The organism is Paracoccus yeei ATCC BAA-599, from assembly GCF_000622145.1.
In the GTDB taxonomy this organism is placed as follows: Bacteria; Pseudomonadota; Alphaproteobacteria; order Rhodobacterales; family Rhodobacteraceae; genus Paracoccus; species Paracoccus yeei.
Window position 1 is genome coordinate 152,525 of sequence record NZ_JHWH01000010.1, and the last position, 47,785, is coordinate 200,309.

At 69.7% G+C, this 47,785-nt stretch carries 50 protein-coding genes and 1 pseudogene (1 of these 51 only partly in view); 25 read left to right on the top strand and 26 right to left on the bottom strand.

Annotated elements, in window-relative coordinates; all coding sequences use genetic code 11:
* Nucleotides 1-476 carry the 5' end (the start) of a COG4223 family protein gene (locus BU28_RS0107715; protein ID WP_028718956.1) on the bottom strand. Its footprint begins 949 nt before the window's first position, so 476 of the gene's 1,425 nt are visible here — the first part of the coding sequence; it begins with the start codon at nucleotides 474-476; its stop codon lies beyond the left edge, outside the window.
* Between the two features lie 119 nt (nucleotides 477-595).
* On the bottom strand, nucleotides 596-1,258 hold the full coding sequence (locus BU28_RS0107720; RefSeq protein WP_028718957.1) for a uroporphyrinogen-III synthase: 663 nt from the start codon (nucleotides 1,256-1,258) through the stop codon (nucleotides 596-598).
* A 69-nt stretch (nucleotides 1,259-1,327) separates the two neighbouring features.
* Here BU28_RS0107720 and tsaD point away from each other — a divergent pair, with 69 nt between their 5' ends.
* The 5 genes from tsaD to BU28_RS0107745 are packed head-to-tail and all read left to right on the top strand — an operon-like array spanning nucleotide 1,328 to nucleotide 5,874.
* A complete protein-coding gene (gene tsaD, locus BU28_RS0107725) occupies nucleotides 1,328-2,392 on the top strand; it encodes a tRNA (adenosine(37)-N6)-threonylcarbamoyltransferase complex transferase subunit TsaD (protein WP_028718958.1) in 1,065 nt (354 codons plus the stop codon).
* Nucleotides 2,389-3,336, top strand: a complete 948-nt coding sequence (locus tag BU28_RS0107730; RefSeq protein ID WP_028718959.1) for an NAD(P)H-dependent glycerol-3-phosphate dehydrogenase — start codon at nucleotides 2,389-2,391, stop codon at nucleotides 3,334-3,336. The genes tsaD and BU28_RS0107730 overlap by 4 nt, the downstream gene beginning before the upstream one ends.
* A complete protein-coding gene (locus BU28_RS0107735) occupies nucleotides 3,333-3,608 on the top strand; it encodes a YciI family protein (RefSeq protein WP_028718960.1) in 276 nt (91 codons plus the stop codon). Before BU28_RS0107730 ends, BU28_RS0107735 begins: the two co-directional genes overlap by 4 nt.
* Nucleotides 3,608-4,033, top strand: a complete 426-nt coding sequence (locus BU28_RS0107740; RefSeq protein WP_028718961.1) for an EVE domain-containing protein — start codon at nucleotides 3,608-3,610, stop codon at nucleotides 4,031-4,033. The genes BU28_RS0107735 and BU28_RS0107740 overlap by 1 nt, the downstream gene beginning before the upstream one ends.
* 44 nt (nucleotides 4,034-4,077) lie before the next feature.
* Nucleotides 4,078-5,874 carry an ABC transporter transmembrane domain-containing protein gene (locus tag BU28_RS0107745; RefSeq protein WP_028718962.1) on the top strand — a complete coding sequence of 599 codons (1,797 nt, stop codon included), beginning with the start codon at nucleotides 4,078-4,080 and terminating at the stop codon, nucleotides 5,872-5,874.
* Here the strand turns inward: BU28_RS0107745 and BU28_RS0107750 are convergent.
* Nucleotides 5,871-6,377 carry a CAP domain-containing protein gene (locus tag BU28_RS0107750; protein ID WP_080620978.1) on the bottom strand — a complete coding sequence of 169 codons (507 nt, stop codon included), beginning with the start codon at nucleotides 6,375-6,377 and terminating at the stop codon, nucleotides 5,871-5,873. The two genes, BU28_RS0107745 and BU28_RS0107750, sit on opposite strands and share 4 nt — an antisense overlap.
* Before the next feature lie 141 nt (nucleotides 6,378-6,518).
* On the opposite strand from BU28_RS0107750, the gene lysM reads away from it, so the two are divergent.
* From lysM to BU28_RS22400, 3 genes are all read left to right on the top strand, one after another.
* The gene (gene lysM, locus BU28_RS0107755) at nucleotides 6,519-7,073 is read left to right on the top strand and encodes a peptidoglycan-binding protein LysM (protein WP_028718964.1); all 555 of its coding nucleotides are present in this window, start codon (nucleotides 6,519-6,521) and stop codon (nucleotides 7,071-7,073) included.
* Between the two features lie 104 nt (nucleotides 7,074-7,177).
* Nucleotides 7,178-9,064 carry an acyl-CoA synthetase gene (locus BU28_RS0107760; RefSeq protein ID WP_028718965.1) on the top strand — a complete coding sequence of 629 codons (1,887 nt, stop codon included), beginning with the start codon at nucleotides 7,178-7,180 and terminating at the stop codon, nucleotides 9,062-9,064.
* Nucleotides 9,065-9,289: 225 nt separating this feature from the next.
* Nucleotides 9,290-10,363 carry a glycosyltransferase 61 family protein gene (locus BU28_RS22400; protein ID WP_051578010.1) on the top strand — a complete coding sequence of 358 codons (1,074 nt, stop codon included), beginning with the start codon at nucleotides 9,290-9,292 and terminating at the stop codon, nucleotides 10,361-10,363.
* 7 nt (nucleotides 10,364-10,370) lie between these two features.
* On the opposite strand, the gene BU28_RS0107770 is transcribed toward BU28_RS22400, so the two are convergent.
* The 5 genes and pseudogenes from BU28_RS0107770 to BU28_RS26780 form a co-directional block, all read right to left on the bottom strand.
* The gene (locus tag BU28_RS0107770; protein ID WP_028718966.1) at nucleotides 10,371-10,625 is read right to left on the bottom strand and encodes a hypothetical protein; all 255 of its coding nucleotides are present in this window, start codon (nucleotides 10,623-10,625) and stop codon (nucleotides 10,371-10,373) included.
* 137 nt (nucleotides 10,626-10,762) lie between these two features.
* Nucleotides 10,763-12,418 carry an energy-dependent translational throttle protein EttA gene (gene ettA, locus BU28_RS0107775; RefSeq protein ID WP_028718967.1) on the bottom strand — a complete coding sequence of 552 codons (1,656 nt, stop codon included), beginning with the start codon at nucleotides 12,416-12,418 and terminating at the stop codon, nucleotides 10,763-10,765.
* A gap of 69 nt (nucleotides 12,419-12,487) precedes the next feature.
* The gene (locus tag BU28_RS0107780) at nucleotides 12,488-13,345 is read right to left on the bottom strand and encodes a sulfotransferase family protein (RefSeq protein WP_028718968.1); all 858 of its coding nucleotides are present in this window, start codon (nucleotides 13,343-13,345) and stop codon (nucleotides 12,488-12,490) included.
* A gap of 98 nt (nucleotides 13,346-13,443) precedes the next feature.
* Nucleotides 13,444-14,319: a hypothetical protein gene (locus tag BU28_RS0107785; protein ID WP_248616122.1), complete on the bottom strand. Its 876-nt coding sequence runs from the start codon at nucleotides 14,317-14,319 to the stop codon at nucleotides 13,444-13,446.
* A gap of 72 nt (nucleotides 14,320-14,391) precedes the next feature.
* Nucleotides 14,392-14,733, bottom strand: a pseudogene (locus BU28_RS26780) (zinc-ribbon domain-containing protein); the annotation flags it as partial.
* Here BU28_RS26780 and BU28_RS0107790 point away from each other — a divergent pair.
* The 5 genes from BU28_RS0107790 to BU28_RS0107810 all read left to right on the top strand — a co-directional run bounded on the left by BU28_RS0107790 (nucleotide 14,641) and on the right by BU28_RS0107810 (nucleotide 18,797).
* On the top strand, nucleotides 14,641-15,315 hold the full coding sequence (locus BU28_RS0107790) for a cell division ATP-binding protein FtsE (RefSeq protein WP_028718970.1): 675 nt from the start codon (nucleotides 14,641-14,643) through the stop codon (nucleotides 15,313-15,315). The pseudogene BU28_RS26780 and the gene BU28_RS0107790 overlap by 93 nt on opposite strands.
* Nucleotides 15,312-16,241, top strand: a complete 930-nt coding sequence (locus BU28_RS0107795) for a cell division protein FtsX (RefSeq protein WP_036762314.1) — start codon at nucleotides 15,312-15,314, stop codon at nucleotides 16,239-16,241. Before BU28_RS0107790 ends, BU28_RS0107795 begins: the two co-directional genes overlap by 4 nt.
* Nucleotides 16,241-17,014: a lysophospholipid acyltransferase family protein gene (locus BU28_RS0107800; protein ID WP_028718972.1), complete on the top strand. Its 774-nt coding sequence runs from the start codon at nucleotides 16,241-16,243 to the stop codon at nucleotides 17,012-17,014. The genes BU28_RS0107795 and BU28_RS0107800 overlap by 1 nt, the downstream gene beginning before the upstream one ends.
* Before the next feature lie 89 nt (nucleotides 17,015-17,103).
* Nucleotides 17,104-18,039, top strand: coding sequence for an ABC transporter ATP-binding protein (locus BU28_RS0107805; protein WP_028718973.1), 936 nt, complete (start codon nucleotides 17,104-17,106; stop codon nucleotides 18,037-18,039).
* The gene (locus BU28_RS0107810) at nucleotides 18,036-18,797 is read left to right on the top strand and encodes an ABC transporter permease (RefSeq protein WP_028718974.1); all 762 of its coding nucleotides are present in this window, start codon (nucleotides 18,036-18,038) and stop codon (nucleotides 18,795-18,797) included. The genes BU28_RS0107805 and BU28_RS0107810 overlap by 4 nt, the downstream gene beginning before the upstream one ends.
* A gap of 266 nt (nucleotides 18,798-19,063) precedes the next feature.
* On the opposite strand, the gene BU28_RS0107815 is transcribed toward BU28_RS0107810, so the two are convergent.
* The 3 genes from BU28_RS0107815 to BU28_RS0107825 form a co-directional block, all read right to left on the bottom strand.
* Nucleotides 19,064-19,327 (bottom strand): hypothetical protein, encoded by a 264-nt coding sequence (locus BU28_RS0107815; protein ID WP_223850298.1) that lies wholly within the window; start codon nucleotides 19,325-19,327, stop codon nucleotides 19,064-19,066.
* A 54-nt stretch (nucleotides 19,328-19,381) separates the two neighbouring features.
* A complete protein-coding gene (locus BU28_RS0107820; protein ID WP_028718976.1) occupies nucleotides 19,382-19,588 on the bottom strand; it encodes a cold-shock protein in 207 nt (68 codons plus the stop codon).
* 173 nt (nucleotides 19,589-19,761) lie between these two features.
* The gene (locus BU28_RS0107825) at nucleotides 19,762-20,262 is read right to left on the bottom strand and encodes a hypothetical protein (protein WP_051578012.1); all 501 of its coding nucleotides are present in this window, start codon (nucleotides 20,260-20,262) and stop codon (nucleotides 19,762-19,764) included.
* A gap of 124 nt (nucleotides 20,263-20,386) precedes the next feature.
* Here BU28_RS0107825 and rimO point away from each other — a divergent pair, with 124 nt between their 5' ends.
* A complete protein-coding gene (gene rimO, locus BU28_RS0107830; protein ID WP_028718978.1) occupies nucleotides 20,387-21,757 on the top strand; it encodes a 30S ribosomal protein S12 methylthiotransferase RimO in 1,371 nt (456 codons plus the stop codon).
* Here rimO and BU28_RS0107835 read toward each other — a convergent pair.
* The 5 genes from BU28_RS0107835 to argH form a co-directional block, all read right to left on the bottom strand.
* Nucleotides 21,754-24,264, bottom strand: a complete 2,511-nt coding sequence (locus tag BU28_RS0107835; RefSeq protein WP_028718979.1) for a DUF4175 family protein — start codon at nucleotides 24,262-24,264, stop codon at nucleotides 21,754-21,756. The two genes, rimO and BU28_RS0107835, sit on opposite strands and share 4 nt — an antisense overlap.
* 123 nt (nucleotides 24,265-24,387) lie before the next feature.
* Nucleotides 24,388-25,653, bottom strand: coding sequence for a diaminopimelate decarboxylase (gene lysA, locus BU28_RS0107840; RefSeq protein ID WP_028718980.1), 1,266 nt, complete (start codon nucleotides 25,651-25,653; stop codon nucleotides 24,388-24,390).
* Nucleotides 25,653-25,928 carry a DUF2834 domain-containing protein gene (locus BU28_RS0107845; RefSeq protein ID WP_028718981.1) on the bottom strand — a complete coding sequence of 92 codons (276 nt, stop codon included), beginning with the start codon at nucleotides 25,926-25,928 and terminating at the stop codon, nucleotides 25,653-25,655. The genes lysA and BU28_RS0107845 overlap by 1 nt, the downstream gene beginning before the upstream one ends.
* The gene (locus BU28_RS25955; RefSeq protein WP_028718982.1) at nucleotides 25,909-26,070 is read right to left on the bottom strand and encodes a hypothetical protein; all 162 of its coding nucleotides are present in this window, start codon (nucleotides 26,068-26,070) and stop codon (nucleotides 25,909-25,911) included. Before BU28_RS25955 ends, BU28_RS0107845 begins: the two co-directional genes overlap by 20 nt.
* Nucleotides 26,067-27,464 carry an argininosuccinate lyase gene (argH, locus tag BU28_RS0107855; protein ID WP_028718983.1) on the bottom strand — a complete coding sequence of 466 codons (1,398 nt, stop codon included), beginning with the start codon at nucleotides 27,462-27,464 and terminating at the stop codon, nucleotides 26,067-26,069. The genes BU28_RS25955 and argH overlap by 4 nt, the downstream gene beginning before the upstream one ends.
* Before the next feature lie 23 nt (nucleotides 27,465-27,487).
* On the opposite strand from argH, the gene BU28_RS0107860 reads away from it, so the two are divergent.
* On the top strand, nucleotides 27,488-28,030 hold the full coding sequence (locus BU28_RS0107860; RefSeq protein WP_028718984.1) for a TlpA family protein disulfide reductase: 543 nt from the start codon (nucleotides 27,488-27,490) through the stop codon (nucleotides 28,028-28,030).
* Here the strand turns inward: BU28_RS0107860 and BU28_RS0107865 are convergent.
* The gene (locus BU28_RS0107865; protein WP_028718985.1) at nucleotides 28,005-28,586 is read right to left on the bottom strand and encodes a DNA-3-methyladenine glycosylase I; all 582 of its coding nucleotides are present in this window, start codon (nucleotides 28,584-28,586) and stop codon (nucleotides 28,005-28,007) included. The genes BU28_RS0107860 and BU28_RS0107865 overlap by 26 nt on opposite strands.
* A 90-nt stretch (nucleotides 28,587-28,676) precedes the next feature.
* Between BU28_RS0107865 and BU28_RS0107870 the strand changes: the two genes are divergently transcribed.
* The 3 genes from BU28_RS0107870 to phbB all read left to right on the top strand — a co-directional run bounded on the left by BU28_RS0107870 (nucleotide 28,677) and on the right by phbB (nucleotide 31,667).
* Nucleotides 28,677-29,504: an EAL domain-containing protein gene (locus tag BU28_RS0107870; protein ID WP_028718986.1), complete on the top strand. Its 828-nt coding sequence runs from the start codon at nucleotides 28,677-28,679 to the stop codon at nucleotides 29,502-29,504.
* 171 nt (nucleotides 29,505-29,675) lie between these two features.
* Complete coding sequence (locus tag BU28_RS0107875; protein ID WP_028718987.1) at nucleotides 29,676-30,851, top strand: acetyl-CoA C-acetyltransferase; 1,176 nt, start codon at nucleotides 29,676-29,678, stop codon at nucleotides 30,849-30,851.
* A gap of 90 nt (nucleotides 30,852-30,941) precedes the next feature.
* Entirely contained in the window at nucleotides 30,942-31,667 is a 726-nt protein-coding gene (gene phbB, locus BU28_RS0107880) for an acetoacetyl-CoA reductase (RefSeq protein WP_028718988.1), read from the top strand.
* A gap of 91 nt (nucleotides 31,668-31,758) precedes the next feature.
* Here the strand turns inward: phbB and BU28_RS24570 are convergent, their stop codons facing one another.
* The 3 genes from BU28_RS24570 to BU28_RS0107895 all read right to left on the bottom strand — a co-directional run bounded on the left by BU28_RS24570 (nucleotide 31,759) and on the right by BU28_RS0107895 (nucleotide 32,950).
* Nucleotides 31,759-31,923, bottom strand: a complete 165-nt coding sequence (locus BU28_RS24570) for a YdcH family protein (protein ID WP_080620993.1) — start codon at nucleotides 31,921-31,923, stop codon at nucleotides 31,759-31,761.
* Between the two features lie 69 nt (nucleotides 31,924-31,992).
* Complete coding sequence (locus BU28_RS0107890; RefSeq protein WP_028718989.1) at nucleotides 31,993-32,745, bottom strand: tRNA1(Val) (adenine(37)-N6)-methyltransferase; 753 nt, start codon at nucleotides 32,743-32,745, stop codon at nucleotides 31,993-31,995.
* Nucleotides 32,735-32,950, bottom strand: coding sequence for a putative signal transducing protein (locus BU28_RS0107895; RefSeq protein WP_028718990.1), 216 nt, complete (start codon nucleotides 32,948-32,950; stop codon nucleotides 32,735-32,737). The genes BU28_RS0107890 and BU28_RS0107895 overlap by 11 nt, the downstream gene beginning before the upstream one ends.
* A gap of 74 nt (nucleotides 32,951-33,024) precedes the next feature.
* On the opposite strand from BU28_RS0107895, the gene BU28_RS0107900 reads away from it, so the two are divergent.
* The gene (locus BU28_RS0107900; protein WP_028718991.1) at nucleotides 33,025-34,026 is read left to right on the top strand and encodes a polyprenyl synthetase family protein; all 1,002 of its coding nucleotides are present in this window, start codon (nucleotides 33,025-33,027) and stop codon (nucleotides 34,024-34,026) included.
* A gap of 67 nt (nucleotides 34,027-34,093) precedes the next feature.
* On the opposite strand, the gene BU28_RS0107905 is transcribed toward BU28_RS0107900, so the two are convergent.
* Nucleotides 34,094-35,536, bottom strand: a complete 1,443-nt coding sequence (locus BU28_RS0107905) for an ammonium transporter (RefSeq protein ID WP_088239162.1) — start codon at nucleotides 35,534-35,536, stop codon at nucleotides 34,094-34,096.
* 256 nt (nucleotides 35,537-35,792) lie between these two features.
* Between BU28_RS0107905 and BU28_RS0107910 the strand changes: the two genes are divergently transcribed.
* Complete coding sequence (locus BU28_RS0107910; protein WP_028718993.1) at nucleotides 35,793-38,147, top strand: transglycosylase domain-containing protein; 2,355 nt, start codon at nucleotides 35,793-35,795, stop codon at nucleotides 38,145-38,147.
* A 68-nt stretch (nucleotides 38,148-38,215) separates the two neighbouring features.
* Here BU28_RS0107910 and BU28_RS0107915 read toward each other — a convergent pair whose 3' ends face one another.
* Entirely contained in the window at nucleotides 38,216-38,812 is a 597-nt protein-coding gene (locus tag BU28_RS0107915) for an MlaC/ttg2D family ABC transporter substrate-binding protein (protein WP_028718994.1), read from the bottom strand.
* On the bottom strand, nucleotides 38,802-39,524 hold the full coding sequence (locus BU28_RS0107920; protein WP_051578014.1) for an MlaA family lipoprotein: 723 nt from the start codon (nucleotides 39,522-39,524) through the stop codon (nucleotides 38,802-38,804). Before BU28_RS0107920 ends, BU28_RS0107915 begins: the two co-directional genes overlap by 11 nt.
* Before the next feature lie 153 nt (nucleotides 39,525-39,677).
* Here BU28_RS0107920 and BU28_RS0107925 point away from each other — a divergent pair, with 153 nt between their 5' ends.
* On the top strand, nucleotides 39,678-41,420 hold the full coding sequence (locus BU28_RS0107925; RefSeq protein WP_028718996.1) for a type I secretion system permease/ATPase: 1,743 nt from the start codon (nucleotides 39,678-39,680) through the stop codon (nucleotides 41,418-41,420).
* Complete coding sequence (locus tag BU28_RS0107930; RefSeq protein WP_081791311.1) at nucleotides 41,417-42,817, top strand: HlyD family type I secretion periplasmic adaptor subunit; 1,401 nt, start codon at nucleotides 41,417-41,419, stop codon at nucleotides 42,815-42,817. The genes BU28_RS0107925 and BU28_RS0107930 overlap by 4 nt, the downstream gene beginning before the upstream one ends.
* 157 nt (nucleotides 42,818-42,974) lie before the next feature.
* Here BU28_RS0107930 and argF read toward each other — a convergent pair whose 3' ends face one another.
* From argF to BU28_RS0107945, 3 genes are all read right to left on the bottom strand, one after another.
* Nucleotides 42,975-43,901 carry an ornithine carbamoyltransferase gene (gene argF / locus BU28_RS0107935; RefSeq protein WP_028718998.1) on the bottom strand — a complete coding sequence of 309 codons (927 nt, stop codon included), beginning with the start codon at nucleotides 43,899-43,901 and terminating at the stop codon, nucleotides 42,975-42,977.
* Nucleotides 43,902-43,991: 90 nt separating this feature from the next.
* Nucleotides 43,992-45,158 (bottom strand): aspartate aminotransferase family protein, encoded by a 1,167-nt coding sequence (locus tag BU28_RS0107940; RefSeq protein WP_028718999.1) that lies wholly within the window; start codon nucleotides 45,156-45,158, stop codon nucleotides 43,992-43,994.
* A 162-nt stretch (nucleotides 45,159-45,320) separates the two neighbouring features.
* Nucleotides 45,321-46,142 (bottom strand): ABC transporter permease, encoded by an 822-nt coding sequence (locus tag BU28_RS0107945; RefSeq protein WP_051578022.1) that lies wholly within the window; start codon nucleotides 46,140-46,142, stop codon nucleotides 45,321-45,323.
* A 143-nt stretch (nucleotides 46,143-46,285) separates the two neighbouring features.
* Between BU28_RS0107945 and BU28_RS0107950 the strand changes: the two genes are divergently transcribed.
* The 3 genes from BU28_RS0107950 to BU28_RS26785 all read left to right on the top strand — a co-directional run.
* Nucleotides 46,286-46,939 (top strand): GcrA family cell cycle regulator, encoded by a 654-nt coding sequence (locus BU28_RS0107950; protein WP_028719001.1) that lies wholly within the window; start codon nucleotides 46,286-46,288, stop codon nucleotides 46,937-46,939.
* A 7-nt stretch (nucleotides 46,940-46,946) separates the two neighbouring features.
* Complete coding sequence (locus BU28_RS0107955) at nucleotides 46,947-47,426, top strand: NUDIX hydrolase (RefSeq protein ID WP_028719002.1); 480 nt, start codon at nucleotides 46,947-46,949, stop codon at nucleotides 47,424-47,426.
* A 277-nt stretch (nucleotides 47,427-47,703) separates the two neighbouring features.
* Nucleotides 47,704-47,785, top strand: an 82-nt coding sequence (locus tag BU28_RS26785) for a class I tRNA ligase family protein (protein WP_155992525.1), incomplete at its 3' end; no start/stop codon positions are given.

Sequence of the window (47,785 nt, forward strand, 5' to 3'; positions counted from 1 at the left end):
GGCAGATGCGGGATCGCCCAGAAGGTCGCACCGGCGCCAAGCCCCGCGGCGACGACACCGCCCAGGACCAGCGGAAGAAAGCCGCCGCGCCGCACCTCGACCACCTTTGCGGGGGCGGAGGTCGTGGCCGTAGTAGTCGCGGAAACGGGGGGCGCGCCCGACGGCGAGGATGAGGACGACTTCGGATCGGGGCGGCCCGAGGCAGGGACCGTGCTGGAGGCCGCGGCCTTGGCCTCGGCGGCGGTGTCTGCCTTGGGCTTGGACTTGTCCTCGGCAGCCTTGCGCGCGGCGGCGGGCTTGCCCTTGGCCGCATCGCCCACCAGCGTCGATTCGATGGCGGGCTTGGGCGCGGCCGCTGCCGTCTCGGGCGCCTTGGCCTCGGCCGGGCGGGACTGGATCGCGGCGCCCGCCACCGGCTGCTTTTTCGGCTGCGGGGTTGCGGGGGGTTGGCTCGATGTCTTGTCTTGCTCGTTCACTGTCTTTCCCCGTTCCTTTTCGGCCTTCGGACGTTCTTGCCCGGCGGCCTGCGGATCGCCTGCCGGATCGTTCGTTCCGACGCAGTCTAGTCCCCGCCTTGGTGCGCCTCAACCCACCGTCAGCACGATTGTTCCGGCGCCAGCAGGCGGGCAAGGGCGGCGCGGATTCCGGCACCGTCGGGCGTGGGCGCCAGCGCCTGGCGCGCAGAGGGCGCATCGAATGCCGCCGCGGCCGCCGCGCTGATCGGCGCGACCCACAAGGGCGCGCGGGCATCCCGCGCCATCGCCGCCGCCAGCCGGGCCGTCCGGGGCGAGAACAGCGGCAGGATCACCGGCCCCGCGCCGGCCAGCAGCTTCAGCGCCTGCGGGGTTGGGGCCTGCGCCTGCTGGTCGTAGACGACCATGCCGGGCACCGGCAGTTCGCGGGCGACATGGGCGCCGTGCGGGTGCAGCCAGCCCGGGCCGAGGCCCTCCAGCATGGGCATCATGCCCGCCGCGTCCCCCGGCCCCTCGGTCACGTCGAACCCCGCCGCGCGCGCCGCGCAGGCCGTCGCCGGGCCCACGCAGATCGCGGGCCGGCCGCGTCCCGGCCCCGCCCAGGGCACCGCATGGGCCGAGGTCAGCACCAGCCCGCGCGCCTGGGCCAGCCGCGCCGCGTCATGCGCCACCCCCACGATGCGCAGCAGCGGCGCGATCACGACCGGCGGCCCGCCGGGCCCCAGCCCTGCGGCAAAGCGTCGCGCCGCGGCCTCGGGTCGCGTCAGCAGGATGGTCGGCGGCATGGCATTCGGCCCGCTTGGGTGCTAGTGGGACATGCCTAGGCCACCGGCCTTTCGCGGACAAGGACAAGCATGGCACCGACCTTTCTGGGGATCGAAAGCAGTTGCGACGACACCGCCGCCGCCGTCGTGCGGGGCGACGGGACGATCCTGTCCTCGGTCGTCGCGGGCCAGACGGCGCTGCACGCCGATTTCGGCGGCGTGGTACCGGAAATCGCCGCCCGCGCCCATGCCGAAAAGCTGGACCTTTGCGTCGAGCAGGCGCTGGAGCAGGCGGGCGTGACGCTGGACGCGCTGGACGGCATCGCCGTGACGGCGGGGCCGGGGCTGATCGGCGGCGTCCTGTCCGGGGTGATGCTGGCCAAGGGGCTCGCCGCCGGATCGGGCCTGCCGCTGGTCGGCGTGAACCACCTGGCGGGCCACGCGCTGACGCCGCGCCTGACGGACGGCGTGGGCTTTCCCTATCTGATGCTGCTGGTCTCGGGCGGGCATTGCCAGTTCCTGCTGGTCCGGGGGGCGCAGGATTTCACCCGGCTGGGCGGCACCATCGACGACGCCCCGGGCGAGGCCTTCGACAAGGTCGCGAAGCTTCTGGGCCTGCCCCAGCCCGGCGGCCCCTCGGTCGAGGCGGCGGCGCAGGGCGGCGATGCGCGGCGCTTTGCCTTTCCGCGCCCGCTGCTGGACCGGCCGGGCTGCGACCTGAGCTTTTCCGGCCTCAAGACGGCGGTGCTGCGCCAGCGCGACGCGCTGGCGGCGGCGCAGGGCGGCCTGCACGAACAGGACCGCCGCGACATCTGCGCGGGCTTTCAGGCGGCGGTGGCCGAGGTGCTGGCCGAAAAGACCCGCCGCGCGCTGGAGCAGACCCAGGTTCCCGTGCTGGCCGTCGCGGGCGGGGTCGCGGCGAACCAGACCCTGCGGAGCGCGCTGATGGCGGTGGCCGAGGCGGCGGGCGCGCGGTTCCTGGCGCCGCCGCTGCGGCTGTGCACCGACAATGCCGCGATGATCGCCTGGGCCGGGATCGAGGCGTTCCGCGCCGGTCAGCGCGACGGCATGGACCTAGCCGCCCGCCCGCGCTGGCCCCTGGACAGCGCCGCCGCGCCGATGCTGGGCACCGGCAAGCGCGGGGCCAAGGCATGAGCGGCGGCGTCGCCATCATCGGCGCGGGCGCCTTCGGCACCGCCCTGGCCGTGGCGCTGGCCGCGCGCGGGCCGGTCACGCTGTGGGGCCGCGACGTGGCCTGGACTGGACGCGAGAACCCGCGCCTGCCCGGCATCGCCCTGCCCGACCCGCTGACCCTGACCGACCGGATCGGGGACTGCACCGCCGACACCCTGCTGCTGGCGCTGCCGGCACAGGTGCTGGGCGGCTTTCTGGCCGAACACGCCCCGCTGCTGGATGGCCGCAACCTGGTCAGCTGCGCCAAGGGCATCGACCTGTCGACGCTGCAAGGCCCCTCGGCGCTGATCCGCGCGGCCTGCCCGCGCGCCACGGTCGCGGTGCTGACCGGCCCGGGCTTTGCCGCCGATATCGCCCGCGGCCTGCCAACCGCCCTGGCCCTGGCCTGCGCGGACGCCGAGGCGGCGCAGGCGCTGCAGGCGCGGCTCTCGACCGGGACGCTGCGGCTTTACCGCACCACCGATGTCGCGGGCGCCGAACTGGGCGGGGCGCTGAAGAACGTGATCGCCATCGCGGCGGGCGTGGCCATCGGCGCAGGCTACGGCGACAGCGCGCGCGCCAGCGTCATCACCCGCGGCTTTGCCGAGATGGCGCGGCTGGCCGCCGCCCTGGGCGCGCGGCCCGAAACGCTGACCGGCCTCTCGGGTCTGGGCGACCTGGTGCTGACCTGCACCTCGCAGCAGTCGCGCAACTTCCGCTATGGCCTGGCCCTGGGCGCAGGCCGCGATTTCGGCGCCGGCACCACGGTCGAGGGCGCGGCCACCGCCCGCGCCGTCGCGGCCCTTGCGCCCCGCCTGGGGATCGAGCTGCCCCTGTCGCGCCTGGTCGCGGGCCTTGCCGAGGGGCGCATCGCCGTGGAACATGCGCCCGACATCCTGTTGAACCGCCCCCTGAAGGAGGAATGATGCCCCTGTTCGCCGTGATCTGCCGCGACAAGCCCGACCACCTGCAAACCCGGATGGACACGCGCGAGCGCCATCTGGCCTATGTCGGCGAAAACCCCGGCGTCCTGCTGGCCGGCCCCTTCCTTGAGGACGGCCAGCCCTGCGGCTCGCTGCTGATCGTCGAAGGCGACAGCCTGGGCGCGGTCGCCGACTGGGCGGCGCAGGATCCCTATGCGCAGGCGGGCCTGTTCGCCTCGGTCGAGGTCAGCGAATGGCGCAAGGTGATCGGCTGATGGCCTTCTGGCTTTTCAAATCCGAACCCGACGTGTTCAGCTTCGACGACCTGATCGCCAGGGGCGCGACGGGCGAGCAATGGGACGGCGTGCGCAACTATCAGGCCCGCAACAACATGCGCGCCATGAAAAAGGGCGAGCGCGGCTTCTTCTATCACTCGAACATCGGCAAGGCGGTCGTCGGCATCTGCGAGGTCGTGGCCGAGGCGCACCCGGATTCGACCGCCCAGGACCCGAAATGGGAATGCGTCGATGTCCGCGCCGTGGCCCGGCTGAACCGGCCCGTCACGCTGGACGAGGCCAAGGCCGAGCCCCGGCTGGCCGGCATGGTCCTGGTCAACAACTCGCGCCTGTCCGTGCAGCCGGTGTCCGACGCCGAATGGCAGGTCATCCTGGACCTGGGACAAGGCACCCAAACGCTCTAGGCAATCCGGCGGGCCCCGCGCCCCCGGTCCCCAAGGGAGGAAACATGGCACGCGGCCCCACCATCACCGCCGACCGGCCCACCACGAAACGCATCGGCGCGCTGCGCGCCCTCTGGCCCTTCCTGCGGCCCTATCGCGGCCTCTTGGGCGCGGCGGTCGTCGCGCTTGTCATCACCGCCGGGATCAGCCTGATCCTGCCGCTGGCCGTGCGCCGCGTGGTGGACGGGTTCGACGCGGGCGCCCATCTGCTGGACCAGTATTTCGGCGCGGCGCTGGCGATCGTCGCCCTGCTCGCGCTGGGGACAGGCGCGCGCTATTACCTGGTCACGCGGCTGGGCGAACGGGTCGTGGCCGACCTGCGCCAGGCGGTCTTCGACCGCGTCATCACGCTAAGCCCGGCATTCTACGAACGCGTGCTGACCGGGGAAATCATCAGCCGCATCACCACCGACACCACGCTGATCCAGTCGGTCATCGGATCAAGCGTGTCCATCGCGCTGCGCAACCTGTTGATCCTGATCGGCGGCATGGCGATGCTGATCTGGACCTCGGTCAAGCTGTCGATGCTGGTCCTGGCCCTGGTGCCGCTGGTCGTGGTGCCGATCATCGTGCTGGGCCGCCGGCTGCGGGCGCTGTCGCGCGAGAACCAGGAGTGGATCGCCCAAAGCGCCGGCGCAGCCTCGGAAAGCCTGCTTGCGGCGCAGACGGTGCAGGCCTTCACCCATGAAGGCCCGACCCGCGCGCGCTTCCGCGAGGTGACGGAACGCTCCTACGGGGCGGCCCTGGGCCGGGTCAGGACGCGCACGATCATGACGGTGATCGTGATCTTCCTGATCTTTTCGGGCGTCCTGGGCGTCCTGTGGGTCGGCGCGCGCGACGTGCGCACGGATGTCATGACGGCGGGCCAGCTGGTGCAATTCGTGATCTATGCCGTGCTGGTCGCCGGGGCGGTCGGCGCGCTGTCGGAAATCTGGGGCGAGCTTCAGCGCGCCGCCGGGGCCACCGAGCGGCTGACCGAACTGCTGAGCGCGCAGGACACGCTGACCGATCCCCCGAACCCCGTTCCCCTGCCCCGTCCTGTGCAGGGCCGCATCGGCTTTCGCGACGTGACCTTCCATTACCCGTCGCGGCCCGATGTCTCGGCGCTGGAAGGGATCACGCTGGACATCGCCCCGGGCGAGACGGTGGCCCTGGTCGGCCCCTCGGGCGCGGGCAAGACCACGGTCGTCCAGCTTTTGCTGCGCTTCTGGGACCCGGCCAGCGGACAGGTGACGATCGACGGGATCGACCTGCGGCAGATGGCGCGGGCCGACTTCCGCCAGGCCATCGCGCTGGTGCCGCAGGACCCGGTGATCTTTTCGGGCAGCGCGCGCGACAACATCCGCTTCGGCCGCCCCGGCGCCAGCGACGCCGAGGTCGAGGCCGCCGCCCGCGCCGCCCATGCCCATGACTTCCTGTCCGCGCTGCCGCAGGGCTATGACAGCCCGGTGGGCGAACGCGGGGTGATGCTGTCGGGCGGGCAGAAGCAGCGCATCGCCATCGCCCGCGCCATCCTGCGCGACGCGCCGATCCTGCTGCTGGACGAGGCGACCAGCGCGCTGGACGCCGAATCCGAACGGCTGGTGCAGGACGCGGTGGACGAACTGGCGCGGTCGCGCACCACGATCATCGTCGCCCACCGCCTGGCCACGGTGAAAAAGGCCGACCGGATCGTGGTCTTCGACCACGGCCGCATCCTGGCGCAGGGCCGGCACGAGGAACTGGTGGCACAGGGCGGGCTTTACGCGCGGCTGGCGCGGCTGCAGTTCACCGAAGGCGCGGGACTGCAGGCCGCCGGCTAGCGCGGCGCGGCATAGACCGCCGTCCAATAGGTGGTCCGCCCGTCCGCGCCCACCGCCCGGCCGATGCCGACATGCCGCACCTGGGCATTGGCGATATTGGCCAGATGCGGCGGGGACCGCATCCACATGGCCATCGCCTGATCCAGCCGGGCGGGTCCGGCGGCGACGTTCTCGGCGATGACGCGGGGCGCATAGCCCGCCGCCTTGGCCCGCTGCATCGGCGCGCTGCCGTTGCTGCCGGTATGGCTCAGCACCCCGCGCCGGGCCATGTCGCAGGCATGAGCGGCCGCCGCCTTGGCCAGCCGCGGATCGGGGGCGACCGCCGCCAGACCGCGCGCGCGGCGCTGCGCATTGGTCGCGGCGGCCGCGGCCTGGTTGTCGGCCGCGGTCGTCGCCGGACATGTGGCCCGCCCCTGGGCCAGGACGCCGCCGGCGGGCAGCGCAGCAAGCAGGGCGGCAAGGCCGATGGCGGCGGTTCGGGATCTGCGAAGGGACTGCGGCATCCGGGTTCTCTCCTGTTCTGGCTGGCGCGGGCGGGTGGGCGGGACCGGCGTTCCGGAACGGGCCCGACAGTGTCCTTGACGGAACCGCCGATGAAGCGGAACGTTCCGCTCGGCACAATCCAGACGAGAAAGGACAGCACCATGGCTTTCTGGGACTTCGTGAAGGACGCGGGCAAGTCGATCTTCGGCAACGAGGCGCAGGCCGCCCCCGCCCCCTCGGCCAAGCCGGCCCCGGCGGCCCCCGGACAGGCAGGAGCAGCCCAGGCAGGGACCGCCCAGGCCGGCGCCGACGGCGAAACCGACCGCAAGGTCGCCGCGCTCAAGGCCGAACTCAAGGAACTGGGGCTGACCGCCTCGGACGTGCACCTGACCCTGCGAGGCGGCGATACGGTCGTCATCAAGGGCCAGGCCCGCGATCAGGAAACCCTGGAAAAACTGGTGCTTGCCGTGGGCAACATCAAGGGCATCGCCCGCGTCGAACTGGCAGATGAGCCGGGCGCCCCGGCCTCGGCTCCGGCCGAACAGCCCCTGTTCCACACCGTCAAGAAAGGCGAGACCCTGTCGGCCATCGCCAAGCAGCACCTGGGCGACGCCAACCGCTATCGCGAGATCTTCGAGGCGAACAAGCCCATGCTGTCGGACCCCGACAAGATCTATCCCGGCCAGACCCTGCGCATCCCGCGCGGCCAAGCCTGACGCTGCGTTGCCCCCGCCCGGTGCGGGGGCCTCGACCCTTGCCCTGATCCCGGGTTATGAACCATCCTCATCCGCGGGAGCGCAAGAAGCAGGGAGAGGATCAGATGGCCAAGTTCGCGACAGCCGCGGACCGCGACGCGGTCGAGGCGGAAATGCCCTATCGAAACAGGGATCTGCCGCAGACGGTCTATCAGATGCTCAGCCGCACCCGGGAACGGTTTCCGACGCGGCCCGCCATGGGCTTTCAGATCCTGTCCGCGCCCCGCTCGAAATCCGCGGTGCTGAACTGGAACGAACTGCACGAGCGCGTGACCGAGGCCGCGAACCTGTTCCGCTCGCTGGGCATCGGGCCGCGGGACGTGGTGGCCTATCTGCTGCCGAACGCGCTGGAGACGCCCATCGTGCTGCTGGCCGGGGCGACGGCCGGAATCGTCAATCCGATCAACCCGCTGCTGGATGCCGAACAGATCGCCGCCATCCTGCGCGAGACCGGGGCCAAGGTCCTGGTCACGCTGAAGCCCTTTCCCAAGACCGACGTGGCGCAGCGCGCGGCGGATGCGGTCGCGCTCGCGCCGAACGTCAAGACCGTGCTGCAGGTCGATCTGCGGCCCTATCTGTCGGGCCTCAAGCGGCTGGCGATCCCGTTCCTGCGGCCCAAGCTCGAGGTCCGCAACACCGCGAAATACCTGGATTTCGAGGCCTGCGTCTCGGCCCAGCGGCACAACCGCCTGACCTTCGACGAACCCGAAGGGGACCGCGTCTGCGCCTATTTCCACACCGGCGGCACCACCGGCACGCCCAAGGTCGCCCAGCACAAGCAGTCGGGCATGATCTACAACGGCTGGCTGGGCGCCGAGATGCTGTTCGATGAAACCGACGTGCTGATGTGCCCGCTGCCGATGTTCCACGTCTTCGCGGCCTATCCGGTGCTGATGTCCTGCCTGGCCTCGGGGGCGCAGCTGGTCATGCCGACGCCCGCCGGCTATCGCGGCGAGGGGGTGTTCGACAACTTCTGGAAGCTGATCGAGCGCTGGCAGGCGACCTTCCTGATCACCGTGCCGACTGCCATCGCCGCGCTGATGCAGCGCAAGGTGGATGCCGATGTCAGCAGCCTCAAGACCGCGATCTCGGGTTCGGCGCCCTTGCCGGTCGAGCTTTACAACCGCTTCAAGACCGCCACCGGGGTCGAGATCGCCGAGGGCTACGGGCTGACCGAGGCGACCTGTCTCGTGTCCTGCAACCCCGTGGAAGGACTGAAGAAAGTGGGATCGGTCGGGCTGCCGCTGCCCTATAGCCACGTCCGCATCCTGTGCAAGACCCCCACGGGTTTCCGCGAATGCGCCACCGACGAGATCGGCGAGATCTGCGTCGCCTCGCCCGGGGTGTTCGAGGGCTCGACCTATACCGAGGCGGACAAGAACCACGAGCTGTTCGCCGAGGGGCGGTTCCTGCGCACGGGCGACCTGGGGCGGCTGGACGCGGACGGATATCTGTGGATCACCGGCCGGGCCAAGGACCTGATCATCCGCGGCGGCCACAACATCGACCCGGCGCTGATCGAGGACGCGCTGCTGTCGCATCCGGCCGTGGCCTTCGCCGGCGCCATCGGCCAGCCCGACAGTTTCGCGGGCGAGCTGCCCTGCGCCTATGTTGAGCTGGTGGCCGGCGCCGAGGTCACGGTCGAGGCGCTGGCCGAACACGCCCGCAGCCATATCCCCGAGCGTGCGGCCATACCCAAGCACATTGAAATCCTTGACGAACTGCCCAAGACGGCGGTGGGCAAGATCTTCAAGCCGGACCTGCGCAAGCGCGCCATCGCCCGCGTCTATGGCGCCGCCCTGACCCAGGCCGGGCTGGCCGTGACCGTGGCCGAGGTGGTCGACGACCGCAAGCGCGGCCTGGTCGCCCGGCTGGCCCGGACCGAGGGCGTGGACGAGGCGGCCGTGGCCACCTGCCTGGGCCAGTTCGCCGGTCCCTGGGAGTGGGCCTGAGCGCCGCGCAACGGCAGCGCGCGGTGCATGACGCAAATCGTTGATTTTCAACGAACAGGCAATGCACCGCGCGTACACTGCCCGTACACCGGGCATGCACCGCGCGTCGGACCGCCGGGCTGCGTCCGCAAGGCTTGACCTTGGCGCCGGCTTGAGGCCCTAAAGGGCCGGCACCCGCTGCGGTTGTTGCCGGCGGCCGGGCGCAGCACGCTGAAAGGAGCCGCCATGAACCAGCCTCCGCACCCGGACCACGGATGGTCGCGCGGCATCACCGTCGTCGAGAACGCCGTCATCGTCCCGCCGCGCAGCTTTGGCGAGCATCCGGTCTGCGGCGTCTGGGGCCCCGACGGCGACGTGCCCGAGGCGGCGCATTGGCGCGACGAAAAGCGCGTGCCCCGGCCCCTGGCCGAGCCGCCCGAGCCCGCCGCCCGGCTTTCCGGCACGCATCTGTTCGGCGGCTTCCTGTTCGGCCATTTCGGCCATTTCGTCGTCGAATCGCTGGCGCGGCTGTGGCTGACCTCGGAACCCGCGCAGGGCTGGCTGTTCCTGCCGCGCCGCGTCCACATCAAGGGCGTGCAAAGGCTGCACCGCCCGTTCTTCAACCTGCTGGCGCCCGAGATGCCGGTCAGCCTGCTGCGCGAGCCGGTCGCGGTCGAGCGGCTGGTGATCCCCGGCCAGGGCTTCGGCCTGGGCGCCATCGCCCGCGGCACCCCCGAGTTCCGCGCCATGCTGCGGCTGCGGACGGCGCGCATCCGGTCGAACGGGCCGCGCCGGATCTATGTCTCGCGTTCCGCCCTGGGCGGGCAGGGCGGCGTCCTGAACGAGACGGCGATCGAGCGGAACCTGGCGCGCGAGGGCTATGCGATCATGCATCCCCAGACCATGACGCTGCGCGAGCAGCTGATCTGGTACAAGTCGGCGAGCCATGTGCTGGGGCTGGACGGCTCGGCCTTTCACCTGCTGGGGCTGGTGGCGCGGCCCGAGCAGACCATCGGCATCATCCTGCGCCGCAGCACCGGCGACTATGCCAACATCGCCGCCCAGATCGAGGGCATGCAGGGCCATCCGCCCGCCGTCATCGACGCCTTGCGGGCGAACTGGATGCCGCCGGACCGCGCCAACCCGAACTTCCTGAGCACGGGCGAGCTGGACCACGCGGCGCTGGCCGAACGCCTGGAGGCCGGGGGCTTCATCGCCAAGGCCCAAGCGTGGCGCGCCCCGGAGGAGGCCGAGGTGGAAGAGGCGATCCGCGCGGTCGAGGCTGCGGGTGAGCAGCCACTGGTGCGGCGGGTGGTGTGAGAGGGGGTCAGCGGCGGGCTGCGGCCATGATGCCCGCGGCGATATAGGCCTTGGAATAGACGCCGGTGACCTCGTGGATGATGCCAAGTTCAGCCAGCTTGGCCAGCAGCTGGCGCGCGCACGTGTCGCTGATTTCTTGGCGCTCTGCCACCGGCCTGGGAATGACCACCGGATTTTCGAACAGCATCGAGACGACGCCGACGGCATTGCCGCTTTTGATCGCGGTGACGCGGTCGCAGTATTCGACCTTGAGCGCGATCATCCGGTCGATGGTGGCGATGGTCTGTGTCGTATCGCAAGATATGCCTGACGTTGGAACCGGGCGCTCACTTCAAACTTTAGGGCCGAAAAGTTTGAAGTGATGCCCGATATCCAACCGGAGTCGGTTTTGAACCCACCCTACCGCGTGAACTTCTTGTACTTCACCCGCTTCGGTTCGATCGAATCGGGGCCGAGGCGGCGGACCTTGTCGGCCTCGTAGTCCTCGAAGTTGCCCTCGAACCATTCGACATGGGCGTCGCCCTCGAAGGCCAGGATATGGGTGCAGAGCCGGTCGAGGAAGAAGCGGTCGTGCGAGATGATGACCGCGCAGCCGGCGAAATCCTCGAGCGCGGCCTCCAGCGCCTGCAGGGTTTCCACGTCCAGGTCGTTGGTCGGTTCGTCCAGCAGCAGCACGTTGCCGCCCGATTTCAGCAGCTTGGCCATGTGCACGCGGTTGCGTTCGCCGCCCGAGAGCAGGCCCACCTTCTTCTGCTGGTCGCCGCCCTTGAAGTTGAAGGCGCTGCAATAGGCGCGGCTGTTCATTGTCGCGTCGCCCAGTTCGATCAGCTCGGCCCCGCCCGAGATTTCCTCCCAAACGGTCTTGTTGGGGTCGAGCGCGTCGCGGGACTGGTCGACATAGCTGAGCTTCACCGTGTCGCCATAGCTGATCTCGCCCGCGTCGGGGGGCTCCTGCCCGGTCAGCATGCGAAACAGCGTGGACTTGCCGGCGCCGTTCGGGCCGATCACGCCGACGATGCCGCCCGGCGGCAGGCTGAAGGACAGGTTCTCGACCAGAAGCTTGTCGCCCATGGCCTTTTTCAGCCCCTCGACCTCGATCACCTTGTTGCCCAGCCGCTCGCCGTTGGGGATGATGATCTGGGCGTTCGACAGCTTCTCGCGCTCGGACTGGCTGGCGAGTTCGTTATAGGCGTTGATCCGGGCCTTCTGCTTGGCCTGCCGCGCCTTGGCGCCGGCGCGGATCCATTCCAGTTCGCGCTCCAGCGTCTTGTGCTTGGCCTTGTCCTCGCGCGCTTCCTGTTCCAGCCGCTTGGCCTTCTGTTCCAGCCAGGCCGAATAATTGCCTTCGTAGGGGATGCCGCGGCCGCGATCCAGTTCCAGGATCCAGCCGGTGATGTCGTCCAGGAAATAGCGGTCGTGGGTGACGCAGAGGATGGTGCCCGGGTATTCGATCAGGTGCTTTTGCAGCCAGGCGATGGTTTCGGCGTCCAGGTGGTTGGTCGGTTCGTCCAGAAGCAGCATGTCGGGCTGTTCCAGCAGCAACTTGCACAGCGCGACGCGGCGCCGCTCGCCGCCCGAAAGGCTGTCCACGTCGGCGTCGTCGGGCGGGCAGCGCAGCGCCTCCATCGCGACGTCGATCTGGCTGTCGAGATCCCACAGGTTCTCGGCGTCGATCTCGTCCTGCAGGCGCGCCATCTCGTCGGCGGTCTCGTCCGAGTAGTTCATCGCCAGTTCGTTGTAGCGGTCGAGCTTGGCCTGCTTGGCCTTGACGCCCTCCATCACGTTGCCGCGCACGTTCAGGGCGGGGTCGAGCTGGGGTTCCTGCGGCAGATAGCCCACGGTCGCGCCCTTGGCGGCCCAGGCCTCGCCGGTGAAGTCCTTGTCGATGCCGGCCATGATGCGCAGAAGCGTGGATTTGCCGGCGCCGTTGACGCCCACGACGCCGATCTTGACGCCGGGCAGGAAGTTCAGGCGGATGTTCTCGAAGGTCTTCTTGCCGCCCGGATAGGTCTTGGACACCCCGTCCATGTGGTAGACGAACTGGTAGGAGGCCATGATCTTTCCCCGTGTTCTGGAAGCGCTGCGTTCGGGGCTATGTAGTGCAGGCCGGGCGAAAGGGAAAGCCTAGCGGAACTGGCTGGTGAAGGCGCGGCCGAAGGTTTCCTCGAGAAAGGCGAACTGCGGTTCGAGCTTTGCGCGCAGCGCGGCGCGGGCCTTGTCGGGCACGACCAGGCTGTTGTCCGAGGCAAAGACCTTGCGCCCGGTGTCGCGATAGTCGTGCGCCGGCAGGCCGAGGAAGGTTTCGACCTGGCGCAGCAGGCCCAGGGGGTCGCGGGCGATGCGGCCGAAGGGCAGGTACAACATCCGGTCGGCGCCGAAGCGGGCGTTCCAGCGCGGCACATAGGTCCTGTAGTCGCCGCGGTCGACCAGCACCGGGTCCTGGACCTCGGTCAGCCAGTCCTCGACCGAGGCGGGTTTGCGGCGCGCCCGCGTCAGGTTCATCTTGAGCTGCGAGATGGCGCGGTCCACCGGATGGCGGATGATGTAGATGAACCTGGCCTCGGGCAGGAATTTCGCGATGAAATCCACCCCTTCCTCGGGCAGGGTCGAATATTCGGGGGTGATGTCGATGGTCTTGCGGCCTTCGGGGGCGGGCGCGAAGACGGTCTTGTACCAGTGGTTGGTGAACATCGGTTCGCGCATCACGCGGTCGAGGTATTTCACGACCGGGGCGGGCACGTCCTCGCCCCGCGCCTCATAGCGTTTCTCGATGTTCTGGCGGGCGCGCTTGAAATGCCAGGGCAGCCATTTGCGGTGCTCCTCGACAAAGCGGTGGTTGAAGAACTGCACCTCCTTGAAGGGGGGCGTCCACAGGCCGGGATGCTGGCCCAGCATCTGCGACAGCCAGGTGGTCCCGGCCTTTTGCGCGCCGATGCCCAGGAAATCGGGTTTGCGAGGCTTGCCGTTCGGGTCCCAGTCCATGCGTTCCGCCTTGATTGCCGGTCATAAGCAGCCCCTCCTTAAGGCAGGGCCGGGGCGAGGGGAACCCGCGGCCAAAAGGAATCTGCGCCAGGCGGCGCTCAACCTGCGGTCAGCAGGCCGTGCAGCCACAGCCGAAGCTGATCGACGCCGTCCCGCAGCGCGCCCAAAGCGCCGCCGCCGCCGTCCTGCCCGGCGGGCAGGCGGGGGGCAAGCGCGTAAAGCGCCAGGAAAGCCAGCGCCAGCATGACGGCAAGGCCGAAGCCCGCCGCATAGCCGCCGCGCCGGGCGGGAACCACGGCCGGCAGGGCGGTGGCGGTGGCGGCGGGCGCGGGGCGGGTGGGCGCGGGGCGGGCCGGCCGGGCCAGGGGGCCATCGGGGCGGGCGTCCCTGTCGCGGGCCTGTTCGGGCCGGGCGGTGTCGTCCGTGGACGGGGCGGGCGCGGCGCGCCGGGTCAGGGTCGCGGCCAGCAGCGCCGCGTCGGGCAGCCGGCGCGGCGGCTGGTCCGGGGCCGCGTCGGATTCGGGGTCGGTGATCGAGACGGCGGGCTCGGGCAGCGGGACCAGCCTGGGCCGGGGCGCGGGGGCGGGCTCGGGTTGCGGCTCGGGTTCCGACGTGGATGCGGGCGCGGGGGCGAACGCGGGCGGCGCATCGTCGGGCGGCGCATCGTCGGGCAGCGTCACTGTCGCCACCGGCCAGTCGAAATCCGCGCGCGGGGGCGTCGGCGCGGTCGTGGGCTGTTGGGGCACGGGGTGCAATTCGGGTTCGGCGACGGTCTGCGACGGCGGCGGCGCCGCGGAAATAACGGGAATGTGATCGGCCGCCGGGGCCGGCTTGCGGCCCTCGGCCTGGCGGGCGGAAAGCTCCCGGGCGGCTTCCTCGCGCAGGATGGACAGGATGGAATCGTCCAGAGGGCGGCTCAGCGGCGCGGGTTCGCTGGGGTATGCCGCCCCCTGCCCCGCCGGCGCCGGTTGCACGGCGGGCGGCGGATTCCCGCGTGTTTTCGGGGCTGCGACGGGGGCTGCGGCCGGCATCTGCAACCAGACATGGGCGCAGGATGAACATTCGACCTCGCGTCCGGCGGCAGGAATGGCCGTATCGGGGATCTCGTATTCGGCTCTGCAACGGGGGCAGGTCAGGCGCATTCGGTCACTTTCATCGTCGCTTGGGGGCGGTGCGGGCGCCAGCGTGGCTGCGTCTCGCATTCGCCGCGCGACTGTTCTATCAAGCCGCGAACCGCACGCCAAGCAGCCCGGCCGCCCGCCCGAACGGCCGGCCCGGAAGGAAGGAACCGCCCCGTGATCGAGATGCAGAACCTGTCTTTCGGCTATGGCGGGGACGATCCCCTGCTGGCCGACATGTCGCTGGCGCTGCCGCCGGGATCGTTCCATTTCCTGACCGGGCCCTCGGGGTCGGGCAAGACCACCTTCCTGCGGCTGTGCTATGCCGACCTGCTGCCCAGCGCCGGGCGGATGACCGCCTTTGGCCAGGACGTGCGCGAACTGTCGCGCGACGGCATCGCCGCCCTGCGCCGCCGCATCGGCGTGGTCCACCAGGACACCCAGTTCCTGGACCACCTGCCGGTCGCCGAGAACATCGCCCTGCCCCAGATCGTCGCCGGCGAGACGGTGGACATGCAGGCGCTGTCGGACCTGCTGAGCTGGGTGCAGCTGACCGGCCACAGCCGCGCCATGCCGCCGGCCCTGTCGGGGGGCGAGCGCCAGCGCGCGGCCCTGGCCCGCGCCGTCATCATGTCCCCCGACCTGGTCATCGCCGACGAGCCGACGGGAAACCTGGACTGGGACATGTCGATGCGGCTGCTGCAACTGCTGATCGAACTGAACCGCTCGGGCAAGGCGGTGCTGTTTGCCACCCATGACATGAACCTGATCCGCGCGGCCAAGCAGCAGGTGCAGGCGCGGGTGCTGCGCATCGCGGGCAAGCGGCTGCAACTGGCGGGGGCCGACCTGTGAAAAAGACCGATCTGAAATCGCTGGACCTGGGCGCGCTGTGGCGCGGGCTGACGCGGCCGGACGCCACCGGCGCCGACCGGGTGGTGCCGCCGACCGGCTATACCGCGCAGCTGACGCTGTTCTCCGCCGGGGCGATGGCCTTTCTGGCGGTCTTTGCGCTGGCCCTGGCGCTGGCCACGGGCCGGCTGGCGGAGCGCTGGTCCACGGAACTGGCGCAGACGGTGACGGTGCGGCTGTCCGCCCCCGCCGACCAGATCGACGACCAGACGGCGACCGTGCTGGAGGTCTTGAAGACCACGCCCGGCGTGGCCGAGGCGCGGATGCTGCCCGACGCCGAGGTCGAAAAGCTGCTGGAGCCCTGGTTCGGCCCCGATGTCCCGGTCGAGGCCCTGCCCGTGCCGCGCCTGATCGAGGTGAGCGAAGGCCCCGAAGGGTTCGATTCCGCAGCCCTTGCGCTGCGCCTGCAGGGCGAGGCGCCGGGCGCGGTGCTGGACGACCACACCCGCTGGCGCGAGCCGCTGGTGCGCGCCGCGGGTCGGCTGCGGGCGCTGGGCCTGTTCTCGCTGCTGCTGATCGCGGCCACGTCGGGGGCGATGATCACGCTGGCGGCCAAGGCCTCGCTGGCGGCGAACGGGCAGGTGATCCGGGTGCTGCGGCTGATCGGTGCGCGCGACATCACCATCGCCACCGCCTTCGTGCGCCGCTTTACCCGCCGCGCCGCGCTGGGCGCCGCCGCGGGCACGGTGCTGGGCATGCTGGCGGTCTGGGCGCTGCCCGCCGCAGACGAGGCCGGGGGCTTCCTGACCGGCCTGGGGTTCCAGGGCTGGGGCTGGATCTGGCCGCTGCTGATCCCGCTGGCCGCCGCCGCCATCGGTTTTGCCGCGACCCGCTGGGCGGCGCTGCGGATGCTGCGCGAGGTCGCCTGATGGCGTCCCGCCGGCCGGGTCGGGGCGGCGCGCTGGCCTGGGCGCGCACGCTGGCCTATTACCTCTACATCGCGCTCGCGACGCTGGTGCTGGGGCTTTGGGGCCTGCCGCAGGGCCTGCGCGGGCGCGCGGCGGCGAACCGCGTCGCCACCGTCTGGCTGCGCCAGATGCTGGGCGCGGCGCGCGTCATCCTGGGGGTGCGGGTCGAATATCGCGGCGCGCCTCCGGTGGGCGACGTGCTGATCGCGGCCAAGCACCAAAGCTTTCTGGACATCCTCGCGCTGGCGCAGGCCTGCCCGCGCCGCGCCTTCGTGATGAAGCGCGAGGTGCTGAACGTGCCGATCATGGGCTGGTTCGCCCGCAAGGTCGGCTGCATCCCGATCGACCGCACCAAGGGCAAGGACGCGCTGCGCCAGATCACCGCCGAGGTCGAGGCCGCGCGCCGCTCGCCCGAGGGGCTGGGCCAGCTGATCGTCTATCCCGAGGGCACGCGCACCCTGCCCGGCCACAGCCTGCCCTATAAGCCCGGGGTGGCGATCATCCAGCGTGCGACCGGCCTTCCCATCGTTCCGGTCGCCGTCGATTGCGGCCTGTTCTGGCCCAAGCGCGGCTTTCCGATCCGCCCCGGCGTGGCCGTGGTCCAGTTCCTGGAGCCCGTCCCCCCCGGCCAGCGCATCGAGCCCCTGCTGGCCGATCTGGCCGGTCGGATCGAGCCTGCGAGCCTTGCGCTTTACCACGAGGCCGGGGGCGAGGCCGCGCTGGCGGGGCGCTGATCTGGGCGCTTGCCATTGCCGGATCGGTCCGGCGCGCCTATCTGGGCTGGGCTGCCCGCTTTCGGCCGGCGCCCAAGACGGAGAAGGACATGGACCCCATCATCGAGATCGACCGGCTGTCGAAACGCTACGATTCCGGGACCTCGGCGCTGAAGGACGTGTCGCTGTCGATCCGTCAGGGCGAGATCCTGGCCCTGCTGGGCCCCAATGGCGCCGGCAAGACCACGCTGATTTCCATCATCTGCGGGTTGGTCCGGCCCACCGGGGGCACGGTGCGCGTGGGCGGCCACGACATCCGCAGCGACTGGCGCGCGGCCAGGAAGCTGATCGGCCTGGTGCCGCAGGAGATCGCGCTGGAGCCCTTCGAGAAGGTCATCGACTGCGTGCGCTTCACCCGCGGGCTTTACGGCGAGGGCCCGGACGAGCCCTATCTGGAAAGCCTGCTGCGCAGCCTGGCGCTGTGGGACAAGCGTGACGCCCGCACGCGCGAGCTGTCGGGCGGCATGAAGCGGCGCGTGCTGATCGCCAAGGCGCTGTCGCATCGCCCGAAGGTGCTGTTCCTGGACGAGCCGACGGCCGGCGTCGACGTGACGCTGCGGCGCGAGATGTGGCAGGTGGTGCGCGACCTGCGTGCCCAGGGCGTGACCATCATCCTGACCACGCATTACCTGGAAGAGGCCGAGGACATGGCCGACCGCATCGGCGTCATCAACCGGGGCGAGCTTTTGCTGGTCAAGCCCAAGGCCGAGCTGATGGGCGAGTTCGGCAAGAAGCGCCTGACCATATCGCTGTACGAGCCGCTGGCCGCCCTGCCCGAAGAACTGGCCGACCGGCTGGCGCTGTCGGCCGACGGAATGGAGCTGGGCTATGACTATGACACCCGGGCCGAGCGGACCGGCATCGCCCGGCTTCTGGCCGAGCTGACCCAGCACGGCATCGCGGTGCGCGACGTCGCCACCAAGCAAAGCAATCTGGAAGAAATCTTCATGTCGCTGGTCGAGGACCGGCAGGAGGCGAGCGCATGAACTGGAACGCCGCACGCGCGATCTATGACCACGAGATGGCGCGCTTCTTTCGCACGGTCTGGCAATCGCTCGCCTCGCCCGTGCTGTCCACGGTGCTGTATTTCGTCGTCTTCGGCGCAGCCATCGGCGGGCGCATCCAGTCGGTCGAGGGCGTGGCCTATGGCGCCTTCATCGTGCCCGGCCTGATGATGCTGACCGTGCTGCAGCAATCGGTCAGCAACGCCAGCTTCGGCATCTATTTCCCGAAATTCTCGGGGACGATCTATGAATACCTGGTCGCGCCGACGGGCTGGGTCGAGGTCACGCTGGGCTTTGTCGGCGCCGCCGCCTCGAAGGCCGTGCTGATCGCGCTGGTGATCCTGGTGACCAGCTTCTGGTTCAACGGCATCCACATCGCCCATCCGGTCTGGATGCTGGCCTTTCTGACCCTGACGGCGCTGGGATTTTCGCTGCTGGGCTTCATCATCGGGCTTTGGGCCAAGTCCTTCGAGCAGCTGCAGATCGTGCCGATGATGGTCATCACGCCCCTGGTGTTCCTGGGCGGCGCGTTCTATTCGGCCTCGATGCTGCCGCCGTTCTGGGAAGGCGTGGCCAAGCTCAATCCGGTGCTTTACCTGATCTCTGGCTTTCGCTGGAGCTTCTTCGACATCGCCGACGTGCCGGTGGGCGTCTCGCTGCTGGCGGTCGCGGGGATGATCCTGGTCTGCCTGGGCATCATCCGCTGGATCTTCGTCACCGGCTGGCGGCTTCGCGAATAGGCGGGGCCTTGGGCGCCGAAAGGGCCAAAGGGGCCGCGAGGCGTTTCGTGGCGAACATCGCGGCCAGGCGGCGCTGATCCTGATGCTTGCGGGCGGTCTTTCTGCGGGTGGGTCGTCTGGTGGTCATCGAAACCTTTCATGAGTGTTGAATACGGCAAGGGGGGCCGCAGGCGGCGACCCCTTGCCGGGCGGGCAGGATCACCTGCCCCATGCGTCGGGAATCCGTCCGTCCCCGGTCTGGCCGAGTCAGGTCGGTCTGCCTGTGATCAGGTCTTCTTGCCGCGCTTGGCGGCGGGCGCCGGTTCCGGCGCGGCTGCCGCCTGGGCCAGGCGCGCGGCGCGCAGTTTTGCGGTCAGCTGCTGGCGACGCTCGGTCTGGTCGGCGATGATCTGCCGCGCCTCCGAGGTCGTGCGGTCCATCGCGGTCAGCGGGGCCGGCGCGCGGAACAGCCCCTTGGTCCCGTCCTTGGGTGCCATGGCGGCCTCCATCAGGGGTTCGGGCCGGCCGGGATCGGCCGGTCCCATCGTCATGCCGCAGGCGGGCCGGCGCCAGGGACGCCATGCCGCCGCAGTCGGTCCCGAGGCTTAGGCCAGGGCCAGGTTGCGCGCCGACTGGCGGCCGTCGCGACCCGATTCGATGTCGAAGGTCACCGCCTGGCCGTCAGCGACGGTGCGCAGGCCGGCGCGTTCCACGGCCGAGATGTGCAGGAACACGTCCTTGCCGCCATCTTCCGGGGCGATGAAGCCGAAACCCTTGGTTGCGTTGAACCATTTCACGGTGCCATTGGCCATCGTGAGATCTCCTTTTGTATGTCGCCCGCGAAATTGCGGCGACCCGGCTCGGTCAGATCAAAACGCAGTCTGAAGCCGAAAAGGAGACAGTGCAGAAGAAATAACGTTGCCCGCCCAAGATAGGGCGGACCGGCGCCAAAAACAACCCCCGACTGCGCATGCCGTGCCCGGCCTCAGCGCGGACACAGCTTGGTCTGCGGGTCCAGCCGGACATAGTCGCGGGCGCTGATCTTGTGCATCTTCAGCGAATGCTTCCATTCGCTGTTCCACTTGCGCAGGATGCCGCCGCGGTAAAAGCGGCCCATGATCTCGTCCACCAGGGGCGGGATGATGGTGGTGCCGGGGATGCGCGGGGCGTGAAAGCCGATGGTGGCGTTCGGGCCCAGGCAGGCATTGGGCAGCGTCGTGTAGATCGTGCAGGCCGAGCGGCAATAGCCCCGCACCTGCACCGGACGCCCGCTGGCCGCAAGCCTGTTGCGGTACTGCACCGCCTCGAGCACGTTGCCGCCCTTGTTGTTCAGGATGATGATCGGCTCGGCCTTGCCGCGCGGCTGGGCGGGGGCGGGACCGGGCAGCAGGGCCGCGACCAGGGCGGCGGCGACAAGCGGAAGCAGGCGGGACATGGCCAGTCTGGCCGGGGTCAGTCGGGGCATGGTGAGGGGGCGCGTGGTCATGACGCCAGCTTATGCCGCGAAGCCCGCCGGCGTCAAAATGACGTTCCGGCGAGCGCGCCGCCGGCCGCCGGGCCTGCGCTTGGCGCTTAACAAGCGCCCCGGCCCGCACTATATGCCGCCCATCATGAGCCAGAACCCGCCCCTGCTGCGCCCCGATCTAGCCCCCAGCCCGATCTTCGACACTACACGAAGGGACGGGCAACCGACCATCGGCATGGTCAGCCTTGGCTGTCCCAAGGCGCTGGTCGACAGCGAACGCATCCTGACGCGCCTGCGCGCCGAAGGCTATGCCATCAGCCCCGACTACAAGGGCGCGGGCGCGGTGATCGTGAACACCTGCGGCTTCCTTGATTCGGCCAAGGCCGAAAGCCTGCAGGCCATCGGCGAGGCGCTGGCGGAAAACGGCAAGGTCATCGTCACCGGCTGCCTGGGCGCGGAACCCGAATACATCACCGGCGCGCATCCGTCCGTGCTGGCCGTGACCGGCCCGCAGCAATACGAACAGGTGCTGGACGCGGTGCACCATGCCGTGCCCCCCAGCCCCGACCCGTTCGTGGACCTGCTGCCGGCTAGTGGCGTCAAGCTGACGCCGCGCCATTACAGCTATCTGAAGATTTCCGAAGGCTGCAACCACGCCTGCAAGTTCTGCATCATTCCCGACATGCGCGGGAAACTGGTCAGCCGCCCGGCGCACGCGGTGATGCGCGAGGCGGAAAAGCTGGTCGAGGCCGGGGTGCGCGAACTCCTCGTGATCTCGCAGGACACCTCGGCCTATGGCCTTGACCGCAAGTTCGCGACCGAGCGCGGCCATCGCGCCCATATCACCGACCTGGCCCGCGACCTGGGGTCGCTTGGCGCCTGGGTGCGGCTGCATTACGTCTATCCCTATCCGCATGTGCGCGACCTGATCCCGCTGATGGCCGAGGGGCTGGTGCTGCCCTATCTGGACATCCCCTTCCAGCACGCCCATCCCGACACGCTGAAGCGCATGGCCCGTCCGGCAGCGGCGGCCAGGACGCTGGACGAGATCGCGGCCTGGCGCGCAGCCTGCCCCGAGATCACCCTGCGCTCGACCTTCATCGTCGGCTATCCGGGCGAGACCGAGGCCGAGTTCCAGACCCTGCTCGACTGGCTCGACGAGGCGCAGCTGGATCGCGTCGGCTGCTTCCAATACGAAAACGTCAAGGGCGCGCGGGCGAACCTGCTGCCCGACCATGTGCCCGCCGAGGTCAAGCAGGAGCGCTGGGACCGCTTCATGGAAAAGGCGCAGGCGATTTCCGAGGCGAAGCTTGCCGCCAAGGTCGGACGCCGCATCGAGGTGATCGTCGATTCGGTCGATGAGGACGGGGCGACCTGCCGCACCAAGGCCGATGCGCCGGAAATCGACGGCAACCTGTTCATCGACGACGGGTTCGAGGCGCTGACACCGGGCGACATCGTCACCGTGACGGTGGACGAGGCCGGGGAATACGACCTCTGGGGCCGGCTCGACTAGAAGCGGTCCAGAAGCCGGCCCAGATAGTCGCGTTCATCCTCGGGCCGGGTGCGCTCGCCGCTGCGGCGGCGGATTTCCTCTTGCAGGTCGCGGGCGCGGCGCGCGGGATCGGGCCCTTCCGCCAGGGGGTCGCCGGTCGCGATCTGGCCGCCCTGCCCCTCGGTCGAGCGGCCCAGCGGATCGGTCTGGGGGCGGTTCTGATAGGGCTGGGCCAGGCCGCGCTGGCCGTTTCCTTCGCGGCTCTGACCTTCGGGGCCGCCTTCCTGCCCACCCTGCTGGGGCGCGCCCTCCTGCCCCGGCTGGTTCTGGGCCTGCATCTCGCCCAGGGCGCGCATGCCCTCGCGCATGTTCTGGATGGCCTGGGCCTGGCGCTCCATCGCGCCAGCGGGGTCGCCGTCGCGCAGGGCCTGTTCGGCCCCCTCCATCGCGCGGCCGGCGTCGTCCAGCGCCTGCCGCGCCTGGTCGCCGGGCTGGGTGCCGCGCCCCGGCAGCAACCCGCGCTGGCGGCCCAGCGCCTCGCGCAGCTCGCGCTGGCGGTCGGCCAGGTCCTGGTTCTGCTGGTCGCCCTGGCCCTGCTGGCCGTCCTGTCCGGGCTGCCACTGGCCGTACTGGTCCTGCATCTGGCGCATCGCCTCGTCCGCCAGGCGCTGCTGGTCGCGCAGCGTCTGCGCCAGCCGGTCCGAGGGACGCTCGCCCTCGCCGCCCTCGCCCGGCTCGCGGGTGACGCGCATGTTCTGCATCATGCGGTTGAACTGGTCCAGAAGCTCCTGCGCCTCGGCCATGCGGCCCTCGTTCATCAGGCGCTGGATCTCGTCCATCATCTGCTGGATCTGGTCGCCGGTGATGCGCTGGCCCTGCGCCTTGGGCGAGCGGTCGAATTTCTCGGCCGGGTCCTCGCCCTGCTGGGCCAGCATGTCGGTATAGGCGTCGGTCGCCTCGCGCAATTCGTCCATCAGGCGCTGGATCTCGTCGGGGCTGGCGCCGTTGCGGATCGCCTCGGACAGCCGCTCCTGCGCCTGCTGCATCCGCTCCAGCGCGTCGGCAAGCCCGCCGTCCTCAAGCGCGACGGCCGCGTCCCACAGGACCTGGGCCAGGTCGTTGCGCGAGTCCTCGGTCAGGGAACCGGCCTCCAGGACGCCGATCGCGCCGCGCAGACCCTGGGCCAGGGCCGGGTCCATGAAGCCCTCGGGCTGCCAGCTGACGGCGCGCAGCAGCTGGGCGCTGCGGGCCGCGTTCTCGCGCGACCACAGCAGGTCGCGGCGCAGCTCGATCAGCGCCGCCGCCAGCGGATCGAAAAAGCGCCGCCCCGGCAGGATCATCGCCACCGGCTGCGCACGGCCGGCCTGGTCGATCCCGTCGCGCACCTCAAGCGAGACGGTGACCGGCAGGTTCGCCCAGGGGTGGCGCGACAGGTCGGCGGTCAGCTGGCCCCGCAGGTCGCGGCGCGCCCCGGTCGCGGGCAGGGGCAGGTCCAGTTCGATGGCCGCGCGCGGCTCGGGTTCGACGGCCAGGCCAAAGCGGCGGTCGATCCCCGCCATGTCCAGCGCGATCACCGCCCGGCCGCGCGCGACGCCATTGTCGTCACTGGCCGAAAAGGGCTGGACGAAGCGGCCGTCGGCGCGGCGGTCGGGCTGGACCAAGGGCCCGACGGTCGGCGCGGCATCGGGGATCACCATCACCGGAAAGCGCCGGCCGGCGACCTCGACCGTGCCGTCGCGCTCGGCCAGGAATTCGGGCGCGGCGGGATCGGTGCCCGGCAGCGCCTCGCCGATGTCCTGCGCCACCGCCGTGCCCTCGCCATAGATGCGAAAGCTCAGCACCGTGCCCTCGGGCAGGCTTAGGGCCTCGCCCTCGGGCAGCGCGTTCAAATAGATCGTCGGCCGGCGGGTATAGGCTGGGGGCTCGGCCCAGCCCTCCCAGCCGGGCGCGGCCTCGACGTCGGGGCGGGTTTCGGGGGCGGGGCGAAAGGTCGCGCCCAGGGCCGCGATCCCCTGTCCGAAGCGACCGGCGGGGGCCAAGACCAGCGCCATGACCAGCGCGACCATGCCCGCCAGCCGCAGCGCGACCGGATCGCGCCAGCGCAGCCGCGCATCGGGCACGACGGGCTGCGCGGCGCCGGCCGCCCGCGCCGCCTGGCGCTGATGGGCCCGCCACAGGGCGGCGGCGCCCGGATCCTCGGCGCCGACGGCCACCTGATCGCGCAGCGCCGACAGGGGCCGCCCCGGCAGGGCCGCATCGACCCGGTCCCGCGCCGCCTCGGCCGAAGGGCGCCGGAACCGCCGCCAGCCCCGCACTGCAGCGACGACCAGGACCAGCAGCGCCAGGCCCATCGCCCAGGGCAGGACGGACAGGGGCAGGACATCGGCCAGGCCAAAGGCCAGCGCGGCGACCACTGCGGCCAGCACCACGCCCAGCGGCCAGAAGGCGACGGCCACCGCCTCCCACAGCATCGCCGCGCGGGTCAGGCCGACCGCGCGACGCACCTGGGGGGGATCGGGCCTATCCACGGGCAGTCATTCTTTCTTGTCCAAATATCCCACGGGGGTCCGGGGGTGTGAAACCCCCGGCTGCTTGGCACGGGCCCGGAGGGTTGATCCCCCCGGCACCGAGCCTGCGTCCGGGATAAGCGCCTAAAGCCATTCCGGGATGGTATCGCGTCCCAGCATTTCCTCAAGCGTCGGCCGCGCGCGGATGACGGCGAAGTGATCGCCCCGCACCAGAACCTCGGGTACCAGGGGCCGGGAATTGTATTCCGAGGCCATGACCGCCCCATAAGCCCCGGCCGAGCGCAGCGCGACCAGATCGCCCGCCGAAAGCCGCGGCAGGTCCACCGCCTTCTCGAACGTGTCGCCGGTCTCGCAGACCGGCCCGACCACATCGTGGGGGGCGACGGGCGTGCCCGGCGCCTGCTCGACCACCGGGACGATGTCGTGATGGGCGGCATACATGGCCGGGCGGATCAGGTCGTTCATCGCCGCGTCGAGGATCAGGAAATCCCGCCCCTCGCCCTCTTTCAGATAGATCACCGAGCTCAGCAGGATGCCCGCGTTCCCCGAGATGTTGCGCCCCGGCTCGATCTCGATCTCGCAGCCCAGATCGCCCACCGCCTCGCGGATGACCTGGCCGTATTCGATGGGCAAGGGCGGCGCGTTGTTGTCGCGGCGATAGGGGATGCCCAGGCCCCCGCCCATGTCGAGGCGCCGGATGTCGTGCCCGTCGGCGCGCAGGGCCCGGGTCAGGTCGGCCATCTTGGCATAGGCCAGCCGGTAAGGCTCGAGGTCGGTCAGCTGGCTGCCGATGTGCATGTCGATGCCGACGACCTCGATTCCCGGCAGGGCGGCGGCGCGGGCATAGACGTCGCGGGCGCGGGCGATGGGGATGCCGAACTTGTTCTCGGCCTTGCCGGTCGCGATCTTTTCGTGGGTTTTCGCGTCCACGTCGGGGTTCACCCGCACGGCGATGGGGGCGACCACCCCCAGCGAGGATGCCACCTGCGACAGCAGCTCCAGCTCCGGCTCGGATTCGACGTTGAACTGGCGGATGCCGCCGTCCAGCGCCATGCGCATCTCGGCCCCGGTCTTGCCCACGCCGGAAAACACGATGCGGCTGCCCGGCACGCCGGCGGCCCTGGCCCGGGCGTATTCCCCGGCCGAGACGATGTCCATCCCCGCCCCCAGGTCGCCCAGAAGCTTCAGCACCGCGAGATTGCTGTTCGACTTGACAGCAAAGCAGACCAGGTGGTCGGTCCATTCCAGCGCCTGCTGGAACAGCTTGAAATGGCGCGTCAGGGTGGCCGCGGAATAGACATAGACCGGGGTTCCGACCTGGGCCGCGATGACGGTCAGGGGCACATCCTCGGCATGGAGCAGGCCGTCCACATAGTTGAAGTGATCCATCAGACGATCCTGCGAGAGCGGATGAAAAGATAAAGCGGCAGGGCGCAGCCGATCCCCAGCGCCAGCGCCGGCAGGGTCAGAAGCGCCGCCCAGTTGCGCCGCACCATGGTCTCGACCAGGCACCACAGCGCCAGGGTGATCTGGGCCACGATCTCGCCCGCGCCGATACCCGACCACAGGTATTCCTCCGACAGCAGTTCGGCCGCGCCGCCGAACAGCGCCAGCGCCAGCCAGACAAGCCGCAGGGGGGTCAGGTCAAAGCCCTGTTGTGACACCGATCCGCGCCTCTCCGCTGACATGGACGCCCGGCTGGGTCCGGGCTTCGGGATCGGGCCGCGTGGGCGGGCCGTCGACGCCGCAGGCGGCCAGGGTCGCCAGCATCAGGGCCAGCGCGGCGATCAGGATGGAATGGGTCATGCCAGCTTCTCCTTCCAGCGCGCGATCTGGGCGCGGACCTGCACCGGCGCCGTCCCGCCATAGGACATGCGCGAGGCAACCGAATTATGCACGCCCAGAACGTTGTAGACATCCGCCGTGATCGCCGGATTGACCGATTGCATCTGCGCCAGCGTCAGTTCGGGCAGGTCCACGCCCGATTTCTCGGCCATGGCGACCAGCGCGCCGGTGGCATGGTGGGCGTCGCGGAAGGGCAGCCCGGCCTCGCGCACCAGCCAGTCGGCAAGGTCGGTCGCGGTGGAAAAGCCCGAACCCGCCGCCGCCTCCAGCCGGTCCTTGTTCGCGCTCAGGTCCGACAGCATCCCGGTCATCGCGGCCAGGGCCAGCATCAGGTTGTCGGCGGCGTCGAAGACCTGTTCCTTGTCCTCCTGCATGTCCTTGGAATAGGCCAGCGGCAGGCCCTTCATCACCACGAACAGCGCGACCGCCGCCCCCAGGATGCGGCCGATCTTGGCGCGGATCAGTTCGGCCGCGTCGGGGTTCTTTTTCTGCGGCATGATCGACGAGCCGGTGGAAAACCGGTCCGACATGGTGACAAAGCGGAACTGGGCCGAGGACCAGATCACCAGTTCCTCGGCCAGCCGCGACAGGTGGACGGCGCAGATCGCCGCCGAGGACAGGTACTCTAGCGCGAAATCCCGGTCGCTGACCGCGTCGAGGCTGTTGGCCATCGGCCGGTCGAACCCCAGCGCCTTCGCGGTCGCCTCGCGGTCGATGGGAAAGCCGGTCCCGGCCAGCGCCGCCGCGCCCAGGGGCGATTCGTTCATCCGCCTGCGCGCGTCCTGGAAGCGCGTGAGATCGCGGCCGAACATCTCGACATAGGCCATCATGTGATGGCCCCAGGTCACCGGCTGCGCGGTCTGCAGATGGGTGAACCCCGGCATCACCCAGTCCGCGCCCTGTTCCGCCTGCGACAAAGTGGCGCGGATCAGCGCGTCCAGCCCCGAAATCGCCGCGTCGCATTGGTCGCGCACCCACAGCCGGAAGTCGGTCGCCACCTGGTCGTTGCGCGAGCGGGCCGTGTGCAGCCGGCCCGCCGGCTCGCCCACGATTTCCTTCAGGCGCGATTCCACGTTCATGTGGATGTCTTCCAGTTCGGTGCGGAAGGGGAAATTCCCCGCCTCGATCTCTGACAAGACCGTGAGAAGCCCTTTCCCGATCGCCTCGGCATCGCTAGTGCTGATGATGCCCGTTGCTGCCAGCATCGCCGCATGGGCGCGGCTGCCCCGGATGTCCTGGGCATAAAGCCGCCGGTCGAAGCCGATCGAGGCGTTGATCGCCTCCATGATCGCGTCCGGGCCGGCGGCGAAACGTCCGCCCCACATCTGGTTGGCGGTGGAGGGCTGCTCGGTCATGGATTGGGCCTCAAGGGGGTGGAATGCGTTGGCTGGTTCTTTATACGGCACTGCTGATCGGTGCAAACGCCGGATGGGCGGGCGAGATCGACTGGCAGGCCGCGCATGACGGCGGGCTTGCCAAGCTGCAACAGACCGACCCGACCCCGGTGCCCGCGACGACCTTCACCGACCCCGAGGGGGGCACCCATTCGCTGGCCGATTACAAGGGCAAGGTGGTGCTGCTGAACTTCTGGGCGACCTGGTGCGCCCCCTGCCGCGAGGAGATGCCCTCGCTCGATGCGCTGCAGGCCGAGATGGGCGGCGAGGATTTCGCCGTGGTGGCGATTGCGGCCGGGCACAATCCCCCGCCCGCGGTGCGCAAGTTTCTGGAGGAGGAAAACATCACCCACCTGCCGGTCCTGCTGGACCCGCGCCAGGCGCTTGCGCGCGAAATGGGGGTAATGGGCCTGCCGGTGACGCTGCTGATCGACCGCGAGGGCAACGAGATCGCCCGGCTGATGGGCGGCGCCGACTGGTCGTCGGATACCGCCAAGGCGCTTATCCGCCAGGCGACAGCGCCTTGACGCGGGCGTGACAGGGGCAACTGGTCATGTGGTCGTTGACCAGCCCGCAGGCCTGCATGAAGGCATAGGTGATGACCGGGCCGCAGAAATTGAAGCCGCGCTTTTTCAAGGCCTTGGACATGGCTGCGGATTCGGGCGTGCTGGCCGGCACCTCCTTCATGCTGGCAAAGGCGTTCTGGATGGTGCGGCCGCCGGTGAAGGACCAGATGAAGGGCGTGAAGCCCTCGGCCGATTCGATCTCCAGAAACAGCCGTGCGCCCTTGACCGTCGCCTCGATCTTGCCGCGGTGGCGGACGATGCCGGGGTTCTTCAGCGCCGATTCGATCTGCGGCTCGCCCCAGCGGGCGACGCGCTCGGGGTCGAAGCCCTCGAAGGTTTCGCGAAACGCCGCGCGCTTGCGCAGGATGGTGATCCAGCTCAGGCCCGCCTGAAACCCGTCCAGCACCAGCTTTTCCCAAAGCGCGCGCGGGTCGCGTTCCGGCACGCCCCATTCGGTGTCGTGATAGGCGACATACAGCGGATCGGTCCCGCACCAGGCGCATCGGCCGTCATTCATTTCCGTTAACCCTGAGTCGAGAAATCCCCTGCGGTTTACCCGATGTTAGCGGATAATCGCCAGACTGCTGCTGAAGACAGGAGCCATGGCATGACCGACCCGATTGATCCCTCTGACGAACTCGGCTCTCCGCTGGACTTTGCCGTGGACCAGCAGTCCCGCCTGACGATGGCCACCGTGCGCCGCGCCGTCGCCCGGGGCGACGCGGTGCTGGCCTATCAGCCCGTCGTGCAGTCCGGCCGTCCCCAGCATGTCGCCTTTCACGAAGGGCTGATCCGCATCATCGACGAAACCGGCCGCATCGTGCCGCTGCGCGACTTCATGCCGCTGGCCGAAACCACCGAACTCGGCCGCCAGATCGACTGTCTCTCGCTGTCGCTGGGCCTGAAGACCCTGGCCGAGGAGCCCTCGATCCGGCTGTCGATCAATATGTCGGCGCGCTCGATCGGCTACCCCGCCTGGATCCGCACGCTGCGCCAGGGCATGAACGGCGACAGCAGCATCGGCGAACGGCTGATCCTGGAAATCACCGAAAGCTCGGCCATGGGCCTGCCCGAGATGGTCGGCAGGTTCATGAGCGAATTGCAGGCCAGCGGCGTCAGCTTCGCGCTGGACGATTTCGGCGCGGGCTATACCTCGTTCCGCTACCTGCGCGACTTCTGCTTCGACATGATCAAGATCGACGGCCAGTTCGTGCGCGACATTTCCGCCCAGCGCGACAATCAGGTGCTGGCCCGCGCGCTGCAATCCATCGCGCATCAGTTCGACATGTTCACCGTCGCCGAAATGGTCGAAACGGCCGAGGATGCGGCCTATCTGATCGACATGGGAATCGACTGCCTGCAGGGCTATTACTTCGGCGCGCCGACCATCGTGCCGCCCTGGCGCTCTCCGGGCACGGCGGCGAAACGGTTCTAGGCCGCGGGCCCAAGGCGGTGCGGAGCGCTCCGGGCCGGGGACATGGGCAAGACCCGGCGGACTGTCAGCGTTATCATCCATCAAGCCTGCCCAAGTGCGCTTGACGCCACGGCGCGAAACGGCAACCTGTCCTGGACGCCGACATTTCGGCACTCAGGGAAGGAGCCTGACATGACCAAAGCCGTGATCGTATCCGCCGCCCGCACTCCGGTGGGCAGCTTTCTTGGATCATTCGCGAACACGCCCGCCCATGATCTCGGCGCCATCGTCATCAAGGCCGTGCTGGAGCGCGCCGGGGTCGATGCATCCGAGGTGTCGGAAACCATCCTCGGCCAGGTGCTGACCGCCGGCCAGGGCCAGAACCCCGCCCGTCAGGCCCATATCAAGGCCGGACTGCCGCAGGAATCGGCCGCCTGGGGGCTGAACCAGGTCTGCGGCTCGGGCCTGCGGGCGGTGGCGCTGGCGGCCCAGCAGGTGATCCTGGGCGACGCCAAGGTGGTGATCGCGGGCGGGCAGGAATCCATGTCGCTGGCCCCGCATGCCGCCTATATCCGCTCGGGCCAGAAGATGGGCGACATGAAGATGCTCGACACCATGATCCGGGACGGGCTGTGGGACGCCTTCCACGACTATCACATGGGCACCACGGCCGAAAACGTCGCCGGCAAGTGGGAGATCTCGCGCGCCCAGCAGGACGAATTCGCCGTCGCCTCGCAGAACAAGGCCGAGGCCGCGCAGAAGGCCGGCCGATTCGCCGACGAAATCGTCCCGGTGACGATCAAGACCCGCAAGGGCGAGACGGTGGTGGATGCCGACGAATACATCCGCCACGGCGCGACGCTGGACGCGATGGAGAAGCTGCGCCCCGCCTTCAGCAAGGATGGCTCGGTCACGGCGGGCAACGCCTCGGGCCTGAACGACGGCGCGGCGGCCGTGCTGGTCATGTCCGAGGACGAGGCGAGCCGCCGCGGCCTGACGCCGCTGGCGCGCATCGTCTCCTATGCGACGGCCGGCGTCGATCCGGCCATCATGGGCACCGGCCCGATCCCCGCCAGCCGCAAGGCGCTGGAAAAGGCCGGCTGGACCGTCGCCGACCTCGACCTGGTCGAGGCGAACGAGGCCTTTGCCGCCCAGGCCTGCGCGGTCAACAAGGACATGGGCTGGGACCCCTCGATCGTGAACGTGAACGGCGGCGCCATCGCCATCGGCCACCCGATCGGCGCCTCGGGCGCGCGCGTCCTGAACACCCTGCTGTTCGAGATGAAGCGCCGCGACGCCAGGAAGGGCCTGGCCACCCTGTGCATCGGCGGCGGCATGGGTGTCGCGCTCTGCGTCGAACGTCCCTGATCAATCAGGTCTTGCGCGCAACTATGTTGCGTGCAAGACATTTATTATGAAATTCTATTTTACGATGACTCTTGAGAAGGGGGGAAGGACATGACGAAAGTGGCTCTGGTGACGGGAGGGTCGCGCGGCATCGGCGCGGCCATTTCGAAGGCGCTGCAGGCGGCGGGCTTTCAGGTGGCGGCGAACTATGCCGGCAATGACGATGCGGCCCGCGCCTTCACCGAGGAGACGGGCATCAAGACCTACAAATGGTCGGTCGCCGATTACGACGCCTGCGCCGCCGGCTGCCGCCAGGTCGAGGAAGAACTGGGCCCCATCGCCGTGCTGGTCAACAACGCCGGCATCACGCGGGACGCCATGTTCCACAAGATGACCCCCCAGCAGTGGAAAGAGGTCATCGACACCAACCTGACCGGCCTGTTCAACATGACCCATGCGGTCTGGGGCGGGATGCGTGACCGCAAGTTCGGCCGGGTCATCAACATCAGCTCGATCAACGGGCAAAAGGGCCAGGCCGGCCAGGCAAACTATTCCGCCGCCAAGGCGGGCGACCTGGGCTTTACCAAGGCGCTTGCCCAGGAAGGCGCGCGCGCGGGCATCACCGTGAACGCGATCTGCCCGGGCTATATCGGCACGGAGATGGTGCGCGCCATCGACGAAAAGGTGCTGAACGAACGCATCATCCCGCAGATCCCCGTCGGCCGCCTGGGCGAGCCCGAGGAAATCGCCCGCTGCGTCGCGTTCCTGGCCGCGGACGACGCGGGCTTCATCACCGGCTCGACCATCAGCGCGAACGGCGGGCAGTTCTTCGTCTGACGCCCGGCGCCCCAAAGGCAACGGCCCGCGGAGATCCGCGGGCCGTTTCTCATTGAGAATGATGATTTCGTGTCGATGGAGTAGCCCTGGTTCAGTGAGACAGGCGCGTAATCTCTTCCTTGAGGCGCAGCTTTTCCTTTTTCATCTGCGAGATCGAAAGTTCGTCCATGCCGGGGCTGCGATGCGCCGCCTCGATCTGGTTCGACAGTGACTGATGTTTACGGCGAAGCTCCTGAACATGGGATTCAACCGACATATCGTCCTCCTCGTGGATTGATCGAACGGTTACGATAGCAACACAGAATCGTCGCAATGTCACCGAAAATCACCCCTCCCGCAGGTTGAGCGGCGCACCCTCGCGCAGGACGGCGCAGGCAGCCGGAGTCAGGTCCTCGCCATCCGACAAATGTGACGGTTTTTCATGCATGATGAAGGGGTAAAGCAAGCGCATGGGGGCGCGCGCGCCCTTGCGGGCCAGGACGATCACCCGGCCCGCCGGACGCCCTTGCCGGGCACTGACTGGCAGGATCGTGATCTGGCCCGCCCCCGCGCCCAGGGCCGACAGAATCGCCCCCAGCCGTTCCGCCCGGTGAATCAGCGTCAGCCAGCCGAAGGGCTTCAGGCGGCGCAGCCCGGCCTCGATCCATTGCGACAGGGAGGTGTCCTCGTGGCGGGCGGCGCCGCGGCCGGCGTCGGGCGCCGGGGTGCCCGCGTCGAAATAGGGCGGGTTCGCGATCACATGGTCGAAGCCCTGCCCGCGCAGGGGCCCGGGCATCCGCGCCAGATCCCCCGTCAGGACGCTGGCCGCGATGCCGTTCGCCGCCGCATTGTCGCGCGCCAGCGCCGCGTAAGGCTCCTGCAGTTCCAGCCCGGTCAGGTCCAGCCCCGGCACGCGCGCGCCCAGGCACAACAGCGCGACCCCCGCCCCGCAGCCCAGTTCCAGCACCGACTGCCCCGCTTCGGCCGGGCAGGCCGCCGCCAGCATGACCGCATCGGCGCCCGCGCGATAGCCGCCTGCCGGCTGCGCGATCCGCAGCCGCCCGCCCAGGAAGCCGTCGATTCGCGGCTCAGCCGCCATCGCCGATCCGGTTGTCGCGCAGGATGGCGCTGGCCATGAAATGATCGCGGTCCGCGACCATCAGCCGGCGCGGCAGGATGCCCAGCGATCCCTCCAGCACGCTCATGTGCTGGTCCAGCGGAAAGGCCGCAATGCCCTCGGCCTCCAGCAGGTCGGCGGCGCGGGTGATCAGCAGGGCATCGGTGGTGCGCAGGACTTCCTTCATGGCGCGGACGTTAAGCGGCGGTTGCGCCTGTGTCCATGGCGTGGCAATGGCTTGCCAGCGAAAGGGATTGGCAGATGGGCATGAACGAAAATGTTTCCAAGCCGCTCGACCGGCTTTCCAGCGAGCTTGCCGGGGATATGGATGCGGTCAACGCGTTGATCCGCGAGCGGATGGCCAGCCGCCACGCCCCGCGCATCCCCGAGGTGACGGCCCATCTGGTCGAGGCCGGCGGCAAGCGGCTGCGCCCGATGCTGGTGCTGGCGGCGGCGCGGCTGTGCGGCTATGCCGGCGAAAGCCACCTGGCGCTGGCTGCGGCGGTCGAATTCATCCACACCGCGACGCTGCTGCACGACGATGTGGTGGACGAAAGCCGCCAGCGGCGCGGCCGGCCGACGGCGAACCTTCTGTGGGACAACAAGTCCAGCGTGCTGGTCGGCGACTATCTGTTCGCGCGCAGCTTCCAGCTGATGGCGGACACCGACAGCATGCAGGTCATGCGCATCCTTGCCAATGCCAGCGCCACCATCGCCGAGGGCGAGGTGCTGCAGCTGACCGCCGCGCAGGACGTCTCGACCACCGAGGACACCTATATCCAGATCGTGCGCGGCAAGACGGCGGCGCTGTTTTCCGCCGCGACCGAGGCGGGTGCGGTCGTGGCCGGCGCCCCGCATGCCGTGCAGCGGGCGCTGTTCGACTATGGCGACGCGCTGGGCATCGCGTTTCAGATCGTGGACGACCTGCTGGATTACGGCGGCGCGACCCAGGCCATCGGCAAGAACGTCGGCGACGATTTCCGCGAACGCAAGCTGACGCTGCCGGTCATCAAGGCCATCGCCGCCGCCGATGCGGACGAGCGCGCCTTCTGGGACCGCACCATCGGCAAGGGCCAGCAGGACGAGGGCGACCTGGAGCGCGCGCTGGACATCCTGCGCAGGCAGGGCGCGCTGGACGCGGCGCGGGCCGATGCCATCGCCTGGGCCGGGCGCGCCAAGGCGGCGCTTGCGGCCGCGCCCGACCACGGGCTGCGCGCCATCCTGTCGGACCTGGCGGATTACGTCGTCTCGCGCCTGTCCTGACAGGGCGCGCGCGGAAACGCAAAAAGCCCGGCCTTGCGCCGGGCTTTTTCCTGTCTGGACGCGGATCTCAGCTGTTGTAGGCGTTTTCGCCGTGCACGGTCACGTCCAGCCCCTGGCGTTCGTCGTTCGCGGCCACGCGCAGCCCGATCACCGCCTTGACGATCATCAGCGCGACAAAGGACACGACCCCCGACCAGACCACCGCGACGACGACGCCCAGCGCCTGCGTCGCTACCTGGCCCGCGATGCTGTAGCCCTCGGCCACCGCGCCGGTCGCATAGTCGAAGACCCCCGACCCGCCCAGCGAGGGCGCGGCGAAGACGCCCGTCAGGATGGCGCCGACGATGCCGCCGATGCCGTGGATGCCGAACACGTCCAGGCTTTCGTCGATGCCCAGCCGGCCCTTCAGCGAGATCACGAACCACATGCACAGGAAGCCCGCTGCCAGGCCGATCACGATCGCACCCATCGGTCCGACGAAGCCCGCCGCGGGCGTGATCCCGACCAGACCCGCGATGGCCCCCGAGACGCCGCCCAGAAGCGAGGGGTGGCCGCGGAACAGCCATTCGCCGAAGGCCCAGGCCAGCGCGGCGGCCGAGGTGGCGACAGTGGTGTTCAGGATCGCCATGGCGGCGGTGCCGGTGGCCTCCATGTTCGAGCCCGCGTTGAAGCCGAACCAGCCGATCCACAGCAGGCAGCCGCCGAGCAGCGTGAAGGGCAGGTTGTGCGGCGCCATCAGCTCCTTGCCAAAGCCCAGGCGCGGACCCACGACCAGGGCTGCGACCAGGCCCGCGACGCCCGCGTTGATGTGGATGACGGTGCCGCCGGCAAAGTCCAGGTCGCCATGGCCGAACAGATAGCCCGCGGGCGCGTCATAGGCGCTGGGGCCGCCCCACCACCAGACCATGTGGGCCATCGGCAGGTAGCTGAAGAAGAACCAGATCACCACGAACAGCAGGATGGCCGAGAACTTCATCCGCTCGACGGTGGCGCCCACGATCAGCGCCGGCGCGATGCAGGCGAAGGCCATCTGGAAGATGACGAAGACATATTCCGGGACAAAGACGTTCTGCGTGAAGGTTTCGGCCAGGGTGCCGGTGTTCACGCCCGCAAGGAAGGCTTTGGACAGCCCGCCGATGAAGGGCGTCAGCCAGGTCGCGTCCTCGGCCGAGCCCGCCCCGGTGAAGGCCAGCGAATAGCCGAAGCAGACCCACAGCAGCGACATGATGCAGAACACGGTAAAGACCTGCATCAGCACCGACAGCATGTTCTTGGCCCGCACCAGACCGCCATAGAACAGCGCGAGCCCCGGGATGGTCATCATCATCACCAGGATGGCCGAGACCATCATCCAGGTCGTGTCGCCCTTGTCGACGATCGGCGCCACGGTTTCGGCCACGGCTGCCGCCGCCGGGGCGGGTGCCTCCTGCGCCCAGGCCGGCGCGGCCAACCCGACCAGCGTCAGGGCCAGCGCCGGGATCATGGGTGGGATCGCGGGTAATCTTTTCATGGTTCCTGCACCTTCTCTCTGCTTGCAGCAGTTCCGTGTCGCTGCCAGAAAATCCGGCGTTTTCGCGCAAGCACAAGCTTTGTGCAGGTTTTCCCCCGCCCCGCTTGCAGACAGCCCGCTTTTTCATCACGACGTCGGCGGAATGCGGCCTGCGGCGGCAGTTCACTGATCGGTCATCGCGGTTCTCAATCCCGGGGCTTTCCTGTATCCTGCGCGCCAATCAGGCCGGAGCACCCGGCTGGGCAGGATTACAGGCATGAAGAAACCCACCGGCCGGGGCCGGATCGTCGCCGACAAGCGCAATTTCGACCAACCCCAGAAAAACACGCAGAAACAGCCGGCCAAACCGACCCGCAGGCGGGCCGCGCGGCCGCCCCGGCGCGGCAATGTGCTCAGCCGGGGAATCGCCGGGATCGTCAGCCTGGTCTGGCGGGTGGTCTGGGGCTCGTTCTGGCGCCTGGGGCTGACCATGGTCGCGATCCTCGCGGCGGCCAGCTTCTATTACTACACCACCCTGCCCGAGGCTTCGGCACTGTTCGACGGCCGTGCCCGGGGTTCGGTCACCATGCTGGACGGCGACGACCAGGTCTTTGCCTGGCGTGGCGAAACATTCGGCATGGTCAGCGCCGACAAGATCGCCCCGGTGCTCAAGAACGCCGTCGTCGCGACCGAGGACAAGCGATTCTACCGCCACATCGGCGTCGACCCGCAGGGCATCGGCAGCGCCGTCAAGATCAACCTGGCCGCCGGGCGCGGCCCGCTGGAGGGCAATGGCGGCTCGACCATCACCCAGCAGGTCGCGAAGCTTCTGTGCCTGGGCGAGACCTTCGACCCGATCCGCTGGAAATCCGAGGCCGAGTACGAGGCCGAGTGCCGCAAGTCCTCGATCTGGCGCAAGGTCAAGGAAGTGCCCTATGCCCTGGCGATGGAGTTCAAGTATTCCAAGCAGGACATCCTGAACATCTACATGAACCGCTCCTACCTGGGCGCCGGCGCGCGCGGGTTCGAGGCGGCCTCGCAGCGCTATTTCGACAAGTCGGCCGCCGAGGTGACGGCGCCCGAGGCGGCGATGCTGGCGGGCCTGCTGAAAGCGCCCAGCTATTTCGCGCCGACCTCGAACCTGGAACGGGCGCAGGACCGCGCGACCGTGATCCTAGGGCTGATGCACGACCAGGGCTATCTGGACGACGCGCAATATGCGCAGGCCAAGGCCCATCCGGCCGTGCTGTCGAAGGCCGCGGCCGCCCGCGCGGGCGGCTATTTCGCCGACTGGGTGATGGAATCGGGGCCAGGCTTCCTGACCAGCGAGACGACCGAGGACGTGACCATCAAGACCACCTTCGACCAGCGCATCCAGCGCGCGGCCGAACGGGCGCTGAAGCGCGTCTTCGACGAAAAGGTCGCCAAGGGCTCGACCGCGCAGGCGGCCGTGGTCGTGATGTCGCCCGACGGTGCGGTGCGGGCGATGATCGGCGGGCGCGACAACACCGCGACCGGCACCTTCAACCGCGCGACCCAGGCCAAGCGGCAGGTCGGCTCCAGCTTCAAGCCCTTCGTCTATGCGGCGGCGCTGGACCAGGGCTACGGGCCGAACGACCGCATCCTGGACGCGCCGCTGACGATCAACGTGCGCGGCTCGGGTCCCTGGTCGCCGCAGAACTATTCACGCCGCTACATGGGCGAGGTGACGCTGACCCGCGCGCTGGCCAATTCGCTGAACACCGCGACGATCCGGCTGCAGGAAATCGCCGGGCGCGAAGCCGTGCGTCGCGTCGCCGCCGACTTCGGCTTTTCCGCCAACGAGGACATGGCCAGCGGCCCTTCGCTGGGGCTGGGGGTGTCGGAATCGACCCTGCTGAACATGACCGCCGCCTATGCCGGCATCCGCAACGGCGGCACCGCCGTGCGCCCCTACGGCCTGGTCGAGCTGCGCATCAAGGGCGACGACCAGCCGCTGATCGGCCAGTCGGGCGGCATGGGCCAGCGCGTCATCTCGCAGAAGGCCGCCGGAGAGCTGATCGGCATGATGGAGCAGGTGATCCAGCACGGCACTGGCGGGCGCGCGAAACTGGGCAACCGCCCGGCGGCGGGCAAGACCGGCACCACCAACAGCTATCGCGACGCCTGGTTCATCGGCTTCACCGGCCAGTATGTGACCGGGGTGTGGCTGGGCAACGACGACAACAAGCCGCTGAAGGGCGTGACCGGCGGCGGCCTTCCGGCCGAGATCTGGCAGGCCGTGATGGCCGAGATCCACGACGGCCTGCCGGTCGAGCCGCTGGGCAACTTCGTCTTCGACGCCTCGGGCGCGGTGCCCAGCGTGGTCAGCTCGCAGACCCCGGACGGATCGACCGACCCGCTGGCGGCGGCGCTGTCCGAGGCGCTGGGCCAGCCCCAGCCGCAGGGCACGGCGCCCCGGACCGAGGGCAGCACGCTTGCCAGCGACGGCGCCCAGCCCGGCCGGACCCTGCCCGATCCGGGCGTGCCGGGCACCACGCCCCCCACCTTCCCGGCCGAGACCTCCTCGGCCGACGGCATGGATACCGAGGTCTCGCCCGACGACCCGCTGACCCAGGCCCTGCGCGGCATCGAGGGCGTCTATCAGCAGTGACGCCCGCGCGACATGCCAAGGGCCGGCCCCGCAAGGCCGGCCCTTTTTCCGTCGTCTCGCGCCGGGCTTCAGCCGGCCTGTTGCAGGTCCGCGGTCAGCGCCGCCATGTCGCCCTTGCGCCGGGCCAGCATCGCCCCGATCTCGGCCCGCTCGGACGCCAGCATGTTCACCCCTTCGATGATGATGTTGAAATAGCGGCTTTTCCCGGACTTGTCCGAGACGTGCCACTCGACCTCCATCGGGCTGCGCCCCTTGAGATAGGCGATCGAGGTCACGGCGAAGAAGCTTTTCACCGGCCGCGCGTCGGTCACCTCGATCTTCGATCCGATGAACTCGCGGAACCGCTTGCCGTATTTGCGCCCGATATAGCCCTGGAACGCCTGCCGATAGGCCGCGAACTCGGCCGCGCCGGCCTGCCGCGCCGCCGGGCCCAGGGCGGACCGCGCGATGATGTCCACGTCGGCGTAGCGCGCGAAGATCGCCTCGAACGCCCGGTACATCTGCGCCGGCGGCTGGCCCGCGTTGATGACGGCATAGACCTCGTCCAGCGATTGCTGGACCAGCGCGCGCGCGCTCTCGGTGTTCAGCGCAAGCGCGGGGGTGGCGGCCAGGGCGCAGCCCGCGGCCATCAGCCCCAGGAACCCGCGGCGGGTCTCATTCGGCATAAGGGTCAATCTCGTCTCCTTGCTCACCCAGCTCGTGGCGGCGATGCTGGGTCCAGATCAGCCGCGTCTGGGCATAACTATCGGCGCTTTCGTGCAGGACGCTATCGACGGAGTCGCCGAACCGCGCCCGATCACCGGCTTTTGAGATGGCGCGCATCCCCAGCCCGATCAGGTATTCGTCGCGGTTCAGCACCGCATGCATCGGGTCGATGACCAGATCGACCAGCCGCCCCGCCGTGTCGCGCAGGGTCGAGGGGCCCAGCACCGGCAATTCCAGATAGGCCCCCTCGCCCACCCCCCAGACGGCAAGCGTCTGGCCGAAATCGGTGTCCAGTTCGGGCAGGGCGAAATCGGCCGTGGCCGGGTCCAGGAACCCGCCAAGACCCAGCGAGGTGTTGACCAGGAACCGCAGCCCGGTGCGGATCGCGGGCTCGGGCCGGCCCTGCAGCAGGTGGTTCACCGCCTTGCCGGGCTGCCCCAGGTTCGAACCGAAGTTCCCGATCCCCGCAAGCACCGCGCCGCCCGCCCCGGACCCGCCGCTGCCGCCCATGCCCGAGGTCAGCGGCCTGACGACATGCGCATCGAGCCCCCGGTTGAAGGCGTGCACGCGCCGGTTCGCGGGCTCCAGCGGGTCATGGATGCCCCCCGACTCGGGCGGGGCCGCGCAGGCGGTAAGGCCCGCGGTCAGGGCAAGAATGATCCAGCGCGTCAATCTTGTGATAACCTTTCGTTGCTATGCCCGGTCGGGCAACTGGCGGATTCAGGCCGGGGGGCGGGAATAGTTCCTGTTCCGGGCCGTAGCTTTGGGATATGCGCTGCAACGACTCCGGGCAAGCCCGGCGGGACGATCTGGGAAGGAAGCGGCATGGCCCTGGCGCCGATGCGACACGACGGCCGAAACGAACTGCTTCAGGCGCGCGGCAACGCCTGGCATCTCTACGCCTTTGTCGGCGTGTTCTCGTTTGCCGTGAACCTGCTGATGCTGACGGGCCCGCTGTTCATGATGCAGGTCTACGACCGCGTCCTGGCCTCGCGCTCGGTGGAAACGCTGACGGCGCTGTTCCTGCTGGTGGTGTTCCTGTTTCTGCTGATGGGCCTGCTGGACCTGGCGCGCAACCGCGTCATGGCCCGCGTCGCCGCCCGCTTCCAGGAACGGATGGAGGGGCGGGTGTTCACCGCCGCGCTGCAGGACGGCGGCGTCACCGGGTCCGAGGCGGTGGTCAAGGGCGGCATGCGCGATCTCGAGGCCGTGCAGCGCCTGATCGGCTCGCCCGTGCTGATGGCGCTGTTCGACCTGCCCTGGGCGCCCTTCTTCCTTGCGGCGGTCTTCCTGTTCCACTGGTTTTTGGGCGCGGTCGCGACAGCGGGCCTTCTGGTCCTGGTCGTGGCCACGCTGCTGAACCAGTGGATGGGCCGCGAATCGCTGCAAAAGGCCAGCATCGCCGCGCAATCGGCCGAACGCATGTCCGACCTTTACCGCGAGGAAGGCGAACTCATCGGCTCGCTCGGGATGCGGCAGGCGGCCTTCCGGCGCTGGCAGGCCGCCCGCGGCACCGCGACCGAGGCCGCGATGCAGGGCCAGGACCGCGCCACCGGCTTCACCGTCTTTTCCCGCACCTTCCGCCTGTTCCTGCAAAGCGCGCTTCTGGCCGCCGGCGCCTGGCTGGTGCTGCGCCAGGAGGTGACGCCGGGCGCGATGATCGCCTCCTCCATCCTGATGGGCCGCGCGCTCGCGCCGATCGAACAGGTTGTGGGCGGCTGGTCCATCGTCCAGCGCGCCCAGGACGGCTGGAAGCGGCTGGGCGACCTGCTGTCGCGCCGCCCGCCCAGCCCCGCCCGCACCCCCCTGCCCCGGCCCCGCGCCCAGCTCGAGGTGCGCAACCTGACCGTGGTGCCGCCGGGCCAGACCGCGCCCACCCTGCGCGGCGTCAGCTTCGACCTGGGCCCCGGCCTTGCGCTGGGTGTCATCGGCCCCTCGGGCGCGGGCAAGACCACGCTCGCCCGCGCGCTGATCGGGGCCTGGCCGGTGGCCGGCGGCTCGATCCGGCTCGACGGGGCGACGCTCGACCAATACGATCCCGACGTGCTGGGCGGCCTGGTCGGCTACCTGCCCCAGCAGGTGACGCTGTTCGACGGCACCATCGCCGAAAACATCGCCCGCCTCTCGCCCGACCCGGATCCGCAGCGGATCGTCGCCGCCGCCACCGCCGCCGCCGCGCATCGCATGATCCTGGATCTGCCGCTGGGCTATGACACGCCCGTCAGCCACAGCGGCGGCCGGCTTTCGGGCGGGCAGATCCAGCGCATCGGCCTGGCGCGCGCGCTTTACGCCGACCCCGCGATCTTTGTCCTGGACGAGCCGAACTCAAACCTCGACAACGAAGGCTCGGCGGCGCTGAACCTGGCGATCCGCACCATCAAGGCGCGCGGCGGCGCGGTCATCATCATGGCCCACCGCCCCGCCGCGATCAGCGAATGCGAACTGCTTCTGGTGATGGAACAGGGCGTGCGCCGCGCCTTCGGCCCGCGCGACGAGGTGCTGCAGTCCGTGGTGCGCAACGCCGAACAGATCGCGCGGTCCAAGGGCCAGGGCGGAGGGGTGACATGACCGACCTCAAACTCGCGCGCGCCGCCGTCGAAAAGCTGCCCCACGACCCGGCCGCGGCCCGTCCGGCGCCGCAGCCGGCGCCCCCCGCCGCCCCGCCGCCGGCGCGGCCGGAATGGTCGGCCCGGGGCGCCATCCTGCTGGGGCTCCTGTCGCTGGCCCTGCTGGTCGGCGGCTTCGGCCTCTGGTCCGTCGCCGCCCGCATCAGCGGCGCCGTGGTCGCCTCGGGCCAGGTCGAGGTCGAACAGCGCCGCCAGATCGTCCAGCATCCCGACGGCGGCGTGGTCGCCGAAATCCTCGTGCACGAGGGCGAGACCGTCGCCGCCGGACAGCCGCTGATCCGGCTGGACGGGGCGCTTCTGGGCACCGAACTCGCCATCGTCGAGGGCCAGTATTTCGAGATCCTCGCCCGCCGCGGCCGGCTCGAGGCCGAGCGCTCCGACCGCACCGAAATCGTCTTCCCCGAGGAGCTGGTCGCCGCCTCCCGCACCCATCCCGACTATCGGGCGCTGATGGCGGGCCAGCAGGACCTGTTCCGCGCCCGCATGGACACGCTGAACCAGTCGCTCGGCCAGCTCGCCAAGCAGGCCGAACAGATCGGCTCGCAGATCAAGGGCATCGACGCCCAGAACGACGCCCTGCAAAAGCAGCGCGACTTCATCGCCCAGGAACTGCGCGACCAGCGCACGCTGCTCGACAAGGGCCTGGCCCAGGCGCCCCGCGTCCTGGCCCTGGAACGCGAGGCGGCGCGCCTCGACGGGCTCCTGGGCGAAACCACCGCCAGCCGTGCCCAGGCGGAAACGCAGCTTGCCGAGATCGACCTGTCGCGGCTGGAAAAATCAGCCGCCTATCGCGAACAGGCCGAAACCGAGCTGCGTGACCTCGGCTACCGCGAACTGGAACTGGCCGAACGCCGCCGCGCGCTGACCGAACAGGTGGCCCGGCTGGAAATCCGCGCCCCGGTCGCGGGCGTGGTGCAGGAATCCCAGGTCACGACGCCGCGTTCGGTGATCCGGGCGGCGGACCCGATCCTTTACATCATCCCGCAGGACCGCCCGCTGGTGGTGGCCGCCCGCATCGCCACGATCAACATCGACGAGGTGCATCCGGGCCAGCAGGTGGTGCTGCGGTTCTCGTCCTTCTCGTCGCGCACGACGCCGGAAATCGACGGCGTGCTCAGCCGCGTCTCGGCCGACACGCTCGTCGACCAGGCGACCCATGTGCCCTATTACCGGGCCGAGGTGACGATCCCGCCCGAACAGATCGCCAAGCTCAAGGGCCTCGACCTGGTGCCCGGCATGCCGGTCGAGGTCTATGTCCAGACCGGCGAACGCAGCCCGCTGGCCTATCTGATGAAGCCGCTCAGCGACTACTTCACCCGCGCCTTCCGGGAAAACTGACGGCGGGCGACGTTCGATCCGCCCCAGGCTTCTTTCTTGTCGAAATATCCCGGGGGAACGCGCCCGCCGGGCGCGTGGGGGCAGAGCCCCCGCCACCCTCGGCCGCCTGCCACACGGGCAGGCACCAGCGCAAGCGGTCCCGGCCCGACGGCCGCCCTCAGACCCCCAGGCACCAGCGCATGACGGCCTTCTGCGCGTGCAGCCGGTTCTCGGCCTCGTCGAAGATGACCGAATTCGGCCCATCCATTACCGCGCTCGTCACCTCGTCGTCGCGATGCGCGGGCAGGCAGTGCATGAACAGCGCATCGGGCTTGGCCCGCGCCATCAGCGCCTCGTTGACCTGATAGCCGCGCAGCTGGTTGTGGCGCCGCTCGCGCGCCGACTGCGGGTCGTGCATCGACACCCAGGTGTCGGTGACCACCAGGTCCGCCCCCTCGACCGCCTTCATCGGATCGCGCTCGATGGCGACGGTCACGCCCTGCGCCCGGGCAAAGGCCACGGCCTCGGGCTCGGGGTCCAGGGTCGAAGGTCCGGTGAAGGTGAAGTCATAGCCGAACTGCCCCGCCGCATGGATCATCGAGGCGCAGACGTTGTTGCCGTCCCCCGACCACACCACCTTGCGGCCCGCGATCGGGCCGCGATGCTCCTCGAAGGTCATCACGTCGGCCATGATCTGGCAGGGATGGGTGCGGTTCGTCAGCCCGTTGATGACCGGCACGCTGGCGTATTCCGCCATCTCCAGCAGCGTCGCCTCCTCGAAGGTGCGGATCATGATCAGGTCGACATAGCGCGACAGCACCCGGGCGGTGTCGGCGATGGTCTCGCCATGGCCCAGCTGCATCTCCTTGCCCGACAGCACCATGGTCGAGCCGCCCATCTGCCGCACCCCCAGGTCGAAGCTGACCCGCGTCCGCGTCGAGGGCTTCTCGAAGATCAGCGCCACCATCCGGTTCTTCAGCGCCAGGTCCGCGTCCAGCGCGCCCCGGGGCTGGCCCGCGCGGGCGTCCTTCATCCGGCGGGCGCTGTCGATCATGCCCCGCAAGGCGGCCTTGTCGGTCAGATGGATGTCAAGGAAACTGTTCATTGTCACTGTCTTTCGATGCTTGCGGCCAGCAAGCCGCGTCGCCGGCGCAAGGTCAAGGCCCCGCGCCGGCCTTTCCGCCCCGGAAAGCCGCTATTCCAGCCGGCCGGCGGCCCGGTCCAGCCGCTGGACGGCCTCGGCGATCTCCGCGTCGGTGATGGTCAGGGGCGGCAGCAGGCGCAGCACGCCGTCGCCCGCCGGCACCGTCAGGATGTGCTCGGCATAGCCCGCCTTGACCAGGTCGGCCGGCGCCACCTTGCACTTCAGCCCCAGCATCAGCCCCTGGCCGCGCACTGACTCGAAGACCTCGGGATGGGCTGCGACCAGCGCCTCCAGCTTCTGGCGCAGCAGCCCCGCCTTGCGGTTCACCTCGGACAGGAAGGCCGGGTCGGCGACGATCTCCATCACGCGCGCGCCCACCGCGCAGGCCAGCGGGTTGCCGCCATAGGTCGAGCCATGCGTGCCCGCCGCCATGCCCGCGGCCGCGGCCTCGGTCGCCAGCACCGCGCCCAGCGGAAAGCCGCCGCCGATGCCCTTGGCCACCATCATGATGTCGGGGGTGACACCCGCCCATTCATGCGCGAACAGCTTGCCCGTCCGGCCCATGCCGGACTGCACCTCGTCCAGGATCAGCAGCGCCCCGGTCCGGTCGCACAACGCGCGCACCCGCCGCAGGTCGGCGTCGGGCAGCGGCCGGATGCCGCCCTCGCCCTGCACCGGCTCCAGCATGACGGCGGCGGTGCGCGGGCCGATCGCCGCCTCCAGCGCATCCATGTCGCCCCAGGGCAGGTGGACAAAGCCCGGCATCAGCGGCCCGAACCCCTTGACCATCTTCTCCCCGCCCGAGGCGGCGATGGCCCCGGTCGAACGGCCGTGGAACGCCCCCTCGAAGGTCAGGATCTCGCTGCGGTCCTCACCCTTCTCGGACCAGTACTTGCGCGCCATCTTGATCGCCAGCTCCGCGGCCTCGGTGCCGGAATTGGTGACGAAGACGGTGTCGGCGAAGGTATGGGCGACCAGCAGGTCGGCCAGCCGCTCCTGCTCGGGGATCTGGTACAGGTTCGAGACATGCCAGATCCGCCCCGCCTGTTCGGTCAGCGCGGCGACCAGGGCGGGGTTCGCATGGCCCAGCGCATTGACCGCGATGCCCGCGCCCAGGTCCAGGTATCGCGTGCCGTCCGTGGCGATGGCCCAGGCACCCTCGCCGCGCTCAAAGGCGATGGGCGCGCGGTTGTAGGTCGGCAGGACGTGCGAAATCATGGGATTGTCCTCGCGGAATGCCGCGGCAAGGCGGCGCAGGTTGACAGGAAGAAGGGCAGGCAGGATCGGACGTCGAACGGGTCAACGTCGGGGACGGGCAATCTGGGCGGTCCGAACGATCATGGCCGCCAGATAGCGCGAAACCGCCCCCGGCGCAAGGTTTCAGGCCTTCATGCGATAGCCGCGGTCCAGCCAGCGCCAGGCCAGCGCCAGGACCAGCGCCACGGCAAGCCCGCAGACCAGAAGCCCGCGCAGCGCCGGCGCGTCCGACACGCCCGCAAAGCCGTAGCGCGCCCCGTCGATCAGATAGAAGATCGGGTTCCAGTGCGCCAGCGTGCGGAACGGCTCGGGCAGGGCCTGCACCGAATAGAAGGTGCCCGACAGGAAGGACAGCGGCGTCACGATGAAATTGGTGATCGCGGCCATGTGGTCGAACTTCTGCGCGACGATCCCGCCCAGCAGGCCCAGCCCCCCCATCAGAAGCGCCCCCAGCACGACGAAGGCCAGCGCCCAGGCCGGATGCGCGATCCCCTGGCCGATGACCAGCGCCATGCCCAGGCCGATGGCCCCCGCCACGATCAGCGCGCGCACCAGCGCCCCCGCCAGATAGCCGGCCAGGATCTCGCCCGCCGACAGGGGCGGCATCAGCGTGTCGACGATATTCCCCTGCATCTTGGCCGAGATGATGCTCGACGAGGTGTTGGCGAAGGCGTTCTGGATCACCGTCATCATCAGGATGCCCGGCCCCAGGAAGGCCAGATAGGGCAGGCCCATGACCTCGCCCCGGTTCTGGCCCAACGCCAGGGCAAAGACCACCACGAACAGCGCCGAGGTCATCAGCGGCGCAAAGATGGTCTGCTGCCAGACGTTCATGAAGCGCATGATCTCGCGCCGCGCCAGGGTATGAAGCCCCAGCCAGTTCACGCGGCCGAACCGGCGCACGCCCATCTGGCGAAATCCTGGAATCGTCGGGTCGGGTTGCATCGGCGCTCCTTGAATTTGCGGGTTCGTGCGGGTAAATCTGGCTATCCCCATTCCCGGACCCCGGTTCTAAGGCGGGGTCCCGCGGAATTGAAGACACGAACAGATGTGCACCGGCGACCGTCGCGGTGCAGGAAAGGCAAGCCATGTCCTGGACCGACGAGCGCGTCGAGACGCTGAAACGCATGTGGGCCGAAGGTCAATCCGCCAGCCAGATCGCCAAGGAACTGGGCGGCGTGACCCGCAACGCGGTGATCGGCAAGGTCCACCGCCTGGGCCTGTCGAACCGGGCCGAGGACGAGGCCGCCCCGGCCGAGGCGGCGCCCGCTGCCCCCGTGGCCCCCGCCCCGACGGCGGCATCGGCCCAGCCCCGCCCCGAACCCAAGGCCGCGCCCCAGCCCGCCGCTGCGGCGGCCCCCGCGCCTCAGCCCGACCCCGAACCCGAGGCCGAACCCGAGGATGAGGCGCAACCCGCCGCCCCGGCCGAGCCCGCAGCCACCCAGCCGGCCGGCTTCAACCGCCGCACCATCGTGCCCGCCGGCCAGCCGCTGCCGCCGCAGCCCTCGGCCAACGAGATCAGCCCCGAGGCGCTGGCCTCGGTGCGCGAGGTCGAAAAGCGCGCCCGCAAGCTCACGCTGATGGAGCTGACCGAACGGACCTGCAAATGGCCGATCGGCGACCCGGCGACGGACAAGTTCTGGTTCTGCGGCCTGCCCTCGGCCCCCGGCAAGCCCTATTGCGAGGCGCATGTCGGCGTGGCCTTCCAGCCGATGAGCTCGCGGCGCGACCGCCGGCGCTGACCCGGGCGTGACCGCCGGACCACAGGACGCCAGACCAAGGGACGCCGCCGCCCGCCCGGTGCTGGCGGCGCTGGCCGTCCTCATCGACCACGATCCCGATCATGGGCCGCGCGTCCTCCTGGTCCAGCGCCGCAACCCGCCCGACGCCGGGCTCTGGGGCTTTCCGGGCGGCCATGTCGAACCGGGCGAGACGGCGCTGGCCGCCGCCGCCCGCGAACTCCATGAGGAAACCGGCCTGACGGCCCGCCCCCTGTGCTACATCGACAATATCGATGTGATCGAACGCGGCGCGGATGGCGCGCTGCGCTTCCATTTCCTGCTCGCGGCGGTGCTTTGCGAACCCCTGGGCCCGGACCGCGCCCCGCTCGCCGCCGACGACGCGCTCGACGCCGCCTGGGTCCCGCTGGCCGACCTGCGCGCCGGCCGCCTGCCGCTCAGCGCCCGGGTCCTCGCCACGCTCGACCGCGCGCTGGCCCGCCGCCCCTGATATTCTTTCTTGCCCAAATATCCCGGGGGGACGCGCCCGGCGGGCGCGTGGGGGCAGAGCCCCCTCTACCGCCCCCGATGCCATCCCGTCCGACACCCGGTGTACGCACCGTGTACGCGCGGTGCACGCGGGTCACCCCCCGAAACCCCATGTTTTCCCGGGCTTTCGGCCCCTTTGCCCGCGCCCCGTTGCGCGGCCAGGCCCTGCAACGCCCGCAGGACTTTCCAAGCCGCCCCATCGCGGCTAGACAGGGCGCCGACCCCTTAGGACGCAACGCATGGCCCGGCATCTCATCACCTCGGCGATCCCCTACATCAACGGGATCAAGCACCTCGGCAACCTGGTCGGCTCGCAGCTTC

Excerpts from the sequence above, each read along its gene's own strand:
- BU28_RS0107870 (WP_028718986.1), top strand. The coding sequence starts at position 28,677 with ATGACCGACCCGATTGATCCCTCTGACGAACTCGGCTCTCCGCTGGAC.
- BU28_RS0107810 (WP_028718974.1), top strand. The coding sequence starts at position 18,036 with ATGAACTGGAACGCCGCACGCGCGATCTATGACCACGAGATGGCGCGC.
- BU28_RS0107890 (WP_028718989.1), bottom strand. The coding sequence starts at position 32,745 with ATGGCGGCTGAGCCGCGAATCGACGGCTTCCTGGGCGGGCGGCTGCGG.
- BU28_RS0107800 (WP_028718972.1), top strand. The coding sequence starts at position 16,241 with ATGGCGTCCCGCCGGCCGGGTCGGGGCGGCGCGCTGGCCTGGGCGCGC.
- BU28_RS0107815 (WP_223850298.1), bottom strand. The coding sequence starts at position 19,327 with ATGACGATGGGACCGGCCGATCCCGGCCGGCCCGAACCCCTGATGGAG.
- BU28_RS0107925 (WP_028718996.1), top strand. The coding sequence starts at position 39,678 with ATGGCCCTGGCGCCGATGCGACACGACGGCCGAAACGAACTGCTTCAG.
- BU28_RS0107930 (WP_081791311.1), top strand. The coding sequence starts at position 41,417 with ATGACCGACCTCAAACTCGCGCGCGCCGCCGTCGAAAAGCTGCCCCAC.
- BU28_RS0107950 (WP_028719001.1), top strand. The coding sequence starts at position 46,286 with ATGTCCTGGACCGACGAGCGCGTCGAGACGCTGAAACGCATGTGGGCC.
- BU28_RS0107820 (WP_028718976.1), bottom strand. The coding sequence starts at position 19,588 with ATGGCCAATGGCACCGTGAAATGGTTCAACGCAACCAAGGGTTTCGGC.
- phbB (WP_028718988.1), top strand. The coding sequence starts at position 30,942 with ATGACGAAAGTGGCTCTGGTGACGGGAGGGTCGCGCGGCATCGGCGCG.
- argF (WP_028718998.1), bottom strand. The coding sequence starts at position 43,901 with ATGAACAGTTTCCTTGACATCCATCTGACCGACAAGGCCGCCTTGCGG.
- BU28_RS0107720 (WP_028718957.1), bottom strand. The coding sequence starts at position 1,258 with ATGCCGCCGACCATCCTGCTGACGCGACCCGAGGCCGCGGCGCGACGC.
- BU28_RS0107740 (WP_028718961.1), top strand. The coding sequence starts at position 3,608 with ATGGCCTTCTGGCTTTTCAAATCCGAACCCGACGTGTTCAGCTTCGAC.
- BU28_RS0107770 (WP_028718966.1), bottom strand. The coding sequence starts at position 10,625 with ATGATCGCGCTCAAGGTCGAATACTGCGACCGCGTCACCGCGATCAAA.
- BU28_RS0107750 (WP_080620978.1), bottom strand. The coding sequence starts at position 6,377 with ATGCCGCAGTCCCTTCGCAGATCCCGAACCGCCGCCATCGGCCTTGCC.
- BU28_RS0107915 (WP_028718994.1), bottom strand. The coding sequence starts at position 38,812 with ATGCCGAATGAGACCCGCCGCGGGTTCCTGGGGCTGATGGCCGCGGGC.
- BU28_RS22400 (WP_051578010.1), top strand. The coding sequence starts at position 9,290 with ATGAACCAGCCTCCGCACCCGGACCACGGATGGTCGCGCGGCATCACC.
- ettA (WP_028718967.1), bottom strand. The coding sequence starts at position 12,418 with ATGGCCTCCTACCAGTTCGTCTACCACATGGACGGGGTGTCCAAGACC.
- BU28_RS0107730 (WP_028718959.1), top strand. The coding sequence starts at position 2,389 with ATGAGCGGCGGCGTCGCCATCATCGGCGCGGGCGCCTTCGGCACCGCC.
- BU28_RS0107895 (WP_028718990.1), bottom strand. The coding sequence starts at position 32,950 with ATGAAGGAAGTCCTGCGCACCACCGATGCCCTGCTGATCACCCGCGCC.
- BU28_RS0107940 (WP_028718999.1), bottom strand. The coding sequence starts at position 45,158 with ATGATTTCGCACGTCCTGCCGACCTACAACCGCGCGCCCATCGCCTTT.
- BU28_RS0107780 (WP_028718968.1), bottom strand. The coding sequence starts at position 13,345 with ATGGACTGGGACCCGAACGGCAAGCCTCGCAAACCCGATTTCCTGGGC.
- BU28_RS0107945 (WP_051578022.1), bottom strand. The coding sequence starts at position 46,142 with ATGCAACCCGACCCGACGATTCCAGGATTTCGCCAGATGGGCGTGCGC.
- argH (WP_028718983.1), bottom strand. The coding sequence starts at position 27,464 with ATGACCGAGCAGCCCTCCACCGCCAACCAGATGTGGGGCGGACGTTTC.
- BU28_RS0107875 (WP_028718987.1), top strand. The coding sequence starts at position 29,676 with ATGACCAAAGCCGTGATCGTATCCGCCGCCCGCACTCCGGTGGGCAGC.
- BU28_RS0107760 (WP_028718965.1), top strand. The coding sequence starts at position 7,178 with ATGGCCAAGTTCGCGACAGCCGCGGACCGCGACGCGGTCGAGGCGGAA.
- BU28_RS0107910 (WP_028718993.1), top strand. The coding sequence starts at position 35,793 with ATGAAGAAACCCACCGGCCGGGGCCGGATCGTCGCCGACAAGCGCAAT.
- BU28_RS0107745 (WP_028718962.1), top strand. The coding sequence starts at position 4,078 with ATGGCACGCGGCCCCACCATCACCGCCGACCGGCCCACCACGAAACGC.
- BU28_RS0107900 (WP_028718991.1), top strand. The coding sequence starts at position 33,025 with ATGGGCATGAACGAAAATGTTTCCAAGCCGCTCGACCGGCTTTCCAGC.
- BU28_RS24570 (WP_080620993.1), bottom strand. The coding sequence starts at position 31,923 with ATGTCGGTTGAATCCCATGTTCAGGAGCTTCGCCGTAAACATCAGTCA.
- BU28_RS0107805 (WP_028718973.1), top strand. The coding sequence starts at position 17,104 with ATGGACCCCATCATCGAGATCGACCGGCTGTCGAAACGCTACGATTCC.
- BU28_RS0107735 (WP_028718960.1), top strand. The coding sequence starts at position 3,333 with ATGATGCCCCTGTTCGCCGTGATCTGCCGCGACAAGCCCGACCACCTG.
- lysM (WP_028718964.1), top strand. The coding sequence starts at position 6,519 with ATGGCTTTCTGGGACTTCGTGAAGGACGCGGGCAAGTCGATCTTCGGC.
- BU28_RS0107865 (WP_028718985.1), bottom strand. The coding sequence starts at position 28,586 with ATGAATGACGGCCGATGCGCCTGGTGCGGGACCGATCCGCTGTATGTC.
- BU28_RS25955 (WP_028718982.1), bottom strand. The coding sequence starts at position 26,070 with ATGACCCATTCCATCCTGATCGCCGCGCTGGCCCTGATGCTGGCGACC.
- BU28_RS0107825 (WP_051578012.1), bottom strand. The coding sequence starts at position 20,262 with ATGACCACGCGCCCCCTCACCATGCCCCGACTGACCCCGGCCAGACTG.
- rimO (WP_028718978.1), top strand. The coding sequence starts at position 20,387 with ATGAGCCAGAACCCGCCCCTGCTGCGCCCCGATCTAGCCCCCAGCCCG.
- BU28_RS0107860 (WP_028718984.1), top strand. The coding sequence starts at position 27,488 with ATGCGTTGGCTGGTTCTTTATACGGCACTGCTGATCGGTGCAAACGCC.
- tsaD (WP_028718958.1), top strand. The coding sequence starts at position 1,328 with ATGGCACCGACCTTTCTGGGGATCGAAAGCAGTTGCGACGACACCGCC.
- BU28_RS0107905 (WP_088239162.1), bottom strand. The coding sequence starts at position 35,536 with ATGAAAAGATTACCCGCGATCCCACCCATGATCCCGGCGCTGGCCCTG.
- lysA (WP_028718980.1), bottom strand. The coding sequence starts at position 25,653 with ATGGATCACTTCAACTATGTGGACGGCCTGCTCCATGCCGAGGATGTG.